This window comes from Paenibacillus solanacearum (assembly GCF_910593845.1).
Lineage (GTDB): Bacteria > Bacillota > Bacilli > Paenibacillales > NBRC-103111 > Paenibacillus_G > Paenibacillus_G solanacearum.
In genome coordinates, this window is record NZ_CAJVAS010000040.1 from 1 (window position 1) to 55918 (window position 55918).

The 55918-nt window shown below is 50.4% G+C and carries 42 protein-coding genes and 1 other annotated feature; of the genes, 7 read left to right on the forward strand and 35 right to left on the reverse strand.

Annotation, left to right across the window (positions count from 1 at the left end; all coding sequences use genetic code 11):
* Positions 1 to 187 precede the first annotated feature (187 nt).
* From KXG62_RS27355 to KXG62_RS27375, 5 genes are all read right to left on the reverse strand, one after another.
* Positions 188 to 1807: an FAD-dependent monooxygenase gene (locus KXG62_RS27355; RefSeq protein ID WP_218095204.1), complete on the reverse strand. Its 1620-nt coding sequence runs from the start codon at positions 1805 to 1807 to the stop codon at positions 188 to 190.
* A 72-nt stretch (positions 1808 to 1879) separates the two neighbouring features.
* Positions 1880 to 2500 carry a TetR/AcrR family transcriptional regulator gene (locus tag KXG62_RS27360; protein ID WP_218095205.1) on the reverse strand — a complete coding sequence of 207 codons (621 nt, stop codon included), beginning with the start codon at positions 2498 to 2500 and terminating at the stop codon, positions 1880 to 1882.
* A gap of 240 nt (positions 2501 to 2740) precedes the next feature.
* Positions 2741 to 4711, reverse strand: a complete 1971-nt coding sequence (locus tag KXG62_RS27365; protein ID WP_218095206.1) for a dienelactone hydrolase family protein — start codon at positions 4709 to 4711, stop codon at positions 2741 to 2743.
* Positions 4708 to 5790, reverse strand: a complete 1083-nt coding sequence (locus KXG62_RS27370; protein WP_218095207.1) for a M14 family zinc carboxypeptidase — start codon at positions 5788 to 5790, stop codon at positions 4708 to 4710. The genes KXG62_RS27365 and KXG62_RS27370 overlap by 4 nt, the downstream gene beginning before the upstream one ends.
* Before the next feature lie 17 nt (positions 5791 to 5807).
* Entirely contained in the window at positions 5808 to 7160 is a 1353-nt protein-coding gene (locus KXG62_RS27375) for an ABC transporter substrate-binding protein (protein WP_218095208.1), read from the reverse strand.
* A 207-nt stretch (positions 7161 to 7367) separates the two neighbouring features.
* Here KXG62_RS27375 and KXG62_RS27380 point away from each other — a divergent pair, with 207 nt between their 5' ends.
* Positions 7368 to 7511 (forward strand): hypothetical protein, encoded by a 144-nt coding sequence (locus tag KXG62_RS27380; RefSeq protein ID WP_218095209.1) that lies wholly within the window; start codon positions 7368 to 7370, stop codon positions 7509 to 7511.
* Here KXG62_RS27380 and KXG62_RS27385 read toward each other — a convergent pair.
* The 4 genes from KXG62_RS27385 to KXG62_RS27400 all read right to left on the reverse strand — a co-directional run bounded on the left by KXG62_RS27385 (position 7495) and on the right by KXG62_RS27400 (position 12957).
* The gene (locus KXG62_RS27385; protein WP_218095210.1) at positions 7495 to 8523 is read right to left on the reverse strand and encodes a LacI family DNA-binding transcriptional regulator; all 1029 of its coding nucleotides are present in this window, start codon (positions 8521 to 8523) and stop codon (positions 7495 to 7497) included. The genes KXG62_RS27380 and KXG62_RS27385 overlap by 17 nt on opposite strands.
* A 237-nt stretch (positions 8524 to 8760) precedes the next feature.
* Positions 8761 to 10440, reverse strand: coding sequence for a 2-isopropylmalate synthase (leuA, locus tag KXG62_RS27390; protein WP_218095211.1), 1680 nt, complete (start codon positions 10438 to 10440; stop codon positions 8761 to 8763).
* A gap of 76 nt (positions 10441 to 10516) precedes the next feature.
* Positions 10517 to 10780 (reverse strand) — a binding site (T-box leader).
* Positions 10781 to 10805: 25 nt separating this feature from the next.
* Positions 10806 to 11477: an HAD family hydrolase gene (locus KXG62_RS27395; RefSeq protein ID WP_218095212.1), complete on the reverse strand. Its 672-nt coding sequence runs from the start codon at positions 11475 to 11477 to the stop codon at positions 10806 to 10808.
* A gap of 151 nt (positions 11478 to 11628) precedes the next feature.
* Positions 11629 to 12957, reverse strand: a complete 1329-nt coding sequence (locus KXG62_RS27400) for an ABC transporter substrate-binding protein (RefSeq protein WP_218095213.1) — start codon at positions 12955 to 12957, stop codon at positions 11629 to 11631.
* An 84-nt stretch (positions 12958 to 13041) separates the two neighbouring features.
* Between KXG62_RS27400 and KXG62_RS27405 the strand changes: the two genes are divergently transcribed.
* A complete protein-coding gene (locus KXG62_RS27405) occupies positions 13042 to 13803 on the forward strand; it encodes a DeoR/GlpR family DNA-binding transcription regulator (protein WP_218095214.1) in 762 nt (253 codons plus the stop codon).
* Here KXG62_RS27405 and KXG62_RS27410 read toward each other — a convergent pair.
* The 11 genes from KXG62_RS27410 to KXG62_RS27460 form a co-directional block, all read right to left on the reverse strand.
* Complete coding sequence (locus tag KXG62_RS27410) at positions 13793 to 15163, reverse strand: sulfatase family protein (RefSeq protein WP_218095215.1); 1371 nt, start codon at positions 15161 to 15163, stop codon at positions 13793 to 13795. The genes KXG62_RS27405 and KXG62_RS27410 overlap by 11 nt on opposite strands.
* 80 nt (positions 15164 to 15243) lie before the next feature.
* Positions 15244 to 16662: a sulfatase family protein gene (locus KXG62_RS27415; protein ID WP_218095216.1), complete on the reverse strand. Its 1419-nt coding sequence runs from the start codon at positions 16660 to 16662 to the stop codon at positions 15244 to 15246.
* Between the two features lie 32 nt (positions 16663 to 16694).
* Positions 16695 to 18080 (reverse strand): sulfatase family protein, encoded by a 1386-nt coding sequence (locus KXG62_RS27420; RefSeq protein ID WP_218095217.1) that lies wholly within the window; start codon positions 18078 to 18080, stop codon positions 16695 to 16697.
* A 51-nt stretch (positions 18081 to 18131) separates the two neighbouring features.
* On the reverse strand, positions 18132 to 19517 hold the full coding sequence (locus KXG62_RS27425) for an ABC transporter substrate-binding protein (protein WP_218095218.1): 1386 nt from the start codon (positions 19515 to 19517) through the stop codon (positions 18132 to 18134).
* 30 nt (positions 19518 to 19547) lie between these two features.
* Entirely contained in the window at positions 19548 to 20924 is a 1377-nt protein-coding gene (locus tag KXG62_RS27430; RefSeq protein ID WP_218095219.1) for a sulfatase family protein, read from the reverse strand.
* 136 nt (positions 20925 to 21060) lie between these two features.
* Positions 21061 to 21930, reverse strand: a complete 870-nt coding sequence (locus KXG62_RS27435) for a sugar phosphate isomerase/epimerase family protein (RefSeq protein ID WP_218095220.1) — start codon at positions 21928 to 21930, stop codon at positions 21061 to 21063.
* A 28-nt stretch (positions 21931 to 21958) separates the two neighbouring features.
* Entirely contained in the window at positions 21959 to 23359 is a 1401-nt protein-coding gene (locus KXG62_RS27440) for an MBL fold metallo-hydrolase (protein ID WP_218095221.1), read from the reverse strand.
* A gap of 30 nt (positions 23360 to 23389) precedes the next feature.
* The gene (locus tag KXG62_RS27445; RefSeq protein WP_218095222.1) at positions 23390 to 24067 is read right to left on the reverse strand and encodes an HAD-IA family hydrolase; all 678 of its coding nucleotides are present in this window, start codon (positions 24065 to 24067) and stop codon (positions 23390 to 23392) included.
* A 37-nt stretch (positions 24068 to 24104) separates the two neighbouring features.
* Positions 24105 to 25517 carry a sulfatase family protein gene (locus KXG62_RS27450; RefSeq protein ID WP_246627667.1) on the reverse strand — a complete coding sequence of 471 codons (1413 nt, stop codon included), beginning with the start codon at positions 25515 to 25517 and terminating at the stop codon, positions 24105 to 24107.
* A gap of 30 nt (positions 25518 to 25547) precedes the next feature.
* On the reverse strand, positions 25548 to 27044 hold the full coding sequence (locus KXG62_RS27455) for a sulfatase family protein (RefSeq protein ID WP_218095224.1): 1497 nt from the start codon (positions 27042 to 27044) through the stop codon (positions 25548 to 25550).
* A 305-nt stretch (positions 27045 to 27349) separates the two neighbouring features.
* Positions 27350 to 28303: a metallophosphoesterase family protein gene (locus KXG62_RS27460; RefSeq protein WP_343223528.1), complete on the reverse strand. Its 954-nt coding sequence runs from the start codon at positions 28301 to 28303 to the stop codon at positions 27350 to 27352.
* A gap of 231 nt (positions 28304 to 28534) precedes the next feature.
* On the opposite strand from KXG62_RS27460, the gene KXG62_RS27465 reads away from it, so the two are divergent.
* Both KXG62_RS27465 and KXG62_RS27470 read left to right on the forward strand, forming a co-directional pair.
* Positions 28535 to 29530: a PHP domain-containing protein gene (locus KXG62_RS27465; RefSeq protein WP_218095225.1), complete on the forward strand. Its 996-nt coding sequence runs from the start codon at positions 28535 to 28537 to the stop codon at positions 29528 to 29530.
* A 106-nt stretch (positions 29531 to 29636) separates the two neighbouring features.
* On the forward strand, positions 29637 to 30407 hold the full coding sequence (locus KXG62_RS27470; RefSeq protein WP_218095226.1) for a DeoR/GlpR family DNA-binding transcription regulator: 771 nt from the start codon (positions 29637 to 29639) through the stop codon (positions 30405 to 30407).
* Positions 30408 to 30521: 114 nt separating this feature from the next.
* Here the strand turns inward: KXG62_RS27470 and KXG62_RS27475 are convergent, their stop codons facing one another.
* Positions 30522 to 31547, reverse strand: a complete 1026-nt coding sequence (locus tag KXG62_RS27475; RefSeq protein ID WP_218095227.1) for a phosphotransferase — start codon at positions 31545 to 31547, stop codon at positions 30522 to 30524.
* A 367-nt stretch (positions 31548 to 31914) separates the two neighbouring features.
* Between KXG62_RS27475 and KXG62_RS27480 the strand changes: the two genes are divergently transcribed.
* Positions 31915 to 33240, forward strand: a complete 1326-nt coding sequence (locus KXG62_RS27480) for an ABC transporter substrate-binding protein (RefSeq protein ID WP_218095228.1) — start codon at positions 31915 to 31917, stop codon at positions 33238 to 33240.
* A gap of 171 nt (positions 33241 to 33411) precedes the next feature.
* Here KXG62_RS27480 and KXG62_RS27485 read toward each other — a convergent pair whose 3' ends face one another.
* From KXG62_RS27485 to cyoE, 5 genes are all read right to left on the reverse strand, one after another.
* Positions 33412 to 33993: a hypothetical protein gene (locus KXG62_RS27485; protein WP_218095229.1), complete on the reverse strand. Its 582-nt coding sequence runs from the start codon at positions 33991 to 33993 to the stop codon at positions 33412 to 33414.
* On the reverse strand, positions 33990 to 34628 hold the full coding sequence (locus tag KXG62_RS27490; protein WP_218095230.1) for an SCO family protein: 639 nt from the start codon (positions 34626 to 34628) through the stop codon (positions 33990 to 33992). The genes KXG62_RS27485 and KXG62_RS27490 overlap by 4 nt, the downstream gene beginning before the upstream one ends.
* Before the next feature lie 69 nt (positions 34629 to 34697).
* The gene (locus KXG62_RS27495) at positions 34698 to 36341 is read right to left on the reverse strand and encodes a cbb3-type cytochrome c oxidase subunit I (RefSeq protein ID WP_218095231.1); all 1644 of its coding nucleotides are present in this window, start codon (positions 36339 to 36341) and stop codon (positions 34698 to 34700) included.
* A gap of 15 nt (positions 36342 to 36356) precedes the next feature.
* Positions 36357 to 36824 carry a cytochrome c oxidase subunit II gene (locus tag KXG62_RS27500; RefSeq protein ID WP_218095232.1) on the reverse strand — a complete coding sequence of 156 codons (468 nt, stop codon included), beginning with the start codon at positions 36822 to 36824 and terminating at the stop codon, positions 36357 to 36359.
* 331 nt (positions 36825 to 37155) lie between these two features.
* On the reverse strand, positions 37156 to 38061 hold the full coding sequence (cyoE, locus tag KXG62_RS27505; protein WP_218095244.1) for a heme o synthase: 906 nt from the start codon (positions 38059 to 38061) through the stop codon (positions 37156 to 37158).
* Positions 38062 to 38261: 200 nt separating this feature from the next.
* Between cyoE and KXG62_RS27510 the strand changes: the two genes are divergently transcribed.
* Entirely contained in the window at positions 38262 to 38456 is a 195-nt protein-coding gene (locus KXG62_RS27510; protein ID WP_218095233.1) for a hypothetical protein, read from the forward strand.
* 206 nt (positions 38457 to 38662) lie between these two features.
* Here the strand turns inward: KXG62_RS27510 and KXG62_RS27515 are convergent, their stop codons facing one another.
* Complete coding sequence (locus KXG62_RS27515; RefSeq protein WP_218095234.1) at positions 38663 to 39982, reverse strand: ABC transporter substrate-binding protein; 1320 nt, start codon at positions 39980 to 39982, stop codon at positions 38663 to 38665.
* A gap of 369 nt (positions 39983 to 40351) precedes the next feature.
* Positions 40352 to 41542 (reverse strand): MFS transporter, encoded by a 1191-nt coding sequence (locus KXG62_RS27520; RefSeq protein ID WP_425517381.1) that lies wholly within the window; start codon positions 41540 to 41542, stop codon positions 40352 to 40354.
* A gap of 184 nt (positions 41543 to 41726) precedes the next feature.
* Here KXG62_RS27520 and KXG62_RS27525 point away from each other — a divergent pair, with 184 nt between their 5' ends.
* The gene (locus tag KXG62_RS27525; protein ID WP_218095235.1) at positions 41727 to 42311 is read left to right on the forward strand and encodes a TetR/AcrR family transcriptional regulator; all 585 of its coding nucleotides are present in this window, start codon (positions 41727 to 41729) and stop codon (positions 42309 to 42311) included.
* A gap of 78 nt (positions 42312 to 42389) precedes the next feature.
* Here the strand turns inward: KXG62_RS27525 and KXG62_RS27530 are convergent, their stop codons facing one another.
* The 7 genes from KXG62_RS27530 to KXG62_RS27560 all read right to left on the reverse strand — a co-directional run bounded on the left by KXG62_RS27530 (position 42390) and on the right by KXG62_RS27560 (position 55328).
* Positions 42390 to 43103: a GntR family transcriptional regulator gene (locus tag KXG62_RS27530; protein WP_218095236.1), complete on the reverse strand. Its 714-nt coding sequence runs from the start codon at positions 43101 to 43103 to the stop codon at positions 42390 to 42392.
* A 9-nt stretch (positions 43104 to 43112) separates the two neighbouring features.
* Complete coding sequence (locus KXG62_RS27535) at positions 43113 to 44129, reverse strand: sugar kinase (RefSeq protein ID WP_218095237.1); 1017 nt, start codon at positions 44127 to 44129, stop codon at positions 43113 to 43115.
* Positions 44122 to 44877, reverse strand: a complete 756-nt coding sequence (gene dagF, locus KXG62_RS27540) for a 2-dehydro-3-deoxy-phosphogluconate aldolase (RefSeq protein ID WP_218095238.1) — start codon at positions 44875 to 44877, stop codon at positions 44122 to 44124. Before dagF ends, KXG62_RS27535 begins: the two co-directional genes overlap by 8 nt.
* A 1-nt stretch (position 44878) precedes the next feature.
* Positions 44879 to 45982 carry a DgaE family pyridoxal phosphate-dependent ammonia lyase gene (locus KXG62_RS27545; protein WP_218095239.1) on the reverse strand — a complete coding sequence of 368 codons (1104 nt, stop codon included), beginning with the start codon at positions 45980 to 45982 and terminating at the stop codon, positions 44879 to 44881.
* Entirely contained in the window at positions 45960 to 47060 is a 1101-nt protein-coding gene (locus KXG62_RS27550) for an amidohydrolase/deacetylase family metallohydrolase (RefSeq protein ID WP_218095240.1), read from the reverse strand. Before KXG62_RS27550 ends, KXG62_RS27545 begins: the two co-directional genes overlap by 23 nt.
* Positions 47061 to 47304: 244 nt before the next feature.
* Complete coding sequence (locus KXG62_RS27555; protein ID WP_218095241.1) at positions 47305 to 54120, reverse strand: glycoside hydrolase family 78 protein; 6816 nt, start codon at positions 54118 to 54120, stop codon at positions 47305 to 47307.
* A 32-nt stretch (positions 54121 to 54152) separates the two neighbouring features.
* Positions 54153 to 55328, reverse strand: a complete 1176-nt coding sequence (locus KXG62_RS27560; protein WP_218095242.1) for an S-layer homology domain-containing protein — start codon at positions 55326 to 55328, stop codon at positions 54153 to 54155.
* Positions 55329 to 55918: the final 590 nt, after the last annotated feature.

The window sequence follows — 55918 nt, forward strand, 5'->3', positions numbered from 1 at the left end:
AGTCGAGGATTGGATCTGAATCAAGATTTACAGGCTTACCAATTAACATTAATTAACATTGTGAACTCATTCACACCTTAATTATACCAAAATAACTGTCTTGACATCTTGTAGCACCATAAAAAAATGGAATAGATTACTTGGTGTGTTGAAGATACAACTTACATAGCGCCGAGGTTTTTTTAGATTATTTTTTAAAAGATAACAGTTGTTTCATCACTGATGACAATGTCTCGGTTGGATTTTCTACCTGACCAGAGCGCCAAGCGACAAAACCGTCTGGACGGATGAGTACGGCTCCACCTGCTGGGATCCGATAGATTTTGTGCCACTGGTTTTCATGATCTTGGAAGCTTCCTGTTTGACCAATGGTGAACATATCGATTGGGAGGTTGTTAAGTTCACCAGACACATATTGGGCTGTATGGATCCATGTACTGTGTTCATCGGCTAAAAGGACAAAGTTTTTGTTAAAAAGATCAATGGTGGAAATGAGACGTCCATTTTGTTCTAACCAGAGATGGGGTGCACGTGTGCCTGGTTTTCCATCAAGCAGTTCGACATAAGGCGATAAGCTGCTCTCTGAATCAAAGTGCTCAGCGATAACTGCTGATGATCGATATTGGTACCGCATAATGACATGATTATTGCTAGTAACGGGAGCTTCGCTCTCTTTTTTACTAACCATATTAAGCTGTCCTGTATTCGCGATCAGACCAGCCTGCTCAGTGGTAAAGTGAGAAACTGCTTTTCGTTCGATCTCATATGTGCTTAAGAGCTCCGGCGCGGCCATGCCTTTTAGAACAGCAGCCAATTTCCAAGCTAAATTATGTCCATCTGCAATCCCTGAGTTTCCGCCGAATCCTCCAGTAGGTGGCATAAGATGTGCCGCATCCCCGACTAGAAAGATACGACCGACTTGAAAACGATCCGCCACCTTTACCGCAGCTTCCCAAGGAAGGATACTGATTATCTCCACATCGAGCTCAGGATTCCCAACCGCCTTATGGATCAGTTGGATACAGCGATCATCAGGGAAATCGTTCAAGCTTTCTCCCTTGGTCGGATCGAAATTCACATGGAAGGTCCAAAGATCGTCATTATTGATCGATATCAATGTTCCGGTCGCCTCTGGATGGTTAATATTACAAATGCTAAACTCGCGCCCTTCGACGTAGGGTTTCAAATTGGCCCGGAAATACATGTTCATATTATAGCTAAGCGTTCCGCGTCCGCTCATTTGGATCCCTAATGCTTGACGAATCCGACTATTGGCACCATCAGCTGCGATCAAATATTGCGCGTAGATCGTTTCGTGAGTGCCTGTTTCACGATTCTGGATGATTGCTGAAACTCCTTGTTCATCCTGAGTAAACGAAACCAACTCCATATTAAATTGGATATGCGCTTGGCGTTCTTGAATCGCCTGCAACAAGATCGGTTCCATTAAATCTTGGGTCGTAAAACTACCACGTGTTGGGCTAAGTTGTTCATTCTCAGCGACAAGTTTTTGAATCAAGTCTTTCATGGTTGAGAAATCTGCTTCGAGCAATGTATTTGCTTGGAGCAAACCACCCCCGCCTTTCCCTAAGGCTGCACCTGCTGCACGAATTTGCTCTTCGATCTGAAAAGGGCGAAACAACTCCATCGACCGAGTATTGATCCCACGTGCTTTGGGATGAATGGATGTTCCTTTATGCCGCTCAATCAATCGATAATCAATGTTTTGATGACTTAAAAACAAGGCTGTTGATAAACCGACCAATCCTCCACCAACGATCAATACAGGAATTTGTTGTTGTATCATATGCTTTCCTCCATAGATTTAGTTCAACCAACTGAACGTTCGTTGAGTAAAATAGACAAAATAGAACAGGCCCTATACGTACCACATCTTGACATAGAAGTCGACCATTCGTTCCAGCTGTGCAGAGTCTCTCTCTTTGCCGAATAAAATATGCTGGAAAGCACCGATCGCCGCATGCGAGATTAGCTGGGACGCCGCCATCTCAAAATCCATCTGACGGATTTCGCCAAGCTCCGCCCGTCTCTTCAAAAAACTGACTAGTGCGTCGTAGGGCTGTTCCGCCATTCGATTTAACCATTCCAATTGCTCATGCTCTACCAAGTTACGTTCACGGAGCAAAATCTGAAAGTATTCCTTGTCCTTCATAATCCGTTCGTCGAAGCCGTGAATCGCATTCAGCAGCACTTCCCGTAGTGGCACATCTTCGCGGAATGTACTTGCAAATGACAAAAGAATGTTGGTCATCCGCTTCTCTTGTGCATTTTGCAATACAGCCTGTAAAATTTCCTGCTTTCCGCCGGGAAAATAATGATACGTGAGCGCCTCGGCCATGCCAATCTCTTTGTTCAATTCGCGCATGGAAGTCGCATGAAACCCCTTCTCCGCGAAAAGGCGCCTAGCGATATCGAGGATTTGCTGTCTCCTCTCTTCCGCCAAGAGATCACGGTTCGTTTTTCTTCCTGTGTTAGACACCACTCCCACTCCCTCTTTCACTAAACGTTCGTTGAGTTAATAATAAGATGTTACTTTTTTCATGTCAAGTGGTTTGTAGTCAAAATATCAATCGCTCATCTTCTTATGAGCGTTAAATATAGATTCAGTTCCATCTTAAGTATTCATAAAAATGGGCTTAGCAAACAGTTCTTCACCGCACTTGAAAGCTGCGTTTACATTCAAATAAAAAATCCCCAATTTATGGGGATCTCAAAGCACCTATGTGCATAATGCATCAAAATCAATTTCTGAGGCTTTAGAAACGTGAATACAAACGCCCCCGAGAGCTTCGTAGCTCCTCTGTGTCCGGATGTAGCTATCATCTTTTTCACCCACAAATACGAGTTTGGTCGGCCAAAGGCTGGCAGCCGTTTGAGGGAGATCGGCGTACCGCAAAGCGTTGATCACTTCCTTGAATAGCATGTTAGGCTTCCCGTCATCGGCAGCATCAAGTGTGCCAGGTGCATCCTGCAGAACAACCGCTTCAATGCCTCCATCCAGCAAAGCGGCATATAACGCGACAACGGCCATCTCTCCAGCTCCCGCAAGCACAATCCGCTTGGAATCAACGCCCGGCAAATTGCGCTGTGCCTCTATCCCGCGAAGCGTGTCCCATACACGCATCGAAGCAACGGTCCGACCAAGTAATGCGCTTGCACGCCGGATGTGCCAGTTCTGCTCTTGGCCCCACGCGGTATCCCCTGTACCTCGTGGATCTAATCGTGCCTTCAACCATCGCGGTGTAGCGGATTTCATCAGATCGAATGCTTGCTCCCCTTTTTCATCCCCGGTGGAGCGCAGATGTATTGCCAGAGGGCGGATTTGTTGTACGTCAGCAGGCAAAGTCATATCGGGATGGTTTCCACGGATTTCCCCCCATAGTTTCCAGTTTTCTTCGGATTCATAGGTGAATTTGAGCCTCCACCCCTGTTCGACTTTGCCCCAAATATGTTGCATAATCTCTGCTTTAGCACGATTCATGGCCACTGGGAAATGGCGGAATCCGTCTTGCTTCAGCTTCTGTATCAACTGCGTTTTATTAGTCTGGAATCCTTCCCGCGAATCTATGGCTTCCATTGCTGCAACAGGGATAAACCAATCCTGAACGGTTAAGGAGCGATCCGCAGCAGGGGGGCGGCCTTCATATGCAAGTAACTGCTTCTCCTCCAGCTGGACGCCATCGAAATCTTCAATTTCATCCGGCCTGACACTTTTGCCGGCCAGATGACATAAAAACCAACTGAACACATTTTGTCTCGATTCAGGCGTATATGCATGATTCGAGCGGTAGTCTAACAACCGCATGCGGTCTCCAACGCCTGCTGAATCGTACATCGTATATAGCTTGTCATACACTTGGCGAACGGAGTCAATCTGAAAGACATAATCGCGGTCAGGAGCCAAAATCAGTACTGGCCGCGGTGCGGCAAGCGCATATTGTTCGGTCAGCGACCATCCATAAGGGTTGTTCGGAAAGTTGCAATCACAATGTCCGTCTAATGTTCTTTCTCGAATATGTGATGCCTCGTGTCCTGTTCCCGATGAGGTGGCGATCGCCTTGACTCGCTCATCCGCACACATGGTCCACCAACTGATTGAACCGCCGCCAGAATGTCCGGTCACGCCCAAGCGGGTTGCATCCACATCTTGTCTGGCGCTGAGCAAGTCTAGCCCTCGAATCGCATTCCATACTTCAGTGGCAGTCGGCGTATAGCCCTTGCTAACCCACTGAAACCAGCCTCTTGCATATGTTCCATGATGTTCGCCATATACTTCGCCATACTGAACGGTATCGACAATAAGTGTAACAAACCCCAATTGAGCAAAGCGCCGCGCATGTTCTTGATACTGTACTTTCTGCGATTGGCTATGCCCGCAAACGTATAGAATGCCCGGAGCTCGCTCGGTTAACCCTTTCGGAATATACAAATTTCCGGCTACATACAGCTGGGGCAAACTCTCGTAGTACAATTTCTCAATGGTATGAGTCCCACAGTCAATCGTTCCGGTCACACGAACATTTAACGGAGTGCGTTCCGCTGCCAGATAAGTATCTATTCCGATTGCCTGGTGAAACAATGTTCTCCTTTCGTCGTTCCATGCCACTATTTCCGATTCACTTGCAAATATCGGAAGCGGTCTTTCGGAAAATTGTTCAGAAAGCGTATTCAAAAAATATTTCATATTCATGTCTCTATCCCCTTCTGGTTACGGATCAGCAGTTGTTCAGCTGCAGTATGAAACAGTTCATGATGCACATCAAGAATCTCGTCATAGTCGAAAACAGCAGCGGTAGCACCAACAACCCCATGGGGGCTTTCGAATAAAATCGGCAGATCGGCGCCGACATGGTACAACATGCTTTGTAAATTAAGCGCAGGCCGGGCCCTTTCAGCTAGAGCAGTCTCCAGTTCATCAGGAAGCAGAGCTGATTTGTACCCTCTTCGGGTAAGGCGCTCATAGAAAATTTGCGTGAAGTCGTTGATCCGCCGCTTCTCCAGCTGCGGCACATGCGCAGTCGGCAATACTCCGGGCGAGATTGAATAACTGTGAAGGTTGATCAGACAATCCGGACCTTCATCTGCTGCGAGGCGAAGCAATGCTTTCGTAGTCTCGCTCATCGGATCGGCCCAGTCATCATGCATCATATTCACACCGTTGTCGTCAAAGTAAGCTCCCAGCAGGCCGACATCGCCCCTCATCGGATGAATTTCCTTGCATGGTCGCCATCGGTAGAGGTCGCCGTCTTTTCGGGTGCCTTGCCCCCATCGCGTCATTTCGTCCTGTGGAAGCCCGCACCATCCTTGGTAGGGCACACGTGCCCTGCCGTCTGGATTGGCGAGCGGCACGACGATGATGCGAAGCTGCTTCAGCATGTCGGCCAATTCCGGCTGCAGTGTTCCCGTCAAGTCCAGACCGGTTTCAAGAATGCGAACGATCGACAACGCACCGATCATCCCCTCAACTTCATGCCCGTGAATTCCACCGATCATCATCAGCACGGGATGTCTCCGCTGGTTACGGTTGTAATAGGCTTGTGGGTTATTCGCCCCTAATGCTGAGTTATAGTTGGCGGTTCCTCTAAGTTCAGGCTCTGCCGTTCCATAATGAACGGCATACACCGGCCGGCCTCCGGGGGAAACGGACAAAAGCCGCGTCTCCCCTATGGAAACCCGCTCCAGCAACTCTCGATTGATATGCTCCCAATCGGAGTTCCACCACGTAGGGATGGGAACATCACTTTCTATTTTGTTATATGTGACTTGCATTCGTAACATCCCTTCTGTTATTTTTTAGCGTTTTTCGCCTGTTCGATTTTTTGATTCGCCTTGTCGGTGGCTTCGCGAAGCGCCGTGTTGATATCCTTCGTCCCGGTAATAACCTCATTTAGCACCGTATTCAGCTCGTTGTTCGCCGTGGTTAAATATTCAGAGATGTGAGTAGGCGTCTTATATTTGTTCGGCTCCATAAAGATTTTCAGGTTTTTGCCTTTGATGCCATCCGGAACTTGCTCGCCAAAAGCCTTTAGCATGGCCGCATTGTTCAGCGGCGTGAAGGAGCCCTGCTTCGATTTGGTCAATTGTATCTCCTCCGAAGTCATGAATGCGATGACGTCAAAGGCATCCTCCTTGTGCTGGCTCGTGGACGAAACGGCATAAATGTTCGGGTATGTCTGGACATTGCCAGGAGCCCCGGGCATGGTCGGAAATTGCGTGTAATCAAAGTTCATCCCCTCGAAACCGAATGTCAGGCTGAGGTCATTTGCGACGATCGGGGAGTACATGGCTGCAACCTTCTCTTTGCGGAACAGATCAAGTGCACCGGAGGTTCCAAGCTGAGCCACGGTTTTTTCGTTGCCTGGTATTTTAAACACATCGACAATCTGCGTTAAAAATCCAGACCAATTCGGGTTGGAGAAGTCCGCTTTGTCTGTGCCCTGAACCGTATGTTCCAGCGCATAGGGATTGCGAATCATAAAGTTCACCGGGGCGAATGCCGAGCCGTGATACTGGACTCCTCCCTCGGTCCGGGAGAGCTTTTTACTCAAGTCCATGAATTGCTCCCAGGTCATATGATCCGGAGGGTAAGGAAGGCCGAACTTGTCAAAGATATCTTTATTGTAAACGAGGTACGTCCCCCCGGCGTCAACCGGCAGCCCGTAAATCTTGCCTCCGCCCAGCGTTTTGATGAGCTCGATGGAAGAAGGATCGAGTTTGTTCAAGTCGTATTTCTTTTGCGAAATCAGATCGCTGATGTCTGTTTGGAGTTTGTTGGCCAGCAAACCGCTGTGAAAAGTAGCCTGGGAGGTGATGATGATGTCCATTGGATCATTGCTGATGATTGCTTGGGTCAGGGGACGAGAGGTGTTGGTGAAATACTCGACTTTCTGGATGTGGGGGAACTTCTGTTGAATCAATTTGCCGTACGTTGCCATGAAATCTTCCGGGGTAGGGCTTCCAGAATATATATTTTGTATATAAAGCGTAATCGGTTCCTTCGGCTTGGACTGAACCTGCTGTTGTTCCTTCGTGCCTGATCCTTGGTCTAGGGCTTGCTTGTTCGATTCTCCTGATCCGTCACATGCCGTTAAGCCCAGCAGGACGGTTGCCACGATGATAGACAATATTGACTTTTCCATGGATATTTCCCCCTTTTCACACCATGATTTCACTCGAGTGAAATATAACTAAATTGTATTACCTTCTAATCCGTTCTGTCAACTGAATTCCTCAACCTAAAGAAACCTTTTTTCTTGCGTGAAGCTCTGCCAATGATGACGGGACGTATAAGGTCTGGGCTGCGCGTTCGAACTCGGTAAATGGAGGATTAACGGAGTATATAGTGGATGACACGTTCGATCGCGCTGCTACTGCAAATCCCCTCCGATTGGGATGTGGAGATCGGAACGATCGGAACGGTCATCGCTCAGTCCTTGCCCGGGCGGGGCTCTTCTATTGCCTGGGGCAAAACGGTTAACGGGGAGCTGTAGATTTCCTGACTATGATGTCGTAATCCAGCGTATAGGCCGTGGCAGGCAGCTCGCTTTGACGGATTCGCCGGATCAGCAGTTCAGCTAGCTTCGAACCTGACTGCTTCATCGGGGAGCGCATCGTGGTTAACTGGGGAATGCCGAGGCTTGCGTTCAAATCGTCAAAGCCAGCCAGCGATATTGTACCGGGTACATCAATTCGTTTATCCTTCAACGCATGTAAGATTCCGAGCGCGAAGTTATCATTGACACCGATAAGCGCTGTCGGTTGGTCCAAACGGTCCCATGCCTTGTGAATCCTTTCGTAAGCAAGCATCATCTCGTCCCCCGGCGCATGGGACAAAGGCTTGTCTTCAGCGATCACGCGAGGGGCCAATGCGTGTTTTTTCATCGCATCCAAATATCCGTGCAGGCGTCCCTCCGGCGTTCCTTTGATATCTGCATATGTTACAAACACGATACCTCGATGACCCTCCGCAATCATATGCTCTGTCAGATCGCATCCGGCCTTGTAATGATTGAAGCTCACCCGATCGATCCCGTATGGGACGAAGTCCCGCTCCAGTGTATTGACCGCAATGCCATCTTCCAAAAAATCTGATACATATTCATATAGATCGGCGGTCGCTGCCGCGGAAATAAAAGTCGCGCCGGAAACCCTCTGCTGCTTTAGAAGCTCGATGGCATTCGCCAAATCGTTTTGATTTCGATTCACGTAAAATATAATCGTACTGTAATGATACTCCATGGCTGTCTGTTGAAAGGCTTCAACAAGAGGGGCGTAAATCCCGCGGCGGAAATCGGCCATAATGAGTCCGAGCACCGCATTTTTTCTCGTCTGCAAGCTGCTGGCGAAACTGTCCTTACGATAGCCGAGCTCATCCGCTGCTTGCTGGACCTTTTCGATCGTTTTGAGGGATACACCGGGTGCCCCGGTCAACGCTTTTGAAACGGTTGTCCGGTCAATATTTAAAAAATCGGCGATATCCTTCATTGTAATTTTTTTTTTCAAATCCCTCTCTACTCCTCCCGGCAGATGCCGTTAGATTCACTTCACTAGTATATCATGTACAGCAACAATTCCCGCCTGCATAAGAATCCGTTTGCTTTCTGAGGGAGAGTGGTTCCTCGGTACCGGCTGCCTTAGGCATTCTTGTCACGGAAAACGTCTCGGCCTAATAACAATAGGCCTGTCTCAAATTAGAGACAGGCCCACTGTTTATACGCCGGTCAAAAGGCTTCGGCACTCCTAACCGTTAACGCTAGCTGTATTACGACACATTTGATTCACAGCACTAAACAAAGCTTTTATAGACGAGGTCATTATATCGACATCAATGCCGCAGCCCCAATATACGTTACCGTCTGAAGCTGTAATACCGATATAAGAAATAGCTTGTGATTTGGAGCCAGTTTCCAGGGCATGCTCATAATAGAACAAATCGGTATAGTCTATTCTAAGATGAGTTTGGAGCGCATTACTGATTGCATCAAGTCTTCCGTTTCCGGTGCCTGCAATTTCCTTGACTTCGTTGTCAGATCGTATAGTGACTATGGTTTGAAAATCTTCATTGTCCGTAAAACGGTATTTGACAAACCCGACAGGATTATTGATATTCACATATTCTTTCATGAAAATATCGTATATTTCATCAGGCATCAGTTCCTTTTGTTGCTGATCCGATACGTTTTTAACGCAGTATCCGAAATTTTCGCGCATTTTCGCCGGGAGATTGAGTCCGTATTTAAGCTGCAGAATGTACCCGATCCCACCTTTGCCGGACTGGCTGTTAATGCGAATAATATCGCCTTCATACTCCCTACCGATGTCCTTGGGGTCAATCAGCAGATAAGGGACCGACCAATTACGGGGTTCCTCGTCCTCCCGCCATTTCATTCCTTTAGCAATGGCATCCTGATGCGAACCGGAGAAAGCGGTGAAAACAAGCTCGCCGCCGTAAGGATGTCTTTCGCTTACTCTCATTTTGGTCAAACGCTCATAAACGGAGATGATCGCAGGGATGTTCTCAAAGTTGAGCTTCGGGTCTACCCCGTGGGAGTACATATTAAGAGCAAGTGTGACAATATCTACGTTCCCCGTTCTTTCCCCATTTCCGAACAATGTGCCTTCAACGCGTTGAGCCCCGGCCAGTACCCCCAGTTCCGCATCCGCCACACCGGTTCCCCTGTCGTTATGCGGATGAAGCGACAAAATAACATGCTCCCGGAAATTCAAGTGCTCGCTCATATACTCGATTTGGCTAGCATAGATGTGAGGCATCGACATGGATACCGTTGCAGGAAGATTGATGATGACCGGGTTCTCTGCGGTCGGCTGCCATACATCGAGAACGCTATTGCAGATGTCCAGCGCAAAATCGATCTCTGTACCTGTGAAGCTTTCCGGTGAATATTGGAAATGAAAATTACCTTCTGTTTCTTCAGCACACTGCTTGAGCAGTTTAGCGCCGCTCACAGCGATGTCGATAATTTCTTCTTTGGATTTGCGAAATACCTGTTCTCGCTGCGCCACGGATGTCGAGTTATACAAATGTACTACGGCTTTTTTCGCACCTTTAAGGGCTTCAAAGGTTTTTCGGATAATATGCTCTCTCGATTGGGTGAGTACTTGGATCGTTACATCATTAGGGATCAAGTCCGTCTCGATCAATGTGCGCAAGAAGGCAAATTCGGTTTCCGACGCCGCGGGAAAACCAACTTCGATTTCCTTAAAACCAATATCTACAAGCAATTTGAAGTATTCCAGTTTTTCCTCCAAATTCATCGGAACAATTAATGCCTGATTTCCATCGCGAAGGTCGACGCTGCACCAAGTCGGTGCCTCCGTAATATATTCCTTCCGGGTCCAATTCAAGCTTGTCTCTGCCGGCATAAAATATCCTCTTGCATACTTTTCAACATTTTTCATGGGTATCTTCCTTCCAGCAATTTCTGCTTGATTTATCGAAAATCGGACGAAACAAAAAAAGCCCTTCATCTCCATAAACAGAGACGAAAGACTTTGACATCTTACGCGGTACCACTCCGAATTCATGCCATAGCCGGCATGCACTCTGCGGATAAGGCTGCAAAAAAAGGCAACCTTGTATCCTCCTGTTGATAACGGTCAGGCTCCGGCTCCACTTACTTTAATTGGTTCAGTGAGCAACTCCAAGGTGAGTTCCGATTTTCTCCACGGCTGTTTCGCACCGTCCAACAGCTCTCTGTTCGCTTAGATAAACCGTACTATTCCTTCTCAACGTAATTAAAATATTAGGGTTAATAATAAATCACTTAAACTTTGGTGTCAAGTGTGTTAATCCAATTTTTTTCTTGAACCACGATGTCCTTTAGTTCAATCAGAGTCTTGATTCGATAGCTGGCCTGTGAGAAGTCATGTGTTTTTGTGAAGTCGTTATGGACAATAGCACAATCGATACCAGCCGCCACGGCTGAGTTCAACCCTCTGTTTGAATCCTCTACAACCAGGGTCTCTTCTTTGGCAGCTCCGAAGCGCCTTAGGCCGGTCAGGTAGGGTTCCGGGTGCGGCTTGGCGTGCTCGTAGTCTTCGCGAACAAGGACAAAATCCATGAATTGTATAATCTGGCGTTTCTCATGAATCAGTTGAAAATCCGCACGTTTTGCAGTCGTCACGATGGCCATGCGGACGTACTTTGACAGTTCGGCTAAAGTTTCAACGACGCCTTCAATCTCTATGGCTTCTGTTCTTAAATATTCCTGATAATAGACGTTGCGGACCTCACGCTGCTTATTGATGGTCTGTTCATCAATACCTGCCGCCCTCGCTTGGGACCAAGTGCCGAATGACTGGGTCATGTCGCGGAGGTATTGATCTTTATCCAAGGTAAATCCAATGTCAGCCAGAGCGCGTTCTCCCGCTTTGTAATACCAGAATTCCGTATCAACCAGCACACCATCATGATCGAACAGTATGTACTTTTTCATTGTTTCGTTCCCCTTTGTAGCTGCAGCAACCATGAGTGCCATCACGCGCCGTTGATCACCGGAATTTCTTGACACAAATATACCCTCAATCTATTTGAAAGTCTAGAAAAAACTAGAAATGAGTTGAGGGTAGTACGGAGCAGCAGCAAGCCTACTTCATCAGCTCGGCCAGCTTCTTGTCCGCCTTCTCCTGCGCTTCCCGGAGCGCGGTATTGACATCCTTCTTGTTTATGGCAATTTCCGGGCGGATGGCGCGAATAATCGGCTGAATATCCTTGTCGTACAAATTGGGCACCGAAATCGGCGACGATTTGAATTTGAAGATGGCCGCCGTATTTTTCCCTTGGAGCCCGGGTCTTTGCGAGCCGAACTGCTTCACGATATCCGGGTCGTTCAGCACCGTAATCCGGCCGTAGGCGCTTTGCAACGCCTGCGCCTCCCTGGACGTAAGCGCCTTAATGACCTCCATCGCCTGCTCCTTGTTCTTGCTCTGCTGCGAAACGAACAGCATATGCGTTACGCCGTGGCGCCCCATCCCCGCTTTATCCGGAAAGTTCGGAATCGTCACCAAATCCCATTTCGGCCCGATCCCCTTCTCCTCGCCCGTAATCAAATCGTCCACCATCTTGACCATCCATTCGGTGATCATTGCCACATTGCGGTCCTTCATAAAGCCGTCGGGGCCGTAGTTCCACTTATTGTTCGGACCTACGAAGCCCGGCTGCTCGTAAACTTGCTTCATCAGCTCGAACACCTTTTTATAGACGGGGTCGTCGATCACCGCCTTGTTCGTTTTCGGATCGACATATGGCAGCGTATATGGACTCGCGATGACGTCCGGAAAGCCCGGCTCCCAGCCGATATAAGAAACGCCGTCCTGCTCCCGGGTCATTTTGCGCGAAAGCTCCAGCACCTCGTCCCAGGTCATGCTGTCCTTCGGATAAGCGATGCCGAACTTGTCGAATAGTTCTTTGTTGTAAAATAACGCGCCGACATTCCGGTTGAACGGAACCCCTGTCATTTTTTTATCCGGATCGAGCTTGCGTACGGCCTCCACCGTTTCCGGCACGAAGGCGCCGAGATCGAGATTGCTTTTTTTGATCAAATCGGTCATATCGAATGGCAAGTTCAACTGCTTCAGCGGCATGTAGAAGTCGGTGTCTGTATACACGATGTCGGGAATGACGCCGGAAGCCACGATGTCCCCCGCCGTCCCCTGCAGCCTCTCCAAAGTAACGTAAGGCAGCTTCTCCTTTAAAAAGTTGACAAAATACCGCTCATATTCAATATCGGTCAGCTTTCCCCCGCTGAGCAAAAATTTGAGCGTGACCGGCTCCGGCACGGCCGTATTCGAGGCAACTGCTGTATCTGTCTGCTGTGCCTTCGGCTGGTCCGGCTTATCGGCCCCGGAGCAGCCGGCGAGCACGGCGAGCAGCGACGGCACAAGCATAACCACTGTCGTTTTATTCAAAGTGGACATAGGTGACCCTCCTTGTACATTTCTTTGCTCATCTTTTCAATTTTTCATATAATGAAAGCAACCTGCAATGAAATGGGAGAACATATGACACTTCGTGCTGAACGGATCAAGGAGATTATCGAGATTGTAAGAAGAGACAAAGCGGCTTCGGTGAACAAATTGGCCGAAATTTTCGGCGTTCACCCGACGACCATCCGCCGCGATTTGGCCGAAATTGAGGAAAGAGGCTTGCTGCAGCGCACATACGGCGGCGCCATCGAAGAGGAAATTACGATCGAGCCCCCCTTCTCGGAAAGAGTGTCCGGACAATATGCGGAGAAGGAGCGGATTGGGAGGGCGGCTGCCGGGCTGGTTCAGGACGGCGAGCATATCATAATCGATTCGGGTACGACGACGCTGCATATTGCCAGGCATCTGCACAACCGGAAAGAGCTCACCGTCATTACCAACGATATGAACATCGCTTCGGAGCTGAAGGACGCACCGGGCGTAGATGTCATCGTGACCGGCGGGTCACTCAGACGCGGCACCTACATGCTCAACGGGATGTTCACTCAAAGTATTTTACATAACGTCCACGTGCAAAAAGCGTTTATCGGCATCCCGGCGGTCCATCCCATTCACGGCATAACCCATCCGGAAATCGAGTTCGTGCTGACCAAGCAGCTGATGATCAAGGCGGCCCGGCAAGTCATCGTTACCGCCGACCATACGAAGTTAAGCAAACTATCGCTGCACTCGGTCGCACCGGTACATGCCATCCATACGCTCGTGACCGACGACGAGGCGCCTGAAGCGCAGCTGCAGCTGTTTCAGGCGGCCGACGTCGAAGTGATCAAAGCATAGCTTTGCCAGCGAGCGGGTCGCCTAGCGACTCCTGCCAATCCGCCAGCAGATGCGACAGCTCCGCAATTTGTCCGAAGTAGTCCGGGTGCGTCGCCAAATCAGTCGTTTCCCAAGGATCGTCCTTATGGTTAAACAGCTGGATGCGGTTCGTTCCGCCCCCTCGTTCGGACCGGTAATAGCGAATCAGTTTGAACGTGTCGGTTTTTACCATCCGCTGCACATCCTTGTAGATGGCAAATACGCTGCCGTAATGCTCGCCGCCCTCTCCGCGCATGAGCGGAACCATGCTTTTGCCGTCCACGGTGCCAGGAACCGCAATATCCGACAGCGCGCACAATGTCGGGAAAATATCCATTTGCGACGTAAGTGCCTCCACCTTAACGCCTTTGGCTACGCCCGGCCCGCGGAAAATGAGCGGAATACGGACGCTCGGATCGTACAGATTTTGCTTGCCCATCAGCCCGTGCTGCCCGAGCGACAGCCCGTGATCCGACGTGTAAACGACGATCGTGTCGTCGCCCAGCCCCTTTCTTTCAAGCGCATCGAGCACGCGCCCGATTTCCGCATCCATATGGCTGATCATCGCGTAATATTCCGAGATGTGCCGGCATATTTCCTGCGGATCTCGCGGCAGCTTAGCCAGCGCTTCGTCGCGCACGAACATTTCCCCGTTGTCGAACGGATGCACCGGCATGAAGTTGCGCGGCAGCGGAATGTCGGCCGGGTCGTACATGTCGTAATACTCCTGCGGGCAAGTTTTCGGATCATGCGGCGAGGTGAAGGCGATGTACAGGAAAAAAGGATCATCCCCGTCGTATTCCTCAATGAACCGGATGCCCGCGTCGCAGAAAATGTTTGTCGCATGCTCGTCATGCACGACGGCGTCCTCCGGCGGATAGCTCCCGGCCTCGTTGAACCGGTGGAGCGGCATTTCGTATTGCGGAGCCATGCCGCTGAACAATATTTTGTCTCCCCCGGTAAAGCCTTTGATAAAGCTCGCCTTGTCGTTATGCCATTTGCCCGTCGCGTAAGTCGCATAACCCGTCTGCTTCAGCAGTTCGGGCATAAACGCGAGCTCGGGGTTGATCGTCGTATGGTTGATATGCGGAAGATCGAAGCGGGCCTCCGGCTCGCCGGACACTGCCTTGAACACGTGAGCACCGGTATGGACGCAGGCCCGGGTCGGTGTGCACACCGCCTTGTATTGCCCGCCCATAATATGGGTGTTCAAAAAAGCGGTCCCCCCCGCGGCCAGCCGGTCGAAATTCGGGGTAATGACGTGCTTGTTGTGAAGCGAATGGATATCGCTGTAGCGGTGATCGTCTGCAATCATAAATACGATGTTCGGTCTTTTGCTCATCTGTCATCTTCTCTCCTTATACGTGATGTACGCCAAAATTACACCTGAATAAAGCTCCTGGGCGCCGGTTCAAGTCATGGTTACGTTATTTTCATATGATTCGGACTCGTTTGGCTTGCGACCAAGCGTTGCAGCAGCCTGTCTTTCAAAGCCTGCAGCGCAGGCGCATATTCCGGATGACCGATCAGATTCTCCCGCTCGTCGGGGTCCTCGGCCAAATGGAACAGCATATAAGGCTCGCCGTCCTTGTTGACCGCCAGCTTCCATTCCGGCGTCTGGATCATTAGCTCGTTATGAATTTCACAAAGCGCCTCCTCACGATGCACACGATCCGGCTGGCGCAGCACGTCCATCAGCGATTTGCCGAACTGCTGGGCAAACCGGCCGCCCAGATCGGCTCCGGCCAGCTCGCACAAGGTCGGGCCGACGTCGAACCATTCCACCATGCTGCTGTGCCGCCTGCCGCCCTGCGAAGTGTTCTCCGTCTCTGGCAGCCGGACAATCAAAGGCACCTTGACCGCGCTGTTATAAAAGTTTTCCTTATAAATGAGACCATGGTCGCCGTTCATCTCGCCGTGATCGGACACGAAGACGACCGCTGTATGCTCCCATTCCCCGCGGTCCTTCAGCACCTGAATGATTTCCCCGATCTGCTCGTCGATCAGCGTGATGTTGCCGGCATAGTTCGCCCGCATCCGGGCGATTTCTTCCTCTGTCGCCTGCGGCGAATGGGCGTTGCCCGGCTCGTACAGACGGTCCAGAAAGCCGCTCGGCCGTGGCGTGGTCCGGGGAGCGCGCGGAATCGCCTGCGGCATCGCCTCAGGGGCGTACATCGAGGCGTACGGCTCGGGCGCATCCCATGGCTCGTGCGGGCCGCCGAAGCTGACCATGCACAACCACGGCTTGGTGTCATCATAGCTTTGCAAATACCGCTTCGCCTGCTGGCCAACGTACACATCGGCGTAATGCTCGAACGGTAGTACCGAAGGCTTGGCAAGATACGGCTTGCCGGCGAATCTTTGCTCGAAATCGCGCGTATATTCGCTCCACAAACCGGCCTTTTCCCACTGCTCGGTCATATTGCAGCGGACGTGCATGCTGCGGCGCGGGCCGGGAATTTCGTCCACATCGTCGAAGCCGTAGGCGTTCATGTAGGATACCCGTTCGCGCAAATCGCCTTCGTGGCGATGCCAGTGGCTTTTGCCGATCAGGCACGTGCGGTAGCCGGCGTCCCGGATTGCCTTCATCCACGTGTCGGCGTCCAAGGCGAGATCGTGCCGGATGTTTCCCCATACTCCGGTATTATGGGGGTACAGCCCGGTGGCGAACGACAGTCTTGCCGGAATGCAAACCGGAGAATTCGTAAGGCAGTTATCGAACAGAACGCCCTCGTCGGCCAGCCGGTCGAGGACAGGCGTATGCGCCCATCCTCCCGTTTTGCCGAGTCCGTCCCATCTCCATTGATCAACCATGATTAAAAGAAGATTGCTGCGCTTCAAACGGAACTCCTCCTCTTTTCTGCTGCCGGCAGTCAGCTGCCGTAGGTCCAATGGATGTTGTTGTCACGCAGCTCGCTGATGTCGACGCGACGGTCGACCGGCGCCTTGCGCTCAGGCGCGGGCACAATCGCGGGCACGGCTTCTCCCGCCTCGACCATCCGGGCGAGCAGCCGCTCCCTCAGTTCCTCCGTCACCGCTTGGTAATACGGCACGCCGATCAAATTGTTCAGTTCATACGGGTCTGCGTGCAAATCGTACAAAAACTCCTCCTCAAACGTGTCCGACCGGGATTCGTGCCAGCCGCTAACCCCTGCGGCCACGACGCTATATTTCCACCGGTCGGTGCGGATGGCGCGGGCCAGCTTATCCTCGCTGATCTGCACGAACACCTCCTTGTTCCATTCCACCGGCTGCTTGCGGCTTAACGGGACAATCGAGCGCCCCATCATGTGCCCGGGAACGGGAATGCCAGCCGCATCGAGCAGTGTCGGAGGCAAATCGATCAGGCTGACCAGCTCGTCGATTTGCCCGCCGCCGTTAAAGCCCGGCCCGATCAGCGCCGTCGGCACGCGGATCGAGCTGTCGTGGCAGGAGCGCTTGTACTCGGCATTGCGCGTCTTGAAATGGCAGCCGTGATCGGATGAGAACAACACAATCGTGTCGTCCGCGAGCTTCAGGCTTTTCAACGCATCCAGCAGCCGGCCGAGCGCCTCGTCGAGCTTCTTGACCATGCCGAAATATCCGGGCGAATGGCGGGCGGAGCTGCCTCCGAGCTCGGCCAGATCGGGCGGCAGCCATTTGCCGATCAGTCCGCTTTCGTAACCGTCGGGCGCCGGATAGTTGTCCAGATGGTTTTGATGATGCGGCTCAAGATAGGAGATGAACAGGAAGAACGGCTCGTTCCGCTTGTCGGCGACATACCGGATCGCGGCGTCGGTCATCGCATCCACCCGGTAGCCCGGCAGGCTGACTGGCTCCATGTCATTGTCGTACAAGACGGTGTCGTAAGCGTCGGACGAATATTCCAGCACGTTGGAGGCGAGCCAATATTCGTACCCGCCCCGCCCTGTTTCCGGTACCGGATCCGACTCGGCCAGATGCCATTTGCCGATATACCCGGTCGTATAGCCGTGCTCGCGGAAATAATGGGCCAATGTTTTGGAATCCGGCGGCAGCGGAATATTGTTGCGGTAGCAGCCGGATTGCGTCGCATACAGGCCCGTCTGCAGGCAGGAGCGGGCAGGACCGCACACCGGCTGGCACGTAAACGAATTGAACACGTGGGTTCCCCGCTTCGCCATCCGGTCGAAGTTCGGCGTCAGCCCCAGCGGGTTGCCGTGCGCGCCGGTCGTGTCCCATCGCTGCTGATCGGTAAAAAAGACGATGACGTTCGGTCGTTTGCTCTCGATTCGCTTCATATCCTGATTGGACCCCTCCATATGCTGTTTATAAGGCGGGCACTGCCCGCCTTACTTCTTGGCGGCGTTAATTTCCGCCACCTTCTTGTCGGCCATCTCCTGCGCTTCCCGGAGCGCCGTGTTGACATCCTTATGGTTCACGGCGATTTCCTTGGACACATTGCGAACGATCGTGCGGATGTCATCGTCATAAATCGTCGCTTGAGCGGACGGGGCCGCTTTGTACTGGAACAGATTCTCCAAATGCTTTCCTTGCAGCGCCTTGACGTCCTTGGCGAACTGCTTCAGCATTTCCGGGTCTTTCAGCACGGAGATGCGTCCCGTACGAGCCTGCAGCAGTTGAGCCTCGGTGGAGGTCGCCGCTTTGATCACCTGAATCGCCTGGTCTTTATATTTGGTTTGCTTCGTAACGAGCATGAACTGCACAGATTCGTGGCGGCCCATTTTTGCGTTTTCCGTAAAATTCGGTACCGTCACCAAATCCCAATTCGCCGCGTTGCCGTTTGCATCGGAGGTGAGAAACTGCAGCAGCATTTTGTTGTACCAATCGACGTACATGCCGATGACATGATCGTCGACAAACGACTTCGGCGCATAACGGAACGTGTTGTTCGGCCCGATAAAGCCGGGAATTTCGTAGCCAGTCTTCATCATGTCGAATATTTTTTTGTAGAAGGGCGTGTCGACCAATGCTTTGTTCGTTTTCGTATCGACGAACGGCTGGATGAACGGGCTGGCGTTCGCATCCGGGAAACCAGGCTCCCAGCCGATATACTGTACGCCGTTTTCTGTACGGGTCATTTTGCGGGCCAGACTAATCACGTCATCGTAGGTCATGTCGTTTGTCGGGTACGGCACACCGAACTTATCGAACAAATCTTTGTTGTAATACAATGCCGAAGCGTTGCGGCCGAACGGAACCGCCGTCACCTTGCCTGCGCCGAGGCCTTTGAGCGTTTCCATCGACAAATCGGTAAATACCGAAAGATCGAAGTTATTGGCCTTCAACAAATCGCCCATGTCGTAAGGAATGCCGAGATCCTTCATCGACATGTAGTTGTCGGAGCCGGAATAAATAATGTCCGGAATCGTGCCGGCGGCGATCAGTTTGGCGAGATTGCCCGCCGGGCCGAAGGAGAACTCAAGCGTGATGTTCGGGTATTTCTTTTTGACGAAATCGTAAATATACGTCTTGAACGTACCTTCGTCCATCTCCGCGACATGCGCGTAAAACTTCAGCGTGACCGGCTCGGCGGAGACAACGGGCTCCTTCGTTCCCTTAGAAGGAGCGGCCGGGGCGGTCTGGGCGGTTTGTTCGGGCGGAGCCGTCTTGTCGGCCGGCTTATCCGGCACGGCCGAGCTGCAGCCGGTAAGTGCGGTCATCGCAACGAGAGATGCCATAGCGTAAGGGGACAACCTCTTGATTCGGGTTTCCATGATCTCATCTCTTTGAATGTATCCAAACGGTCATTCAAATGCTTCCTCCGGCTGAGCCGATCGGAACCTTAAGGTCAGCCCTGCGGCAGGCCGTCTCGGAGCGCGGACGATGTCCGGTGCCGCCTCTCCCGCCTCCGTCATACGGCGCGCGAGCCGCTCTCCCTGTACCTGAGCGACCCCTTCGTACGCTTCGAGCCCGATCAGATTTGTCAGCTCGTGCGGGTCCGCCTGCAGATCGTACAAATATTGCTCCACATACCGGTCTGACCCCGTGTGCCCGTAGCCGTCCTTATCCGGGGCCGTTACGCCGTACTTCCAGCGCGCGGTGCGGATGGCCCGGCCGACCTGGGATTCGCTGATCTGGATGAACACGTCGTCCGGCCAATCGTCCCTTTCTCCGCGCAGCAGCGGCATGATCGAGCTGCCCTGCATATGCTCCGGCACCGGAATGCCGGCCGCATCCAGCAGCGTCGGCGGCAAATCGATCAGACTGACAAGCTCGCTCACCCTCCCTTTCCCGGTGAAGCCCGGGCCGATCAATGCGGTCGGCACGCGTATCGAGCTTTCATGGCAGGAGCGCTTGTATTCATCGTTGCGCGTCTGGAAATGGCAGCCGTGATCGGAGGTGAACAGCACGATCGTATCGTCCGCGAGCCCGAGGCTGCGCAGCGTATCGAGCAGCCGGCCGAGCGCCTCGTCCAGCCGCTTCACCATGCCGTAGTAGCCCTCCAGGTGCTGCGCGCTGCTGCCGCCGAGCGCCTGCAAATCCGGCGGCGTCCAGCGGCCTTCATACCGCTTGCGATAGCCATGCGGCGGCGGATAGTCATCGATATGGTTCTGGTGGTGCGGCTCCAGGTACGAGATGAACAGGAAAAACGGCTTTTCCTTGTGCCCATCGACGTACCGAATGGCCGCATCGGTCAAGGCGTCGACCCGGTAGCCGGGCAGCTTCACCTCACGGCCGTCGTTGTCGTATACGATCGCGTTGTACGAATCCGAGCAAAGCTCCAGCGAATTCGCTCCGAGCCAATACCGGTAGCCGCCACGCTGCGGCTCGGCCACCGCCTGGCTGCCGGCGTCGGCCAAATGCCATTTGCCGATATACCCGGTCTCGTAGCCCGCCTCGTTAAAATAATGCGCGAGCGTTCTGGCGTCGCCGTGCAGCGGAATTTTGTTGCGGTAGCAGCCCGACGTCGTCGGATATACCCCGGTTTGCAAAATCGAGCGGGCGGGCCCGCAAACCGGCTGGCACGTGAATGAATAATGAACGTCAGTCCCCTCACGCGCCAGCTCATCGAAATTCGGCGTCAGCTCGAGCGGGTTGCCATGCACGCCCGTGGTGTCCCATCTTTGTTGATCGGTAAAAAAGACGATCACGTTCGGTTGTTTGCCTTTTGAATGCTTCATACTCGGTTCCTCACCTCCGCTTGCTGACCACGTTCCGGGTCGCCGCGAATACTTACAGGACAGTATGCCTTCCCATTTCTTCATGGTTTCGTTCAATTGAGCCTGAGGAACATTGAAACCGCCTCGAGCAAATGGGTCATTTAATTAAAGAAATACAATATTGCCCGATTTCGTACCCCGTCTTGGCCATGATATCCTTCAAATGCTCGGGGAGCCGGTCAAATTCCTTGTGGGTCTCGTAGGTGAAGTCTCCAGCGTACCCGATTTCGGCTAGCACAGGCAGAAGTTCATGCCAATTGATGCTGCCGTGGAATGGAAACATGTGCTCATCCGATTTGCCGTAATTGTCATCCACATGGGTAGCCTTCAGCCGTTTGCCTAGGAGACGCAGTTCATCCCGCTGATCCGTAAAAATATAATTCGCGTGCCCGAAATCCCAGCATGCTCCGACTCCCGGATCATTGCAAGCATCGATAAGGGCGCACAAGTCCGAAGCTCTGCTGGCGAACCGTCTTTTCGTGGTTTCAATCATATTTTCAAATGCAATGCCGACGTTGTATTTCTTGGCGAGTTCCAGCGCCGGCGCATGAAGCTCTAAATTTTCCTTAATGATCGCATCCGCGTCGTAATCGGCCCCTTCTTTTCCCGGAGCGGGGTGCAGAACGGCCCATTTCACACCAAGGATAGAGCTTGCAATAATCGACCGCCTCATCATTTCGTTGTAAACCTCCAGCCGCTCCGCCGGCAATTCATCTGACCGGCGGGTGAACACAGGATGCGATTGGGTAAATACGACGCCTTCCTTCTCCGCTTCGTTGCGCAAGTCCTCGATCAGCTCCTGCCAGTCGTCGCGCACCAGATCGGTGCCTCCCCTGAACGCAGCGCAAAAATTGACGTCCAATACGTTGAAGCCTGCAGCCTTGCACCTTTGCATAGCTTCCTTATACGGCGTATATTCCCCGTTTAACCTGTATGCAAAGAAATTAGTTGACGTCGCCAATCTCATTTAAAACCATCCTTTCTGCGCGTTTAATTTAACGGGCCGCTCCAAGCAAATCCGTTATGGAAATCGTCTCTCCGCGGCCCGGGTAATACGCCCGTACACCTCTCGTATCCAGCAGCTTGCGGTGCCGCGTATGCACCGGCACGACCGCCTTCGGTCCGATGCCTTCGATCAGGTCGGATACCTCCTCGGGCGTCGCATGGCCCTTGTTGCTGACCGAATGGCCTTCGATGCCGTACGCCTGGAGGAAGCGCGCCAGACCCGCATGGTCGATTTTCACGCTGTAATCCGCCTGAATGAAGCTGGACGCCCCCGGTTTTGCGCCCTGCGCCTCCAGCTCGATCAGGTGGCCCAGCTCTGGAAACTTGAAGAAATAAACGTACCGCTCCTTGTGCCTGGCCACCTCGGCAAGCGACGTCGTTTCATAGGGCAACTTCACGCCGGCCGGAAGGGTGCAGTCGATGACGCGGATCTCCGCATTGAGCGCGGGGTGGTTCGCCAGCGCCCGTATGCCATCGCGCACGGAGGCGTACCATAGGGCCGCATGCGAGCCGTCCATGACGATTTGGCGTCCTTTTTCAAGGCCGATCTGAATCATGTCGGCCATCCGCTCGAGATCGCGCGGCGACATTTGCAAATACACGAGCCCTGCCGTCCGCTGCACAATGTCGGCGTACATCTCAAGCGACTTCGTTTCCTTCCGCGACGTTTGCGGCGCCGGATCCTTGCTGACGCGCGTCCCTTCGGTCATCAGCAGGTCGATGCCCTTGCGCCGGCACAGGTCGATGAACCGGTCGACCCGCTCCGGATGGCGGCCGTGTCGGCGCCAGTCGCCGGTGATCGCGATCTTATGGTCGGGGGTTTCGATGACGATGGCGGATGCGCCGACCGTATTGTGATCCATTTCGACGATTTGCACGGTAAATGTTCCGAAATCGATGACGCTTAAGTCGTCGCAAGGCACAATCGTTGCCTGCGTATCGGGATATTGCCCCGAATACACGATGCCGCGGTACAGCGAGCTGGTGTCCCGGTTCATATACACCTGAAGCCCCTTGCGGGCAAAAGGAAGCAGTGACATATGGTCTTGATGCATATGTCCGACGAACACCCCGATGCTCTTGTAGCGGGGGAACTCCAGATGATCCCACAGGCTGAGCATGGCATCTTCGTCCAGCCCTTCCAGCTGCGCCGGATCGAACAGTTCAGGCAGTGGCGGAGCCATCTTGCCCAGCAAGTATTGACGGATTTCCCGTCCGCGCGAAGGCGCGACCGGGTCATACAAGTTCAAATATCCGGGATCGAGCAGGCAGTGATGCGCCGTGCCGAAATCGAACAGCAGCGCTTGTTCCCCGCGCCCGAACAAAATTTGCACGCCGCCCGATTCGTCGGCGCCGCCGAAAAACGTCAACTGATCTACTAGCAAATTCATTCCTCCGTTTCTCCTGTTAGCGCTGCCGGGCTAAGCCGATCGGTTCCTCTGCGCCGAGGTCAGTTCCTCGATAAACCCCTCCAGTGAGTCGTACTCGATGTCCGGCGGATAAGCCGACGTATCCTTTTCGCCATACCATTTGAGCAGCACCGAGGTGGTCGCGGCGTTTTTCGCAGCCCAAATATCCGCCTTCGAATCGCCGATCATGACCGCCTCGGACGGTACCGAGCCGAGCTGCCGAAGCGCCTTCAGAATGCCCTCGGGCGCCGGCTTTTCCTGCGTCATGTCCTCCAGGGCGATGACCGTCTCGAATAGGCCGCCAAGCTCGGAATCGCGCATCAGATTGATTACCGCGTCCTTATGCTGGTTGGTGACGATGCCGAGCTTGTAGCCCCCCTCCTTAAGCCGCCGCAGTCCGGCCAGCACGCCGGAGAACAGTTGGGTGTTGTGCCGGTAGCCGCTCACTTTGGCGGCGATAAACTCGTCAACGGCTGTCCGATAGCCGGCGGCGTCGATCGCCTTGACCAGATCCAGGAAAATCGTGCCGAAATTGCTCACCACCTGCTCGTAGGTGTAGACACCCGGGTAATGCTTTTCGAGCGTCTGAAACTGCGTTTTCATCAAAAACTCGTGGCTGTCAAGCAGCGTCCCGTCCAAATCGAACAGCAGTGTTGTTACGTTTCCCAGCTCATGTTTTGCAGATGTCATGCGGTCCACTCCTCATCTTGTTATGACTATATTTTCGTTAGTCAATCCAGTTGCCCCATTGCCCCTTGGCCGGTTGATTCGCCGGAGGCGTGACCGAGCGGTACGCCCATGGGTCGTCCATTCGGCTTTGCCACGAGGCCAGCTCGCCGGCGAGCCTCTGCACGTGCTCCGCGCAGCCCGGATCGGCCGACAGGTCGCACGTTTCCGCAGGATCACGGCGGATGTTGAACAGCTGCAGCCGGTCCGTACCGTAATTATGCTCCTCCGGCCGGTAGTAGCGGATCAGCTTCCATTCGCCGTCGCATACCATGCGCTGCAAATCCTTGTACACGGCGAACACCGTATCGTGGACGGAGCTGCATTCCCCGCGGATGAGCGGAACGAGGCTTTGCCCGTCGACGGTGGTGGGAATTTCGACGCCGGCCAATTCGCAGACGGTCGGGAAAATGTCGAACTGGCACGTCACCGCGTCGATTTGCTTGCGTGGCGGCAGCCCTGGGCCGCTGACGAGCAGCGGGATGCGGATGCTGTGGTCGTACAGGTTTTGCTTGCCCATCAGGCCGTGCTGGCCGAGCGCCAGACCGTGGTCCGCCGTATAGACGACGATCGTATTGTCCAGCTCGCCCTTGTCGCGCAGCGCCTCGAGAATGCGGCCGATCCGGTCGTCCATATGCGTGATCATCGCGTAATAATCGGCGATATGCTGGCGCACCGAGTTCGGGTCGCGCGGGAACGGCTCGAGCAGCTCGTCGCGCACCGTCATTTCGCCGTTGTCGAACGGATGCCGCTCCATGAAGTTAGCCGGCAGCTCGATGTCGGCCGCATTGTAGCGCTCGGCGAATTCCTTGGGCGCCGTGCGCGGATCGTGCGGCGATGTGAACGCCACGTACATGAAGAACGGCTGCTCCCGGTCATACCCGCGGATGAAATCGACCGCCGCGTCCGCGAACAGGTCGGTGGAGAACGCTTCGCCGTAATACTTCGTTTCCTTCCTGTATTCGCCGGTCGGATCGAAATCGTAAACCGGCACCTGCAGATGATCGCTCATGCCGCCGAAAAATATTTTCGCCCCGTCATCGAAACTCTTGATGAAGCTTTGCCGATCGTTATGCCATTTGCCGGTGGCAAACGTGTAGTAGCCGGCTTCGCGCATGACCTGCGGCATCACTGCACGGTCGGGATTGATCGTCATCAGCCCCGGCCACTGATTGAGGAAGCGGCCCGCCGAGGCGCGCAGCGTGTGGGCACCGGTATGCAGGCACGCCCGGCTCGGCACGCAGACGGCCGGAGTGATGCCCCCGGTGATATAGGTAGTGCGGAACGCGACCCCGCGCTCCGCGAGCGAGTCGAGCACGGGGGTGATCACCTGCGCGTTGCCTGTCGCATGAATCGTATCGAAGCGCTGGTCGTCGGCGACCATGAAGAGGATGTTCGGTTTTTTTGCTGTCATATGTGTCATGTGCTTCCTTTCTATCGGCGTCTATGCGCGGCACGGACGCATATGGACCGGCTCGCTTCGCTCCAGGTCGTTCAGCAGCTCGATCAGCAGGCGCGCCTTGACCGCCTGGTACTCCGGCACATCGAACAAATTGTGCATCTCGCCGGGATCATGTACCAAGTCGTACAGCTCTCCGAAAGGCTCGCCCAGGTAGACGGCCAGCTTCCATTCCGGCGTAACCCAGCATTTGAACCGGATCCGATCCGGCTCCTCCTTGAACTCGATACGCACCCCTTTCCTGTCGAGCGCCGGCACGTTCCCCTGCAAACGATCCTTCAAGCTCAGTCCGTCGCGCTTCGTTCTATCCTCGATCCGTGCAAAATCGAGCACCGTTGGCAAAATATCGATCAACGACACGCAATCTTCCACTTCGCAAGGAGCAAAGCCGTTCGGATACCGCATCAGGAACGGAATATGGCTGACTCCCTCGTAGATCATCGGGCCCTTCTGGCCGATGCTGTGATCCCCGAGCATTTCCCCGTGATCGGTTGTAAAAATGAACAGCGTATTGTCGCGCAGCCCGAGCTCGTCGACCGCGACCATGATGCGCCCGAGCTGATCGTCCAGCAGCTGCACCATCGAATAATAGTAGGCGCGGGTCGCTCTTGTTTTCGCCTCATCCTGGAAATACGGTCGCCACGGCGCCTTGACGTTGCCGGCAATGACGAAGTTACCGTTAAAGCGGCTTTCAACCAGCTTGCCGTCCAGCAACAGCGGAATGTGCTCGGCGGGATTCGTTTCCCGCTCGAGATCGAATTCCGGCAGCGGAATGCTGGCGGGGTCGACCCGGTTGTGGAAGTCGGAAGGCAGCACGTGCGGGTGGTGCGGATCCTGGAAGCCGAGGTTCAGGAAAAACGGCCGGCTCCCGTCCTGCCGTTCGAGGAAATCGATCGCCCGCTCGGCAATCCAATGGCCATTGTGCAGCTCCGCCGGCAAATTCCAGTTCCCCGTGTCGTTGGCGTCCTCCGCGAACAGCCGGTCTACCTTCAGCGTCGCCGGATCGAACCCCTTCTGCCTCACCCAATGTTCGTAAAAACCGGTCACGCCAAACGTTGAATGCCCGATAGCCGGCTCGGCCGTCTCAAAGCCTGCGAAATCCCGCAACGGCTGGCCGTCTTCCGGCACTTTCCGGTTTTCCGGGCTATCGACCCAAAACGGATGCCAGTGCGCTTTGCCGATATGATGGGTGCGGTAACCGTTTTCACGGAGGTACGTGCTTAAGAATGGATTGTAGTCTGAGGTGAAGGTCCCGATGTTGTACGAACCGTGCCGGGACAGCTGCTGACCGGTCATCATTGAAACTCTGGAGGGGGTGCAGACGGTGCACGGACAATATGCCCTTCGGAAGGAAACACCCTCCTGTCCGAGTCTGTCCATGTTCGGCGTATTCATGAATGCGGAGCCGTGCGAGCGGATGCTGTCGTAGCGCTGCTGATCGGAGGTGATAAGAACGATATTAGGCCTGTCGGCTTGATGCATGCGTATTCTCCCCTTCATTTGACGGGTCGGCTTATCTCCAATTATGCTCGTTATTGCTCAACTTTGCAACTACATTTTGCGAAATGGTGGTAATATTTTTGATTCCAGTTAAATATACGGTTGTATTACGACATATATTCCTGTTTCGACCCAAACTGAGCAACAACGAGCATTACATCAATCATTAAAAAAGTATTAGTCGTCATATTCTTTTCAAGCATCTGCCGCCGAGTTCAATGAACTCAAAGAGGAGCTGTCCTTGGTGGCAGCTCCTCACTAATGTCCCCTTCAGCGCAGAATGAAAATCAAGCGTTTGGATGGTGCTCGGGTTGTCGGCCGATGACGGAGCCGTCCGCAAGACGCAGCCACGTCTCAAAGCTCCGCTCCCCCTCACGCAGACGAATCATGCGCGCGCCTCGCGGGAAGCCTTCTTTGCCGTAAGTGTTGTAGCCGGTCGCCCGGCCATAGCAAAGACGGATCCCGTGGAGTTCGCCCCAGTAATCGTTGATATGATCATGCCCGGCGAATGTGCCCAATACATCACCCATCTCGACCATCGAGGCAAATAGGCCCGAATTCACTCTTGCGCAGCACACATCCTCGAACTTGTTGCCGAAGCACACTGTGGTCTCCCACACCTCTTTATATTCAGGAAGCGGGATATGGAGGAAGGCTAGCGCCGGCAGTGTGCGACCGTTCATACGCGCGCGGAGCTTGCGTGATTCGTTCGCATACCATTGGATTTGGTCGTTGCGAATCCAGTCGTAACCCGGCACGCTCGGAGCCGGTGAATAAGCACCCGAATCGAAAAAGTACAAAGCCGCCGCAGGTTGATCATCGGAACCGTCGATATGCAGCGCGTAATTGCCCACTCCACTCAACAGATCATCGCCGTGCTGGGATACGGTGTGCTCATGCGATATGACAACGTCCATGAGCTCTTTTCTTGTAATCCTGTTCTCGGTATCGTGGTTGCCAAAGACAATCGCCCAAGGAATGCCGCGGAGTTCTGCCGCATGCACCGCTTCCTGCAATGCTTGAGCCGGCCTTTCGCAAATTGGCTTTCCCGGAGTAACGTTTCCGGTATAGATAACGTCGCCTGTAAATACGACAAGATCAGGCTTTTCCACATCAAGCACTGTCTCCATGAGCCGACGCGATTGTTGATCTTCAGCCCTTCCATCCATCCAATGAATATCCGTAAATTGTGTAATCGTAAAAGTACGATCATCGCGGAATGAAAGTTTATGTTTCATCATGATTGCTCCTTTAATATAGTGACTTACCTTGGAATGATGCATTATTTTCTTTTTTTATGTTGTTTCATGACTATTCTAAATCCATATTTCTCCTGCTGTCAATTATATTTCGAAGCATGATTCGAGATTGACATCGAGAAAGAGAGACCTTAAACTGATACAAAACAACATGAACAGTCATGAAACAATTTAAATAGTCAATATACCGGATTGTTATTAGGAGTGATCGCCATGAAAGTAGACTTTCATTTTCACCTAGAAGAAGGGCCGTATTCTTCGAGATGGGTACAACGAACCGCCAGTGCTTTGGAAAAAGTGCACATGGCCAAGATAAGCACCGGCAAGGATTCTCACACTTTAGCATGGGCGGAGCAATTTGTCGGGATCCTGAAGCAGCGAATGGATCAAGGCTGTTTTCATGAAACGTGGCTTGAAACTTATTTCGAGTTGGGAAAACAACGAGGTATAGAACGCTTCGGTTTGGTCGATCATGGCTACCGCTTCACGGAATTTCGCGATTATTATGAAAAGCACCTCATTCTGGACAATTCGCCTGTCGGCAAGCTGCAGCAATATTGGCTGGATCGCGTATGTATCGGCTCCATCGAGCCCTTCATAGCTGCGGTAAAAAAAGCGCAGCAGGCCGGGTACCCGGTGTCGTTAGGATTGGAAGCAGATTATTTTCCGGGTGGAGAGCAGGAACTTGGCGAATTGCTTTCGAAATACGATCTGGATTATGTCATCGGCTCGGTACATTTCCTTGATGGCTGGGGGTTCGATAATCCGGAGACGGAGGATGTATTCAAGGAGAAAGATTTGCCCCAGCTGTATCATCACTTTTTCGATACGGTTAGTGGAGCGGTCGCAAGCGGGTTGTTCGATATGATAGCGCACCTGGATAATTTGAAGGTGTTTAATTATCGGCCGGACGAATCGGTGCTTCTGCCTATGTATGAAAACATCGCTGTGGCGCTGAAAAGAGCGAATGTTGCGACAGAGCTGAATACGGGACTGGCTTATCGCTACCCGGTCAAGGAAGCTTGCCCGAGCCCGTCTTTCCTCCAAGTACTCAAGAAGCACGAGGTGCCAATTACACTCAGCTCAGACTCTCATTTCCCCGACGATATCGGCATGCTTCTTGATGAAGCAATCGAGCTGTTGAAGCATGTGGGCTATAAGGAAATCGTATATTTCAAGGATAGACAGCGAGTTGTCGTGCCACTATAATGAATTCGCTTCCAAGCCATTGACGGCAGGAACCAGCTCCCTTCTATAAATGTACAAATTGAAACATCACCACTCCGCCATCACTGGTCATCTCAGGAGGCCTAGCATGTCATTAACATATGAAGATCGCAGGATGACGATTTTAAAACAGTTAGAAATCGAAGGAAAGGTGCAGGTGCATCATCTTTCGCACCTGCTTGGCATTTCAACAGAAACCGTGCGCCGAGATTTGGATCGGCTGGAGAAGGAAGGCAAGCTTCGCAAAGTTTACGGCGGCGCTGTAAAAATGCGGATGGAGCTTGTCGAGCCGCCTTTTCTCAAAAGATCGCAGATGATGATGAAGGAGAAAACGGCCATCGGAAAACTGGCGGCATCTCTTGTTCAAGACGGTGAAACGATCATGCTTGATAACGGCACGACGACCATGGAGATTTTGCCCCATTTGAAGGATCGAGCGAATGTAACGCTGATCACACATTCGGTTCCGATTCTAAATCTTGCCCTTGAGATGTTCAAAGGAAAAATTATATTCGTCGGCGGGGAAATGAATGTCGATTATCAATCGGCGACGGGATCACTGACGGATGAACTGTACGACCAATTTAAAGTGAATAAAGCGTTCCTAACCGTCGGTGGCATTACATTGACTGAGGGCATTACCGACTTCCATCTGGCAGAAGCGATAATATCGCGGAAGATGATGCGTCGGGCAGAGGAAGCGATTGTGGTGGCGGATCACTCCAAATTCGGCGTATCTACGTTTGTCAAAATCTCGAGGCTTGAAGAAATCTCGATGCTGATCACCGATCCGGGCTGCCCAAACGAATGGATCGATTCGATTGAAGCACTTGGCATCGAAGTGCGGATTAGCAATTGACACGCACCTCCACTGGGGATCTTTCCTCCGTGGAACAATGAAAAAAAACGGCTCTGTTCGCATCTTGCGAAAGGGCCGTTCTTCACTTTCTATGATCTGTTTACCGTGAGGAAGTCAAACCAGCAATTCGCGGCACATGGACCGAAGACGTTCCTCGTGTTCACCTATCCACCTGCAGAGAGCTGCAGACTTCATAAGCTGACTCCGCAGCACGTCGGCCAAATCCAGCCCGCCCACATAACGTTCGGTGAAATGAAGGAATACATCCAGCCTCCTCAGCTTGATAAGCGCGGGAAGTGCTTCGGCTTCCTCACGAGTCAGCTTGTGCACGTTTCCATAGCCTGAGAGAAGAGTTTGTACCGTCTCCCATACGCTTGAATCGCCAGGCTGAAGCAGCTCACCGGTTATAACTGCCAATTCCATGGCACGCAGATCGAACGTCACGAACTCAAAGTCGAGCAGCCCGATAATCTTGTCACCCTCGGCAAGCGCGTTATCGAAGACGATGTCGCCGTGGATTAGCTGATGCGGGAGCCCGGATAGCTGCGGAATGAGCTCCTGGAAAGACCTCACCTCGCCGATCAGGAATTCGGCTTCTTCTCTCAATCCCTGTAGCGCCCGATCCGGAACGGGCTTTTCCATGATCGATCGCAACGCATCCATGGCTGTCGGATAGTTGTCTTGAAGCAGATAATATGGTTGATGACCAACCAAACCTTCCGCCATCTCGACCGCTGCCAAAGCTTCGATGAGCGCGCCGCTCGTCGCGCCGATCCCTTCCACGTGCTTGAGAATGCCGGGATCGGGCCGTCTGCCCTCGATATAGTAAAACAGTGACGCCAGCTTCCCATCCGGTCCCGTAACGAAAGTGTCAGCTTCCCCTCTTGTCCGAAGCACGCGCGGCGTTTGGAACGGTAATCCCAATCGCTGCAGTCGTTCCAATATGCCATGCTCGAACCGCAGCTTGCTCTCATCGCAATGATTCTCATACACGCGAAGCACATATTTACGGGTGCCCGCATATACGAATCGCGTCGTATTGTTCATCCCGCTTAACTCAGACCGGATCTCGACAGGACCGCCTAAGTCGTACTGAGCGGCGATCGCTTCGAATATGGTCGGTTCGTTTGTCGTCCCCATCCCGTTTCTTACCTCCGCTCTCTCTATCGAATGGATACCTTGATTCTGCGGTATATGTTCAGTTTACATACACAGCCATCGACGTCAACCTTAATTCACTGCATCCAGACTGCAGCCTCATCAAAGCCTGACCGAACGTTTTCATAATATACAGCAGAAGGGCAATATGATAATATCTCATTAATACCGGATTTTTCCACCAAGTTGAAAGATCCTGCTCCGAGAGGGGGATGCAGAAGCACGCCTTATTGTTTTCCCGTATATCGCTTTGTGGACTTGAGAAATGGTCGATACCGCTGCCTAATCGCTGTTGAATTCGCTGCCGATTGAAAAATCATTGCCGAATCCAAGAAGGGGGCAATCTCGAATGAAGGAATTTCTCAGAACTACAGTTTGTTTCTTCGCCGCTTCGTTTGTTATAACCGCTATTACGGCATGTGGAAATACAGGCAATATCGAGGGCAGTACGTCGTCCGATCCCCCCGGCAAACAAACGCCCGATGCCTCCCCGCCCAAGCCTGTAACCGTTACGATGTTCAACCAAAGCAACGGGATCTCGGACGACCGGCTTCAGCAATTTATCCTAGAACCACTCAAACAAAAGCTGCCTCACGTAACTTTCGAAGTAGTGAAAGACGCAAAAGGCTCGACGATGGATGAACTGGTGGCCACAGGCAACTTTACCGACATCAATTACGGCAGCAACCCTCAATTCCCCCCTTATTTGCTCAAAGAACTCCAATACGACATGAACGATTTAGTCAAAAAGCATAATCTCGATCTGAACCGGTTCGACTCGACTTTCATCAACGCCGTGAAGACCTTCGACGACAAGGGAAAGCTGTACGCGATCCCGTTCTCGACCAATTTGGGCGTGCTCATTTACAATAAGGATATATTCGACCGGTTTGGGGTGGCGTATCCGAAAGACGGGATGACTTGGGACGAAACGGTAGAGCTGGGCCGCAAGCTAACCCGCACCCAGGATGGAATCAACTATATCGGCTTTGATCCCGGCGTCGCCACCGATATCGGTCAAGCGCTCTCCTTGTCCTATGTAGACACCAAATCGATGAAGGCATTGGTCAATAACGACCAATGGAAGAAAATATTCGACATGTTGAAGCGAGCGTACGCAATTCCCGGATTCGTGAACGCGGGAAAATACGATTATGGTACTGGCGGCTTCATCAAAGACCACAACGTTGCCATGCGGCCGATTTGGGCCTTGCAAATCATGAACGCCAAAGCGGATCTAGCCAATGTGAACTGGGATGTTGTGTCGCTGCCTAACTTCAAAGAGGAATTAGGCCAGGGACGCGAGGTCGACATCCATATGCTTGCTGTTTCGAACGTTAGCAAAAATAAAGACGCCGCCATGGAAGTGATTAAAGCGATCACTTCCGATGAAGTTCAGCGGCTGATGAGCGAATACGGCACGCCTACGGTGATGAAGAACGAAGAAATTAAAAAGGCATACGGATCCAAACTGCCCGAATATAAAGGCAAAAACGTTCAAGCGTTCTTCAAAACAACGCCTCGCGTCCCCCATGTCATTACGAGATATGATGCGACCGTTCGCACGGAAATCAATAACGGAAGAAAAGAAATCGCTACCGGGGACAAGGACGTAAACACCGTTATTCGAGAAATTCAGGAGAAAGCGGATCAAAAGCTCGCAGAAATGAAATGATCATATAAGAAAAACCTAGCCTTCCGCTAGGTCCTTGTCGAAACCCATAGACGGTGCCTGGGCATGCTATCTAATTAGACCCGACTGCTCGTGCAGTTCTCTTTATTATGTCTCCTCTCTTTATGTATTATTTGTTAAAAGAAATAGGGCCGCTGCAGGCCCAAGGATTAACTAACTGTCGATCAAATGATGTGCCGTCCGATTGGCATAGGGCTGAAAGATGGCCACATACCCCAAATAGATGAACATACAAACGGATGTGGTCAAAAAGCCCCAGCCTAACGTCAACTGATCAAGCAGCAAATAGTTGTTGCACAATTGCTCCGGAAAATTAACATATAACAGTCCCATGCCCAAATATTTCACTGCGAAAATGCTAATGAGCGTATGTTTTCCTTGCAAGCCGAGTCTGCCCCAACTGTCTCTGAGCGAGATTCCAGCGATAAAAGGCAAACTGAGAAATTTAAACCATTCCGCGCTCTGTAGGGTCAAGGTCTCATCCATTGTTTTGGGAATGGTCCAATACACCATAATCAAGGTAAACAAAAGAATGCCAGGAATCCCGTTGTGATTCCACTTGGTGAAGAATGCCGGATATCGTAATTGGAATAATCGTGCCATCAAACATCCAGACAATACAAGCAAAGGCATCTGCATATGCATGTGAACAATCATGATGGATTCTAATAAACGGGCAACGGGAGGCAGGGCCAGAACAATCAACAGCACCAGTCCCAACAAAAATTGTCTCATCGCTCTCCCTCCCTCTCCCCGCCCAGAAGGCTTGTCACCTTATGCGCCGCTTCATCAGGCTTCCTGTAATCCATCACATCGGTAAGAACACCTTGCCGGTCCAGAAGATAAAAAGCTGAATTATGGGCCAGATTCCCGTATCCATCCGGAATCACAATGACGCCTAACGTTTGTAACAGGGAATCTAGCTGTTTCCGGTCCGGGATGGTAGCAAACCTCCATGTTTCTCCGTCGCTATTGAAGTGGACGCCGTATTCCTTCATCTTAGCCGGGTCATCCCTGTCCGGATCAAAGCTGATGCTCAAGAAGACAATCTCTTTACCGAGATATTCCGGCGGTATCAAGCTATACACCTTCGCCATGTTCATTTCTAGCAGCGGACAAACCGATGTGCAGGATGTGTATAGGAACGTAATGAATACATACTTACCTTCAAATTCGGATATGGAATATTCACGCCAGTTGCTATCCCTAAATCTAACATCAGGGAACAGCGGCTTATCCTGGACCAGCTTCTTAATCCTTGCAGCTTCTGCTGTAAATGTACTAAACCCATCGGTTCCGACACCCAATAGGATCAAACCGAAGATAAGAACAATGAAGATCGCTAGGACACTACGTCGCGGTTGAGTCATAATGATCACTTCCTATCGATAGTCAAGGGAATCGTCCTATTTCCTGAGTGCCCCTCGACGTTAATTGCATTACCAGGTCTTATACGGCGGAGATCCCGGAGGCGCATTTACGATCATTTCGGTAATCGGAATGACATAGGCCATCGCAACTACCAGCAGCATAACGATAATCCACAGTCCCCAACGCTCAGTCCAATACGGCGTTTGCGATCCATCCTCCTCTACTTCCGCAATTGGGAATTCCGTTTCTCCTTTCGGGGCATAAAACATCATATAAACGACTGCATAAACTTGTATAATCACACCGACCATTAACAAGGTTCCGCCAATCGCAAGAAGCATTAAGTAGGGATCCCATCCTAAAGCTACCGCATGGTCAAAATACGTAGTATAAGAGGTTCTTCGCGGAGAACCCTGTAAACCTACCCAGTGCATGGCTCCGGACATAAATAACATCCCAACTGTCCATACCCAGGTTTGGATAACACCAAGTTTATTGATTCCAGGCGTTAATACACGTTTGGAGATGTACGGAACCAGCCAATAGCTAATACCGAAGAATGTCATCACGACGGACATTCCTAACGTTAAATGGAAGTGTCCAACGATCCACATGGTATTATGAACAACCTGATCTAATTGATTGGTGCTTTGGGCGATCCCTCCTGCGCCAGCCGGAATAAAAGCAAGCATGGCAATGAACGGAGCTAGGAAGCGAACATCGCCCCATGGCATCTTTTTGTACCAACCCAATAGCCCCTTTCCTCCTTGATTCCGGGCTGTACGTTCGAATACGGCAAACAACGCAAAGGCCGTCATGAGAGAAGGGAAGCCAATCGCCAAGCTCATAAATACGTGCATGAATTTCACGGCCTGCGAAATCCCCGGGTCAATGATTTGGTGATGGAAGCCTCCGGTAATGTTCATCACGACTAAAGCGATAATTACGACGCGAGTCAGTGTGTCGCTCCAGCGTTTGCCGCCGATGATTTTGGGGACTATAACATACCAAGCCGAAGTAGCCGTTAAGTACCATATATTCACCAAAGTATGCCCGAACGCCCAGAACAGGGTTCGTGACAGCATGACATTGATCGTCTTCACCCAGCCCAATACCCAAGGAATAATCATAAAGACTTCTATCGCAACGGGAATCAGAGCGAAAAACAACAGGACAAACACACCGGTTGCGAAGTAGGAAAGAATCGGAAGATGCTGTCCCTTATGCTTCTTCCTCCAGTACGCGACCTGGATAAAGGCTCCGATGCAGCAGAGCCATACACCTACGACGATGAATACAAGGCCAAAATAAAATACCGGATGCGCCGCTAGCGGCGGATAGAAGGTATACATAACCGATGCTTCATTCATCAGGATCGGAATGACAGCCAATACAAATCCGACAAGCTTCAAGTAAAACCCTGTCCAAGCCCATGCTCTTACCTTTGGAAGGAGCCCCTCCAACGTATGCGACATACCTGCATAAAAGTAGCCGATCGTAAAGAATGCCGAAAGCACCACAATTAATAAAAGGCCATGCGCCGTCAGGACTTGATAATAGTTGAGCCAAGAGGGCAATTCGAGCAAGCCTGCACGGTTTAATCCTTGCAGCAAGCCCAAGAACCCTCCGAGCAATAAGGCGGCAAACGCGACAAATACATAAGATTTGGATAACCCCGCATCCTCTTTATTGATTCCAAAGTGTATACTCATGTTGAGCCCCCCTGTTTATAGAACCGTTATGGTTGTACTCATGAATTGGTGGCCCCCGCCGCAATATTCGTTGCATAGGACTAGGAACGAACCACGCGTATCGAAGGTCTGTGTAATTCTTTGAATATGTCCCGGCATGACCATCGCATTGGCATTGGTTCCCGCAATTTGGAAGCCATGTACAACATCTTTGGATGTCAGCACGAAGTGCACAGTCGCTCCGACCGGTACTTCAATCTTCGAAGGGGCGAATCCGAACGCTTGAAGTGTCATGACCACTTCATATTCATTCTCACCGATCTTCTTCATGCCAGGCTGATTGAATGGTGCTGTTTGATCGACCTTCTGTGGGTCGATGATTTCCTTATTGCTTGGCGGCCCCATACTTAAGGCAAAGGTTTGGTAACCCGTTATAAGCATAAAGATCATAATGATACCAAAACTTAAGGTCAGCCATATTTTCTCATCCAGATGCATCTTCATTGCCTTCTCCCCCTATACTCTGCTCATATAAAGCCCGAAAAGGACCAGATACGTTAGTAAAATAACCGCGCCAACGACGCTTAAGGACAGCCATGTTCCTATTCGCGATCCGCGCCCCGCTTCTATGATCTTTTTCTCCTGCTTACCGCTCATTGGTTATCATCTCCCTTTAATTTCATAGGCCTATTTTAATTGAGAACCATTATCACTTTTGTGTTTGGGATCACATAAAAATAATTCTTTTTATTCCAGCGTGGCGATGGAAAAAAAAGGCCGATTCACAACATATCCGAATAACCGGCATATGTTGAAAATCAGCCCAATGGATCGTTTAAAGCGGTAATGTAACAATGACCATCAGTACAAATAAAATCATGATATAGTTTACGGAATAAAGAAACATAATTCGCGCCCAGCGTTGATCATCCTTCGTAATAAAGCCGCTTAACGCGATTCCTATCCAAATGACGTTAAGAAGTACGGCAACGATCATGAACGTTTTTCCGATAGATGCCAAGTAAAAGGGTAACGGAAATAAGCAGACCGCATAAACAAGCACATGGCGTTTAGTTACCGCAATACCGCGAACTACCGGGAGCATAGCAACCCCTGCAGCCTTGTAGTCATGATATTTCCGAATGGCAATCGCATAAGTATGCGGCATCTGCCAAATAAACAAAATCAAAAACAGCACGATAGGGACCTTGTGAAATCCCGGTTGTATAGCAGTCCATCCCATGAAGGGGGATACGGCACCCGAAATACTTCCAATAACCGTATTGATCGTATATTTGCGTTTGGACCACATGGTATACAGAAATACATAGGAGAACCATCCGATCAAAGCATAAATTGACGCTTCTACCGTGGTGAAAAGCAATAGAATGAAGCCTGAAACCGTACAAAAAATACCCATTATTAGGACTCTATTCAGCGAAATACGGCCGGTAACTGTTGGACGGCGTTTCGTTCTATCCATGATCGTATCAATATCCACGTCGTACCAGTTGTTTATGACAAGGGCTCCAGCCATAACAAACGTACTTCCGGCCAGTGTTAGGATCAATACATCCCAGTAATCCGTTATATGCAAATCCATAAAGTGTAAGGCTAGCCAAAAACCCGTAAACACTGGCACTACATTGGCAATCAAGACATTGGCCTTTAGCAGCAGTCTCAGATCGGTCAATAGTCCTCCGTTTTTGGGCGCTACACCATTCCGGTAACCCCTTTTCATTCCATCACTCCCCACCTCGTTGAAGCCGAGACATTTTCCATATCCAATCCCAAATCGTTGAGCAATAACCATCATACCATTATCAGGTTTTAGCAAAACGTGACACAAATCACGTTCATCATCATTTGTATTTGCTAGGATAATCATACGAATTTGTTCTTCATCAATACCATTCTAAAGTTAGGAGATGGAGATCGATCATGAGCGAGCTGATTAATAACCGTGAGCAATCCATTCCGATTGATCCATCGTCGGATCGTTTGTCCTTATTATTTGATTTATTCTCAGATTTGTATAACGGAGCACCGGTAGAGCATATTAAAAGTCAGTTTATACACAGCCTAGGAAAGATCACTGGAATTTTCCCAAAACATCGGACCTATCCAAACGATTGAAGGGGAAAAACGTATCCTTTTCTGAAATCCAAAGAACGGACCCCTAATACAAATAAAAAAAGAAGGATCGGTTTTTTCGACCAGGTCCTTCTTCTCTTTGAGGTCCAACAATGATAAATCCGGAAAATACTATATTTCAAGCGATACTTATTTATTCAATAATTCATTATGACCAAAGCGAAGTCGTTTTAGTCCTGAGCCGCGGTTTACTTTTTCTGCGCCAATTTATCCTGGATCAGCTTATTCATTTCTTCGTCCGCTTCGCGCAGCGCCGTATTCATATCTTTTTGATCGATAATATATGCATTGAACGCTTTGGAAAGCACTTTATCGACGTCTCCGTCTGGCAAATATTTAAACGGCGTCATCACGGCGAACTTCAGCTTCGTCATGACACTCAAATTTTTGCCTTTGAATTCTTCGATACCCTTGCCGTATTCTGATTTCAGCTTCTCGTCTTTGAGCACCGTCATCCGACCGTTCCTCATCATATCGGCCTGTACCTCGCTCGAAAGCAGCGTATCGAGCACAAGGAAGGCGGCATCCTTTACTTTGCTCTGCTCGGTGATCGACAAGATCGGCGAGTCCAGCCGCTGTCCGATACCCGGCGCTTTCCGGTGCTGCGGGTACGTAACCATATCCCATTTCAGATCCGGCGCTTTCTTGAGCGAATTGAGCAAGTTGCTGTGGCTGGCGATCATGGCCAGCGTGCCGGATACGAAGGCGGTCTGGTTTTTGCCTGCGTTCGGCACGGCGAAATCGCCTTCGGTCAGCCCGGGCATTTTGAATAAGCTTCCCCATATCTGAAACGCTTCACGCCACTGCTCCGAATTCAGGAGCGATTTGTTCGTATTAAAATCGGCAAACGGAATGGACAATTGCTGCTGGATCCGTCCGATGCCATCCGGGAATACGCCGCGGTACATGACGCCGTTGTCAAGACGGTTGAATTTTTTGGCGATCTCTACGACTTCGTCCCAGTAGATGCCGTCCTTCGGATAAGGAATGCCGAATTTATCGAAAATGTCTTTATTGTAGAACAAGGCGAATGTGTTCGTATACGCGGGCAGACCGGCTAAATAATTTTGTCCGCCGGCAATTTTTAGCGTCTGCAGCGCTTCGTCGGAAAAACGCCCGGTATCGAACTTATACTTTTTCATGAGCGGTTCCATATTGTAGACCATTTTGTTATCGGCAAGCGTGCTGCCCATTGGCCCGGGATAGCTGGCGACAATATCCGGAATATCTCCGGCAGAGATTAAATCCGCCAGCTTCGAGGACGTGTTATACCGCTCCACCGTAATTTGCGGATATTTCTTTTTGACCGGATCGACGATATACCGCGCAAATTCTTCCTCGGAGAACATGCCTCCGCTGGCAAAAATTTTGACGGTGACCGGATCTTTGCTGAGCTCGGCGTTTCCTTGAGCAATGTTTACATCTGCAGGCGCTTTGGGTGCGGCATTACAACCAACCAGTGAAACGGTACAGCATAACGATGCGAACCATAAAGACGATTTCTTCATTTCAGACCCCCCCTATGCTTTTTTCATGGCGGCGAAACGGCGGCACGGCTCTTGCAAACGATGGCTTGCGCAAGCTATGCATGTGAACGCTTTCAATTTTAAGCTTTAAAGAACAGTACTTTCTATTCGTTAATTGACCTTTTCCCTCACCTTCCTTGCATATGGTGATATTGCCTCGATAAAAGCTTTCTACCTATCATCATAATCGTTAATCCGGCTGAGGAGAATGCTGAAAAATCATATGTTTTTGCTCGATTCTCAACATTCTCCACATCGGTCTCCTCTTACCCGAATCCCTCAGCTACAAGCTCCGATGGTCGCCGTACCCGCCGGCGCCACCTCGAGCATATGGATCAGTGTGACGATTCGCTACGATCTCTTTTCTGTCGAGTAGTAAACTAAGGCCGCCAGTGGCAGTGCCGTTCCAATCCAGGAGGTAACATCCCAACCGCCATAAGCGTATGACAAACCGGCTATGAAGGAGCCTATCGCTCCGCCGACAAAGAATATGGACATGAATAATCCATTTAACCGGCCTCTTGCTTCGCTTCCCAAGGAATAGATGGCGCGCTGCCCCAGAACGAGATTTCCCGATACGGCCATATCCAGCATAATCGCGGCAAGCACGAGTAGGACGAGATCCGTTGTCGAATTACTTTGAAAAAGATACGTCAGCATAAAGGATATAGCGGCAATCGCCATCGCCAACCCGGTCAGCAGTCGGGTCCAGCCTTTATCCGCCAGTCTTCCAGAAATCGGCGCCGCGACGGCACCTCCCACGCCAGCTAAGGCAAATAACGCGATGCCCTGTTGGGACATTCCGAAGCGATCGGTCAATTGCATGGGGATGGCCGTCCAGAAGAGGCTGAACGCTCCGAACAAGCAAGCTTGATAGAACGCCCGGCGACGCAAAATGGGCGTATCCTTGAACAGCTTCCCTAAGGAGACGATCAATTCGCGGTAGCTTGTTGAAGAAGTCGGCCTGCGCTGCGGAAGAAGCTTCACCAACAAAATCGTTAAGACAGCAATCAGGATGGCGGACATTGCGAAGACGGCTTGCCATTTCCACATGCTGGCGATGAAGCTGGCCAGCGGCCGGGCGAACATGATGCCGAGCAGAAGCCCGCTCATGACGTTTCCGACCACTCGTCCGCGCTGCTCTTCAGACGCCATATAGGTGGCGAAGGGCACCAGGATCTGGGCGACAACGGAACCTAGCCCGATTAATAAGGAGGCCGTCAGGAACAGCGGCGCATTGGGGGCGAATGCGGCTGCCAGCAAGGCCACGAACAAGGCCGCGAGCAATAGGGTCATAAGGCGTCGGTTCTCGATCAGGTCACTGACGGGAACGATAAACAACAGCCCCGCGACATAACCGATTTGTGTGATCGTAACGATAATACCGGCTGCTGCAGAAGACAGACCCGTGGAAACGCTGATCTGCCCTACCAAGGTTTGAGCGTAATATAGATTGGCCACGATAAGACCGCATGCAGCTGCCATCAGAAAGACCATGCCGCTCGAAATCCGTTTATTCTCTCTGACTTGTTCCTTTTGCATCATCATTCTCCTCCATCGCATTGAAATAAATACTAAACGTTTAGTTTATTAATTCCCATGACAATAATATATACTGAACGTTCAGTTTTGTAAATAGGTGATTTTATTATTAATTTTTTGTATAATGAACGTATCGTTTTTAATTTCGAATGCGCGTTTTACCGCGCGAAGGGGAGTTATACCGGTGAGTGCCAAAAGAGGACGTCCACGCAATGTCGAGACAGAAAAGTCGATCCTGAGCGCGTCTTACGAGCTTTTGTTGGAGAACGGATTCGGAGCCGTCACGGTCGAGAAGATCGCGGAGCGCGCCGGCGTCAGCAAGGCGACGATTTATAAATGGTGGCCGAATAAGGCGGCCGTCGTGATGGACGGCTTCCTCTCGGCTGCTTCCGCCAGACTGCCCGTCCCAGAAACAGACTCCGTCCTGCAAGATATTCTCGATCATGTCAAAAACGTGACCCGGTTTATGACGAGTCCGGAGGGCCAAATTATCAAAGAACTGATCGGCGAAGGGCAATTCGACTCCGGCCTTGCGGAAGCTTACCAGACCCGATACATTCAACCTCGGCGGCTCGAAGCGAGACAGCTGTTGGAGCGGGGCGTTCGGCACGGAGAATTGAACGAGGATCTCGATATCGAACTAAGCATTGACCTTCTGTACGGCCCCATCTTCTATCGGCTGCTGGTCTTGGGCGATCCGATTGACGATCATTATGTGGAAAGACTGGTCAGCTATTCGTTTGCGGGAATACGTCTTCGAAATATATAGCTAGAAGACGAAGACTTCACCCTATAAAAACAAAAAAAGCCGCTATTATGCGGCATGTTCAATTGCGAACATTCTTTATTACGCATCATAATGAATGCTGTAATGTCCCATACGCGTATTGTAAAACCCCGTACTGTATTCGATGACCTCGCCCCTGTCGTCATAGGAATAACGAAATCTTTGCAATAAGGCGGTTCCGCCGGGAACGCCCAATATCTCCTCGACATGCGCTGGAGCCGTAGCAACTGCAAACTCATCCCGAAACTTCTCCAGCGATATGTCATGTTCTTCAATGAGTCCGTATAAGGACTGTTGATTGAGATCCGCAAGTTCAATCTCTTCCAGCAAGGGCGTTAAATAATGGGTGTAATAAATATAGGGCTTGCCGTCCAGACGGTAAATCCGTTCGATAAGGAGACAACGCTCCCCGAACAAGCGGTGAGGCTCCGTCCCCTCTTCATTGGTTACGACCTTCGCTTGCAGCAGCTGCTTTTGAATTTGGCGGCCTTCTTCGACCAGCACTTCTGTGAACCGCTTCCACTTGGACAGCTTGGAGGCGGACGTGTTGCGAATAACCGTTGTTCCTTTACCGCTGCTCTTTTCCAGATATCCTTCTTGCGCAAGCTCTTTAATCGCGTTTCGCACCGTAATTTTGCTGACGCTGAATTCCGCTTCCAGCTCCGGCTCCGAAGGAATGTACATCCCCAATGGATATACGCCGTGCAGTATGCGATCTTTAATAATATTTTTGATTTGCAAATATAACGGCTTGTTCCTCCGAGATAGCTTCATCGGCTTTCACTACCTTTCTACATCGCCCAATGCTTCTGTCATGATCCGGAGTATGTCGCTCTCGGATGACATCGGGGTATCGCCGGCCATCGTATGGGCCAGCATACTTGCCGCTACCGCAAATCCGACCGTCTTTTCGGGAGAAAATTGCCTCGATTCCCCGTGGACGATCCCGCTTGCGAACGCATCTCCCGCTCCTATTCTATCATAGACCGAAAACGTGAGTGATTGCGAGAAAGTGAAGGCATCCTGCTTCAGCATAAACCCTTGCAATACATGGGAGTTGTCGCCGTTAATGGAGCGGTGCGTACCCGCGATGACCGGAATGTTATATCTTTGCGCAACCGCCGGCAGTAATTCCTTTACTTGTTCGTGGCGCGATGCCTTGTCTGTTTTCATGCTGAGTACATGGATGGCGTCTTTTTCATTCATCATGACGATATCGGCCAAATGCAGCATGTCTTCTATATGAGGCTTCGCTTTTTCATAGCCGTTGTCCCCCCAAAGCGAAGGGCGATAGTTGCAGTCGAAAACGATGGTTCCACCTTGTGCTTTGACTGTTCTCGCAAACCGCTTCATGAGCGACCTGACCGAATCGTTCATCGCCAGCGCGATCCCGCAAAAATGAGCGATATCGACGTTTTTGGCAATCGTCTCAAAATCATACGTTCCTTCCGGCGCCGTGTTAAAGCTGCTTTCCTGCCGGTTCGAATAGGTAACGCGACCGGGTCTGACCCCAAAACCATTCTCCAGAAAATACATGCCTATGTAATTCCCGCCGCGGACGATGTGCTTCTCCGTGATGCCCAGCTTGCGAATGAAAGAGATGGCCGCATCTCCTACGGGATTCGCTGGAAGCCTGGACACAAGATACCCTGTATGCCCGAAGCGGGCAAGCGCCGATACAACGTTCACGCCCGTGCCTGAAAACGAGTAGTGTAATGTACTCGCCTGGGACAATAATTCATACCCGGGCGTCTGCAAGCGCATCATGACCTCGCCGAAAGCCGCGATCCGCTTAACCATAAAGATCGACCAGCTTCTTCGTTTTGATGAGCAGCTCGCTTACGTCTCCGACCTTCGTTTTCCCCGTCTCCGGATCGATAATCGAGGAATAAACGTGAGGTATAATCTGCGGCACCTTCGCTTCCAGCGCAATGCGCACAATGGCTTCGAAATTGTGTTTATCGATTCCCCCGGTCGGCTCGAGCGCAAAGCCCGTTTCGCCGCATGCCTGTGCTACCGCCCTGAATTCTTCTTCACATTCCAAACCTTTCATCGGAAAATACTTCAAAGCGTTGCCTCCCATATCGCGGACAAGCGCGATCGCGGCTTGGACCGGTACGATCGCTTGCTCTTCCTGCGCGGCGCTGGCCGGTCCGGTCGAAATGTTCACATAACCGACGCGTCCTGTAGGAGACACCAGACTGTTAATCCAGCTTTCATTGCCGCCAAGATTGGCGCGGGTCGCCCCTACCGCAGGAAAGACCTGGTTAATGTGACTCCCCGGGTAAAGCTTCGCAATTTCCGCGACGACTGCGGCTTGGCGGTTATCGCCCGAGCCGAGTCCTATGGACACCGCTTCGTCGACGGCCCTGCCATATTCCTTCATCGCTGCTGCAGCTGCTTCGACCGTCGGATAAGCTTTGGACAGCACGCCGACCAAAACAAAGCCTTCCGCGGCTTCAAATACTTCTTTGGCGTTCTCAATGCTGTTTGCCAGCACATTCAAGGCCACACGGTTTTTATAAAATCGTTTCGATATGCTGGACATCTTATCTTCCTCCTGCCAATTCACGGATTCGGGAAGCGATGATCTGAAGGTCATCCCCTAGAAGCGGACGCGGATCGATATCGAAATAACCTTGTCTTACGCCGTAATCGCGGGTGTAAATGGCGATTTCGCCTTCACGCAGTCCATCCGCGACTTCTTTCGCCGTCGTTTTCGCCAGTCCGGCATCAATATGTATGCGCCCACGAAAGATGGCCCGGCCGGCTTCGTCCTGAACGATAGCCACTTTGACGCCAGCGATTTCATTTAACGGCATGAGTGTTTGCAACGCCGCTTTTTCCCGCTCGCTCTGATCTTCCTTGACGCCATATTCATCAAGCGCCTGGAGCAAGCCGAACGTCGTTTCTTTGCCAACCTTCATGCTGCGCCCAATGCCGTGCAATTGAACCTTCAGCCATTCAATATACGTCTGCTTCCCGCCGACAATGCCGGACGTCGGCCCTTCTATGGCCTTCGATCCGCTGTAAATCGCAAGATCGGAGTATTTCACATACTTTTGAAGATCTTCCTCGGCTGCGGCGTCGACGATTAGCGGAATATGGGTGCGCTGTGCAATTTCCCACGCTTCCTCTACGGAGATCATATTTTTCTGCACGCAATGGTGTGATTTCACGTAAAGGATCGCAGCCGTGTTGCCGTTGATGGCAGCTTCGATATGCTCCGCCGACCCTTCGTTGGCGTAGCCGACTTCAACGAGTTTCCCGCCACCCAAATAAACCATCGTCTCCACTGGCGCCCCGTACTGAACGTTATGCCCCTTTAACATAATAATTTCATTATGGAGAATCTGCTCCTGATGCAGCCGTTCGCTCATGCGGCGGTTGCCACGGGTTACAACGGCCGCCACGGAAAGTGCGATGCCGCTGGAGGCCGAGTTCACGATCACGGCCGCCTCCGAGCCAAGAATTCGCGCGACGTAATCTCCTGCCTTGTCGACCAAATCCGCGATTTCCACATATTGTTGCCCGCCTTCTTTCATGGCCTCCATAACCGTATCCGCCGGGGCGGAGACCCCCAGAATACTCATGCGTCCGCTTGCATTGATGACGCGTTTCAGTCCATATTTAGCATTCAATGAACTCGCCATTTACTACCACTCCCACTGCTTCAATTGTTTTTGCAGCCAGTCTCGTTTCCCCATCGGAATCTGTAAGGATCAGCGGCTTATTTTTTACGGTAAAAAGGGTTAAATTCGCAGCGCCGCCGACCTGTATTCTTCCCAGCTCCGGCTTCTGCAGCCAGTTCGCCGCGTTCACGGTGACCGCTGCAATCACTTCTTCGAGCGTATAGCCTAAATGCAGAAACTTCGATAACACATGCGCCATGCCGTATACCGGACCGTTCAACCGATTCCCGCGGTAAATATCCGTGCTGATCGTATGGAGCGGAATCCCGTGCCTTTTAGCTGCTTCCGCAATTCGGAATGAAAAGCTTGCCGTACCGTGGCCGACATCCAGATGTACGCCTCTTCGAAGGGCATCAAGCAATACTTGAAGCGGCTTGCCCTCCTCATCAAACAAATTGTTTGGTTTTCCGTGAAGGTAGTGCGTAATAATATCTCTCTTGTGCAGCAGCGCAACAATATCCTCGATGGCCGGGGGACCGGAACCGATGTGCACCATTAACGGAAGCGATGCGGCATCGGACAGCGATCTTGCGATAAGCAGCGGCTTGATTCCGCTGTCCCGGACAACGCTCTTGCTCATGCGCGCCTTCAACCCTACGATAAAGTCTTCGTAAGCCCGGGCTGTCTGTACCGCCTTCTCCTGATCCAGCCATGCCAGATCGGACAATTCGTCAACGCGTGACAGACCGATCCGTGAAATGTTCAAAAATGCATATAAATTCGTTTTGGCCCGTTTTCTGCTGGCAGTCAGCTCCGCCATACGGTCCGCCCCGCAGCTTCCGGCATCGACTACCGTCGTAACGCCTTGCTTTATACCGATCTCGTCAATCTCATCACCATACGGATCCAAAGCGGGAAAGGCGTGGACATGAAGGTCGATCCATCCGCTCGACACATAAGCATCGGAACAATCGATGATACGCTGAGCCCGGCCGCTTCCCGCCGCAGTTACATCGGTAAGGACTCCTTCATTAATGACATAATCGGCCGTCAAGCCATTTACGCAGGTTGCATTTCGTAAAACGAAGCTTTCCTCCATTGAGCTCACCATCTTCTATAGCCTCGAAACGTTGTAACGTTATATTTCTAAAATATCACAGAAAGCTTCCTGAGTATATAACGTTATAATGTTTAATCTATTCATTCTTCATTCAAATTTAATTGTTTAGAAAATTCGATACCCGTCCAACCTCACAAAAAAATAGGCGTGCACCCGGTTGAGTGAACGCCTAATTAATTCTAAACTTTATTTGTCATCCGGCAATCTGTTAACCATATTCATTCTAATGACGAATTTGATTCACAATAACATCCCATATGACATCTTTTATCGTGATTGCAACATCATAGGTCTGAACCAATCCATTACTCCATGTGACGGTAAACCTGAAAGTATGATTTCCGTCGGAAAGAATTCGGTCATGATTCGTATTCAGCAATTCTCCTGAGTAATTTATCAGATTACTCGAGCTAAGGGTTACGTTTTCGGATGTAGTCAAGAGTCTAGATATAACGGAAATCGGCTTCGTTGAGCTTGTTCCAGTATCCGTAACTGCTGCTGATAGCACAAACACTTCCCCCGCCCAAAAGTCAGAGACAGCTCGTTGGTCAGTCGGATGCTTGGCATTCCAGGTTTGGCGATAGCTTTCCCACTCAGGAGTGTGTGTTACCCAACCCGTAATAGTTAGCGGTAGAACGATAAAGGAATACGTTTGTTCATACGTTCCACCATGACCGTCATCAAGCGTCAACCGTAATGTATAGTTCCCTTTGGGCAACGGGCCGTATGTGAATATTTTGTCCTGGCCAGATGGGACGTTCGACCACTGTTGAATTACTGAGAAAGGAGCTCCATTAAAGCTGCTTTCTACTTTAATCGATAATGCGTCCCCATCCGGATCTATTGCAGAAACTGTAAATGATGGAGTATCGTTTTCATAAATCGGAGTTGAAAACGTAATATTTCCGCTTGGCGGTCGGTTAATGTATAACCATCCGGTGTTTGACCAACCAGACGACGAATCGAACTGGTCCCAAACATTTACGCGTACCTGAAGCTTTTGACCCTCTGGCAGTGGTGTATTGACCGTCCAGCTTCCGGATGTAGCGTTAGTTCCTTGCCAAACTCTTCCGGAATCGACTATAACCGTACCCGCTTCATTCAGCACCTGTACTTCAAAGTAACTGAATGAAGCCCCTGAATCTAAATCCATTTGGTTCCATGTGACAGTCGGCGTGTTCGATTCAACAATATTTGGAGCTGATTGCGTTCCATCTGGATACGTTAAAGTGACCATAGGCGGTCGATTGATAATCATCCATGCATCCGGTGAAAATCCGGACCAAGCGAAGCCGTCTGTTACTTGGACACGGACGCGTAACGGCTCGTTTGTCGGCATATCCACTACCGGCGTATAGCTGCCGGTTGTCGATGTTGTTCCTTGCCACACATTACCCGTATCCAGTATGACCCCATTGGCCGCATTGGCTACTTGAAGTTGGAAGTAGGTAAACGTCGTCCCCGGATCGGGGTCGGTCTGCGTCCATTGGAACTGCGGCCGCGTTGTCGTGATATACGTCGGATCAGCTTGTGTACCAAATGGGAAACTCATATACGTTAGTGGCGGACGATTCGTGATCATCCACCCAATGTTAGACCAACCCGAGAATGCTTCTCCATCGGATACTCTAACCCGGACTTGATACTGGCCGCCCATTTGCAGCTGCGTGTCCATTGTCCATGCCCACGATGTATTCGTCGTGTTCATCGAGCGATTATAGACACACTCGTAGCAATTTCCGTAAATGTCCTTAATCTCAATATCAAAGACGGTGAAGATCGTCCCGGGGTCGATATCGCCTTGATTCCATGAAATCGTTGGCCGTAAGGAAACGGGACTTGGGTTTCCATATCCTCCATTCGGAAAAGTTAAAAATACGGTTGGTGGCGTGTTCGCTACACATGGATTGCAGTTAACCGTAACGGATCGCTCGAGCCAATCCGACCACGCGTAATATTCATCACCTACTGCTTTGGCCACTGTGTATGTTCCCGACTCTGCCGGATGCACGAGTTTTCCGCTAACGGTATATCCGCTTGGCGTGATATAGTAGTACTTTTCAAACTTAATTCCGCGATCGGACTCGTATCCGGATTGACAGCTTCCTGCATTGTAGCAATGATCGGGGTCATAGCTGCTGTCCGTCCATTGAATGGTGTTGCTGGCCGTTGGCGTGACGGTAAAGTATACAATCGGTGCTCGATGCACGATCAGCGGCTGCAAGTACCAATTAGAGTACTTCGAGTACCCTTGGAATGACGGATCGCCATTAGACAGACGGTGATCCGGATGTGGGTCATCCGGCGCCCGATACTCGACGTTGTATTTGCCCACTTTATCAAAGCTCATGATCGGCGTGGTAACAAGTGCCACGTTCTTGCTAGAATAACCGCTCTTGCCGTCACCTACATCCAGGAACATGAACGGATCAACGTGGGTATACCGCCATTGGGTGCCGTTATCAAACCTCAGGTCATTTTCCGGATCTTCGTATGTCGTTTCATAGTTCACTGTCGTATCGACTACCGCCGCGCCGTACGTTTTCGTAACGAGCTGCGGGCTTGTCAGCACGACGGCCATTTCTTTAAATTCCGTCGTTTCGTGCACGGAATACGGCCCGTACGTGCCGGTAGCAAATGTATTGTCGTAAACTGTAAACAAAGGCGTGCCGTTCTGGTACGCTTTAATTTCATTACCGTTTAGCTTGACGGAGTACGCGGCCCATGCACCGCTTGGCAAATACCGCAAACTCTCCGCAAGAAGCGTCTTTTCCCCGTTTACGATTTTGATCAGCCGCAGCCGGTCTTTCATGGACTCCACTCGGTACATGTTTTGATTATCCTGTATCCGGAATGACATACCGGCTGGAACGTAATCGTACTTGAGATTATTGATCCGCATCGACCACTTCAATGTTCCGTTGACGAGTGGCTGCAGCGATGGATTGACCAGCTGCCCGAACGTGAAAAACTCCTTCGATGAGGGAGGATGACTTTCGGAGCGTGGGAACGAATATACCTTTCCGCACATTACCATAAGTCCCGCTGCATATACACGCGGCGCTTTTCCGCATGTACCGCCTATGTTCCACAGCAATTGTCCCGTACGTGAATCAGCTAACCAGTTTTCATTTTGATAGTATTTATTAATAACGGTATAACCATCGATGGGGTCTCTTGCAAATCCGTATTGGTTATTCTTCTTGTAGTTTAGAACATCTTGCTGATCACTAGGAATTTCGGGATACCATCGGCAAACCCAAACCCCCGATACCCATGTGGGATTGCCATCATCGTCTAGCTGATCATAGTCCCAATAGCCGCCTTCTTCACCACATCCATTCGCGTGAACATCCCCTGTTCGAAGATTCACTACATAACCTCGGCTTCCTGAATAGCTGCTAATCGAGTACGCAATGTAGTCATCGTTTGGGCTTACACCAGACGGGTATGCTGCACCCCCCGGCCCCCCGTAATAACTCATATCCCGGAAGTTTAATGTCTGCTCTATCGTGTCATACCAGATGAAACCGCCGTAATGCGTATTTATTACTTTTCCGCCAGGAGTTACAAAGCCTCTCAGGTATGGGAAGTTAAAGGTATATACCCCAGACTTCCATTCTCTCGCTGGCAAAGCATTAATATGAGTGTAGTTTTCGACTTTATACGGGGTTATCAAGTTATCGAAGGAAAATGATTCGATTTTCCGGTTCACAAGATCGATTCTTTTGTAATCTACCGGAGTCTTGATAAAGCCGTCCATATACTGCCTATCTTTACCGTCGCTAAACGTAATTTTTACTTCCGGTTGCTCGCTGTTCTGGTAAACCTTCCGTTCGTGAATTGTGGAGGCAGGTACAATATTGCCGGCTTTCAGAGCGGAAAGTTTATGCCGTTGATATGTGTATTCAATCGTATTATTCCATGATTCGTAATACATCAAAAGGATGACTTCATCGATATCTTCCCGCACATATATATTGCCGTTTTCTGAATAGTTTCCCTCCATCAATTTAATTGGTGCAGGCAGATTGGTTCCGACCAGATAGAAATATGGAATCTGCAAAGAAGCATAGGGATAGCTTACATACTGAATGAACATATTGTCGCCAAGATAGTATTGAGGCGTACTTTCTATAATGTAGTTTTTTGGATTACCATTGAAAGTAACCGATCCTAAACTTCCAATCTCCATTAAGGATGCTGCATCGTGTGGAAAGGTAAGGTTCGGGTCGTCCTCTATCAGGCCATAATTGTCATTGTCACTGATTTCATCAAACTTTCTCACTCCAATAGGAGTTTTCATATCTCTCGTGTTGGTTGTTAACGTCCCGTCTGGAGTCAAACTCCAAAATGTTTTCGGTAACGTAGATTTGTCCAAGCTTGTGTTGAACCACGAATTCCCAAGCAACGAGGACGTTGGCAGCGGAACGGTCGTGACCGGAACCGGCTCGTTCGTTTGCCCACTAACCATAAAGGTTACTTCCGGATTGTCGTTCGTTACTTCGACGGTATAATCCTTCCAGCTGCTTAACCCGTAATCTTCTTCAGCATATAAACGGAAGCAGTACTTCCCTACCTTGCTCGGGTGGAATGGGAAGTTATTATTATTCGTCGAGATCAAGTTTTCGTACGGGTTACAAGAGCCGTTGTTATTGGCGTCGTAGCCATACCACGTTTCGTATTTGACGATGGTGTCGCCGTCCGGACTACGCGAATTGTTTTTGAAATAGCTTGGTGCGACTCTTGAGATCGTGTCACTGTATAAAAAATCAATGACAGGTGGCTGATCCGGAATGACCATCAGATTCCATGTGTCCGGGCTTAATGATTTCAAACCGGTATTATCGAAAACATGTAGGCTGATCGTGTACTCTCCCGCTGTCGTATATTTAGGAAGAGCATTCGTCCATTCGTCGCGGTTATGATCGATGGTTCTACCTTTGACCGGGGAATAGCTCTGACTCGAATCCCACGGCGGATTGACCGGCCGGTTCACTTTGATGACTTGCGGTCCGTTAATTTTGGGAACCGGATTCGGTGGAATAACGTTCAAATTGGTGCAAGACTTCGTTGTCTTGACACCGTCCGAAGCCGTTGCACATACGAGCTGCAAGCCAACCGTATCAGCGGTCATGCCGGTATAGCTCATTTTATTGTACGGCGTCGTCCATCCGTGCTTGGCCGGAAGCCCTCTAATCCAATCCGTTGCTTCGCTGTCTGTAAAAAGCCATTGCAGCGTCAACGGATCGCCGTCTGCATCGAACAACCGCGTTACTTTCAGGTCCACTCGATCACCCAGAATCACTTGGCCCGTTTCGCTGCCGTCTGTCGGATCAATGAATGCAATCCGCAGCTCAGGCGGCGTGTCTGGTGGTGGAGGTCCGATGGTAAATGTGCCCGGACCGATAATGCTCTCTGAACCGCAGCTATCCAGCACCGTTACTCGGACCTGAACTTGTCCATCTTGGATATTTCCGGGATACATTCGGGTGACGGTATCGTAATTGAACGGCATTGCTTTTTTGGTTTCCCCGTTGCTATCGTACCATCCTACCTGTACTGGCGGCATGTTCCAAACTCCGCCGTTCCCTTTAAATTCAAATTTGTATTTCTTTAAAGTACAACCTTTCTCTTCCACCTCGAACCAAACGAGATTGTTATCTTTCCAGTTTATAATTTCCTTGTCGGGCCATATTTTTCCCGTCATTGATCCAGGAGGATCGGGTGGATCAGGCGGGTCAGGCGGATCAACAGGCGGTGTACCGGAGCAGCCTCCTACTGATTGTACGGTTACAGCTTGATTTAGAGTGTTGTTGTTTTTCCCGCCAGCCCCTTCGGCTACAGCATTATTTGTATCGACGATGACTTTGAAAGAATATGATCCTGATGAAGGAAAGCTATAGGTGAACGTTCCTTGTTTCTCTTCGTTTTTTGAAAGACCGTTAGAAGTGTCCATGCTTGCAACTTCCGATCCGTTTAGTTCTACGATTGTCCGAAAAGTGGATGTTGTATCAACACCCATATTTCGGATTTTGTAAGTATACGTAACATCCTTACCGGCCTCAATACATACTGATCCGCTTGAAAGACTGATAGGGACTAAATCCGGAGTCGATAGAATTGGAGCATCTTTATAGGTAATACCGATTTGGTCGGGATACGTATACGTTTTTGACCGTAGATTTACGGTAAACGCAGCGTAGTAAACCATTACCTTCGCGCCGGGTAAACCGAGCTGTCTATAGTAGTCGGATTTATAGTCTAAATCTTGCGAGTAATGTACTTTAAATGTATCGGAAGTAATCCCTTCTATTTTGTTATAATAAGTGAATGCTTCAATTGTATATCCGTCATCGACACCTTCAGGACCAGGAACTAGAACATTATCAAGTATAGATGCTGTAGCGGTTATATCCGAAGCATTGACAACAGCAGCCGGTATTTCAGTATTATCTTCTAAAACATATGGCATCGTTCGATCAGCTGTCAAAGCAAGTTTTGTACCTGGACAATTCGGACTTGCTGGCATCATTGAGCCGTTGACGTTCTCGCTATAGTCTCGTCCAGATGGACTTGGACATCCTTCCCCACCATCCTGATACCAATCAAGCGTCCTACCCGAACTTCCGGGGGCATAACGGTAAAAAGCAAAATATCCTTGGGCAGTATCATTTCCGCTGGAGGTTACCTCAACCGGAACGCCCGTAAAATTGATTCCCGAGGTGTTCCACGCTGGTACTCCTGCCGCTTCACTTATTGTCTTCACGACTTTTCCATCTTGATAAAAGGAAAGTTCTTGTATCACCTTTCCTTCGGGTGCGGTTACAGCAAAGGGATTTGTCTTTACAGTTTTTGACGCGCTGTAAACGGCTTGATAGCCATTTAATGTACTGGCAGCATACGTCATTTCCCGCATTTCATCAGGCGTTGCCGCTTTTGCAACAGGCCACCTAAAATCCAAATACTGTATAGGTAGAATCTGAATTGTTAATATCAACAACATTAGGAAGCTAAGGTACTTTATTTTAGATCGCATTTATTCACTTCCGTTCATTAACATCTTACGGGTTACTTCTTGGATGTCGAAATTGAAATAATACGCTTATTATAATTTTTAGCTGGTGGTATGGCCGGGGCACTAATGGAAATCGCAACATCCGAATCTAAAAAGTACTTTTTTGGAATAATTAGTGCAGGAATATCTCCAGGCGAATCACGAAACAATGGTGCTGCGTTACTCAAAATACCATTTTGCTTGTCGGTAGGTTCATTTGATTTGAATCCATATAGAGTAAAATTGGGCTGTTTGAAAGTATCCTTGTAAATCGAAGGATCATTATTAAAGTCCACATGACCCTTGAAATATAGAACATAACTGTTCATATACCCATCCTTTATATATGGACTGTTCACCTTTAAACCTGTGTACCACTTTAAAGTGTCAAAATCGCCCAACAAGCTCAAATTGGGATCGTCCGGGTCTTCGAGATCAATAGCAATAATCTGATCCATTGTCGCCTTGTACAAACCATCTCCGGTTTCTACCGATAAATTATCAGGATTCCATTTAACAATTTGTGTACCACCAAAAATTTCGGGCATGACCGTAAAAATATTTGTCTTCCTCAATTCTAACTCAGCCAAGTTTAACGCTTGCTTATCCACTATCAGCTTATCGCCCTCACCCCTGTTGGCTTGTAATACTCGATCTACAACCGTCATAGCTTGTGCTCTCGTCGTTGCTTGATCCAGACCCAGGGCCCCACGGTCTAACCCTTGAATTAATCCCGTTTTCACGGCCTGATAAACAACCGCTTTATCGGTAATTTCTACTTCGGGGTACTGTAAATCAGGTCTTGTAGCTCTGAGGCTCAAACGCATCATTTCTTGTCTTGTAATCGCGCCGTTAATGTCTTGGCTAAATTCTTCGTAACGGTGGATCCCAGCCTCAACCACAGCGTTATTATACTTGCTGTACCAAGTAGCTCCTTCTTCACTGGTTTTCAGCTTAAGAGCTTTTGTCAGCATTGTAATAAACTCTGCCCTTGAAACGTCCATATCCGGCTTGAATGTGCCGTCCGGGTAGCCGTCGACAATTCCTCCTTCAACAGCCTTCATTATGGCTTGCTGGCCCCAATGCCCAGTAATATCACTAAACGCTGGGGGATCTGCATTGATAACATGTATTGCTGTAGTAATTCCTATAGAAAGGGCAAAACCAAATGCAGTTATTTTTTTAAACATGAATATTCCTCCATCATTCATAGTATCAACACTGAGAACGAGCGTACTCGAAACGTAGCACCCGCATTGATAAATCAAAATTACTCGATGAAGCTATTTAAGACTTGTTAAGGAAATATAGCCTCGTTTTCGATCCTAATGATTCAGAAGTACAGATATATGCGGAAATACGGAAATGTTTTAATCGACATAGACACCAACTAAGGTACTACTTATCATACGAAATTATAGCACTATTTTCCCATATAGTAAATTATTAGGAAATTCATTTACTAACCGACGATCCAAGGAGATAAAGTGGTGAAAATGCAAAAAAGGCCATTTGCGCACGCACTTCGCCCGTAAGGGACATAAGAGCAACCATAGGTTGCCTGCGCTTTGCGTCAAATGGTCATAATTCATCGGAAATATTTATGTTTACCAAAAAACTTTATCGAGACAACATACAATTAATTTGCAGTTTAATTACGGCTCAATGCCGAGATCAGCGCTTGACAGAAAATTCATAGGTTGAAAATGGAAAAACATCTGCTAATCCTGTATTGTTGTAAGTCCTACCGAACAACAAAAAAGGAATAAACAGATGCAGA

Bases quoted from the DNA above. Each gene is read 5' to 3' on its own strand.
- KXG62_RS27370 (WP_218095207.1), bottom strand. From the start codon at position 5,790: ATGCAAGTCACATATAACAAAATAGAAAGTGATGTTCCCATCCCTACG.
- KXG62_RS27510 (WP_218095233.1), top strand. From the start codon at position 38,262: ATGAGCGAGCTGATTAATAACCGTGAGCAATCCATTCCGATTGATCCA.
- KXG62_RS27520 (WP_425517381.1), bottom strand. From the start codon at position 41,542: ATGCAAAAGGAACAAGTCAGAGAGAATAAACGGATTTCGAGCGGCATG.
- KXG62_RS27535 (WP_218095237.1), bottom strand. From the start codon at position 44,129: ATGGTTAAGCGGATCGCGGCTTTCGGCGAGGTCATGATGCGCTTGCAG.
- KXG62_RS27395 (WP_218095212.1), bottom strand. From the start codon at position 11,477: ATGAAAAAGTACATACTGTTCGATCATGATGGTGTGCTGGTTGATACG.
- KXG62_RS27490 (WP_218095230.1), bottom strand. From the start codon at position 34,628: ATGACTCAACCGCGACGTAGTGTCCTAGCGATCTTCATTGTTCTTATC.
- KXG62_RS27425 (WP_218095218.1), bottom strand. From the start codon at position 19,517: ATGGAAACCCGAATCAAGAGGTTGTCCCCTTACGCTATGGCATCTCTC.
- KXG62_RS27465 (WP_218095225.1), top strand. From the start codon at position 28,535: ATGAAAGTAGACTTTCATTTTCACCTAGAAGAAGGGCCGTATTCTTCG.
- KXG62_RS27365 (WP_218095206.1), bottom strand. From the start codon at position 4,711: ATGAATATGAAATATTTTTTGAATACGCTTTCTGAACAATTTTCCGAA.
- KXG62_RS27440 (WP_218095221.1), bottom strand. From the start codon at position 23,359: ATGAATTTGCTAGTAGATCAGTTGACGTTTTTCGGCGGCGCCGACGAA.
- KXG62_RS27500 (WP_218095232.1), bottom strand. From the start codon at position 36,824: ATGAAGATGCATCTGGATGAGAAAATATGGCTGACCTTAAGTTTTGGT.
- KXG62_RS27380 (WP_218095209.1), top strand. From the start codon at position 7,368: ATGACACGTTCGATCGCGCTGCTACTGCAAATCCCCTCCGATTGGGAT.
- KXG62_RS27495 (WP_218095231.1), bottom strand. From the start codon at position 36,341: ATGAGTATACACTTTGGAATCAATAAAGAGGATGCGGGGTTATCCAAA.
- KXG62_RS27420 (WP_218095217.1), bottom strand. From the start codon at position 18,080: ATGAAGCGAATCGAGAGCAAACGACCGAACGTCATCGTCTTTTTTACC.
- dagF (WP_218095238.1), bottom strand. From the start codon at position 44,877: ATGTCCAGCATATCGAAACGATTTTATAAAAACCGTGTGGCCTTGAAT.
- KXG62_RS27550 (WP_218095240.1), bottom strand. From the start codon at position 47,060: ATGGAGGAAAGCTTCGTTTTACGAAATGCAACCTGCGTAAATGGCTTG.
- KXG62_RS27475 (WP_218095227.1), bottom strand. From the start codon at position 31,547: ATGGGGACGACAAACGAACCGACCATATTCGAAGCGATCGCCGCTCAG.
- KXG62_RS27560 (WP_218095242.1), bottom strand. From the start codon at position 55,328: ATGTTTAAAAAAATAACTGCATTTGGTTTTGCCCTTTCTATAGGAATT.
- KXG62_RS27460 (WP_343223528.1), bottom strand. From the start codon at position 28,303: ATGATGAAACATAAACTTTCATTCCGCGATGATCGTACTTTTACGATT.
- KXG62_RS27545 (WP_218095239.1), bottom strand. From the start codon at position 45,982: ATGGCGAGTTCATTGAATGCTAAATATGGACTGAAACGCGTCATCAAT.
- KXG62_RS27375 (WP_218095208.1), bottom strand. From the start codon at position 7,160: ATGGAAAAGTCAATATTGTCTATCATCGTGGCAACCGTCCTGCTGGGC.
- KXG62_RS27555 (WP_218095241.1), bottom strand. From the start codon at position 54,120: ATGCGATCTAAAATAAAGTACCTTAGCTTCCTAATGTTGTTGATATTA.
- KXG62_RS27430 (WP_218095219.1), bottom strand. From the start codon at position 20,924: ATGAAGCATTCAAAAGGCAAACAACCGAACGTGATCGTCTTTTTTACC.
- KXG62_RS27480 (WP_218095228.1), top strand. From the start codon at position 31,915: ATGAAGGAATTTCTCAGAACTACAGTTTGTTTCTTCGCCGCTTCGTTT.
- KXG62_RS27485 (WP_218095229.1), bottom strand. From the start codon at position 33,993: ATGAGACAATTTTTGTTGGGACTGGTGCTGTTGATTGTTCTGGCCCTG.
- cyoE (WP_218095244.1), bottom strand. From the start codon at position 38,061: ATGAAAAGGGGTTACCGGAATGGTGTAGCGCCCAAAAACGGAGGACTA.
- KXG62_RS27450 (WP_246627667.1), bottom strand. From the start codon at position 25,517: ATGACAGCAAAAAAACCGAACATCCTCTTCATGGTCGCCGACGACCAG.
- KXG62_RS27400 (WP_218095213.1), bottom strand. From the start codon at position 12,957: ATGTCCACTTTGAATAAAACGACAGTGGTTATGCTTGTGCCGTCGCTG.
- KXG62_RS27470 (WP_218095226.1), top strand. From the start codon at position 29,637: ATGTCATTAACATATGAAGATCGCAGGATGACGATTTTAAAACAGTTA.
- KXG62_RS27445 (WP_218095222.1), bottom strand. From the start codon at position 24,067: ATGACATCTGCAAAACATGAGCTGGGAAACGTAACAACACTGCTGTTC.
- KXG62_RS27530 (WP_218095236.1), bottom strand. From the start codon at position 43,103: ATGAAGCTATCTCGGAGGAACAAGCCGTTATATTTGCAAATCAAAAAT.
- KXG62_RS27515 (WP_218095234.1), bottom strand. From the start codon at position 39,982: ATGAAGAAATCGTCTTTATGGTTCGCATCGTTATGCTGTACCGTTTCA.
- KXG62_RS27455 (WP_218095224.1), bottom strand. From the start codon at position 27,044: ATGCATCAAGCCGACAGGCCTAATATCGTTCTTATCACCTCCGATCAG.
- KXG62_RS27355 (WP_218095204.1), bottom strand. From the start codon at position 1,807: ATGATACAACAACAAATTCCTGTATTGATCGTTGGTGGAGGATTGGTC.
- KXG62_RS27405 (WP_218095214.1), top strand. From the start codon at position 13,042: ATGACACTTCGTGCTGAACGGATCAAGGAGATTATCGAGATTGTAAGA.
- KXG62_RS27410 (WP_218095215.1), bottom strand. From the start codon at position 15,163: ATGAGCAAAAGACCGAACATCGTATTTATGATTGCAGACGATCACCGC.
- KXG62_RS27435 (WP_218095220.1), bottom strand. From the start codon at position 21,930: ATGAGATTGGCGACGTCAACTAATTTCTTTGCATACAGGTTAAACGGG.
- leuA (WP_218095211.1), bottom strand. From the start codon at position 10,440: ATGAAAAATGTTGAAAAGTATGCAAGAGGATATTTTATGCCGGCAGAG.